Annotated in this window: 55 protein-coding genes and 1 riboswitch (2 of these 56 cut by a window edge); of the genes, 31 read left to right on the top strand and 24 right to left on the bottom strand. The window is 44.1% G+C overall.

Translation table 11 applies throughout. From position 1 onward, the window contains the following. The 4 genes from MHN32_RS05950 to argR form a co-directional block, all read right to left on the bottom strand. A protein-coding gene (locus tag MHN32_RS05950; protein WP_239421190.1) for a DNA repair ATPase crosses the window boundary here: on the bottom strand, nt 1-997 show its 5' end (the start). 4,502 nt of this gene lie to the left of the window's left edge; only the first 997 of its 5,499 coding nucleotides appear in the window; its start codon is at nt 995-997; its stop codon lies beyond the left edge, outside the window. 70 nt (nt 998-1,067) lie between these two features. Continuing rightward, complete coding sequence (locus MHN32_RS05955) at nt 1,068-3,245, bottom strand: SPFH domain-containing protein (protein WP_102057381.1); 2,178 nt, start codon at nt 3,243-3,245, stop codon at nt 1,068-1,070. Between the two features lie 83 nt (nt 3,246-3,328). After that, entirely contained in the window at nt 3,329-3,940 is a 612-nt protein-coding gene (locus tag MHN32_RS05960; protein WP_010606077.1) for an OB-fold-containig protein, read from the bottom strand. Between the two features lie 415 nt (nt 3,941-4,355). Continuing rightward, nucleotides 4,356-4,823, bottom strand: coding sequence for a transcriptional regulator ArgR (gene argR, locus MHN32_RS05965; protein ID WP_010372285.1), 468 nt, complete (start codon nt 4,821-4,823; stop codon nt 4,356-4,358). A gap of 241 nt (nt 4,824-5,064) precedes the next feature. Here argR and mdh point away from each other — a divergent pair, with 241 nt between their 5' ends. Then, on the top strand, nt 5,065-5,997 hold the full coding sequence (mdh, locus tag MHN32_RS05970; RefSeq protein ID WP_010372282.1) for a malate dehydrogenase: 933 nt from the start codon (nt 5,065-5,067) through the stop codon (nt 5,995-5,997). A 63-nt stretch (nt 5,998-6,060) separates the two neighbouring features. Here the strand turns inward: mdh and serA are convergent, their stop codons facing one another. The 5 genes from serA to MHN32_RS05995 form a co-directional block, all read right to left on the bottom strand. Beyond that, nucleotides 6,061-7,290, bottom strand: a complete 1,230-nt coding sequence (serA, locus tag MHN32_RS05975; protein WP_010372278.1) for a phosphoglycerate dehydrogenase — start codon at nt 7,288-7,290, stop codon at nt 6,061-6,063. A gap of 11 nt (nt 7,291-7,301) precedes the next feature. Next, nucleotides 7,302-7,955 (bottom strand): ribose-5-phosphate isomerase RpiA, encoded by a 654-nt coding sequence (gene rpiA, locus MHN32_RS05980; RefSeq protein ID WP_010372275.1) that lies wholly within the window; start codon nt 7,953-7,955, stop codon nt 7,302-7,304. Nucleotides 7,956-8,059: 104 nt separating this feature from the next. Then, on the bottom strand, nt 8,060-8,689 hold the full coding sequence (locus MHN32_RS05985; protein ID WP_010606078.1) for a 5-formyltetrahydrofolate cyclo-ligase: 630 nt from the start codon (nt 8,687-8,689) through the stop codon (nt 8,060-8,062). After that, nucleotides 8,686-9,219 (bottom strand): hypothetical protein, encoded by a 534-nt coding sequence (locus MHN32_RS05990; protein ID WP_010606079.1) that lies wholly within the window; start codon nt 9,217-9,219, stop codon nt 8,686-8,688. Before MHN32_RS05990 ends, MHN32_RS05985 begins: the two co-directional genes overlap by 4 nt. A gap of 139 nt (nt 9,220-9,358) precedes the next feature. Further along, nucleotides 9,359-10,870, bottom strand: a complete 1,512-nt coding sequence (locus MHN32_RS05995; RefSeq protein ID WP_239421192.1) for a carboxypeptidase — start codon at nt 10,868-10,870, stop codon at nt 9,359-9,361. A gap of 276 nt (nt 10,871-11,146) precedes the next feature. On the opposite strand from MHN32_RS05995, the gene MHN32_RS06000 reads away from it, so the two are divergent. The 5 genes from MHN32_RS06000 to MHN32_RS06020 all read left to right on the top strand — a co-directional run bounded on the left by MHN32_RS06000 (nt 11,147) and on the right by MHN32_RS06020 (nt 19,744). Further along, complete coding sequence (locus MHN32_RS06000) at nt 11,147-12,376, top strand: diguanylate cyclase (RefSeq protein ID WP_010372263.1); 1,230 nt, start codon at nt 11,147-11,149, stop codon at nt 12,374-12,376. Nucleotides 12,377-12,565: 189 nt separating this feature from the next. Beyond that, nucleotides 12,566-12,904, top strand: a complete 339-nt coding sequence (locus tag MHN32_RS06005; RefSeq protein WP_010372259.1) for a P-II family nitrogen regulator — start codon at nt 12,566-12,568, stop codon at nt 12,902-12,904. 13 nt (nt 12,905-12,917) lie between these two features. Then, nucleotides 12,918-14,147, top strand: coding sequence for an ammonium transporter (locus MHN32_RS06010; protein ID WP_239421194.1), 1,230 nt, complete (start codon nt 12,918-12,920; stop codon nt 14,145-14,147). 161 nt (nt 14,148-14,308) lie between these two features. Next, on the top strand, nt 14,309-16,630 hold the full coding sequence (gene mrcB, locus MHN32_RS06015; RefSeq protein WP_235366530.1) for a penicillin-binding protein 1B: 2,322 nt from the start codon (nt 14,309-14,311) through the stop codon (nt 16,628-16,630). Between the two features lie 129 nt (nt 16,631-16,759). Further along, entirely contained in the window at nt 16,760-19,744 is a 2,985-nt protein-coding gene (locus MHN32_RS06020) for a TonB-dependent receptor (RefSeq protein ID WP_235366531.1), read from the top strand. A gap of 41 nt (nt 19,745-19,785) precedes the next feature. Here MHN32_RS06020 and MHN32_RS06025 read toward each other — a convergent pair whose 3' ends face one another. The 5 genes from MHN32_RS06025 to MHN32_RS06045 all read right to left on the bottom strand — a co-directional run bounded on the left by MHN32_RS06025 (nt 19,786) and on the right by MHN32_RS06045 (nt 26,370). Continuing rightward, on the bottom strand, nt 19,786-21,630 hold the full coding sequence (locus MHN32_RS06025; RefSeq protein WP_239421195.1) for a methyl-accepting chemotaxis protein: 1,845 nt from the start codon (nt 21,628-21,630) through the stop codon (nt 19,786-19,788). Between the two features lie 169 nt (nt 21,631-21,799). Continuing rightward, entirely contained in the window at nt 21,800-23,080 is a 1,281-nt protein-coding gene (gene hemL / locus MHN32_RS06030) for a glutamate-1-semialdehyde 2,1-aminomutase (RefSeq protein ID WP_010606085.1), read from the bottom strand. Nucleotides 23,081-23,092: 12 nt separating this feature from the next. After that, on the bottom strand, nt 23,093-24,109 hold the full coding sequence (locus MHN32_RS06035) for an aspartate carbamoyltransferase (RefSeq protein WP_010606086.1): 1,017 nt from the start codon (nt 24,107-24,109) through the stop codon (nt 23,093-23,095). A 123-nt stretch (nt 24,110-24,232) separates the two neighbouring features. Further along, nucleotides 24,233-24,667 carry a CopD family protein gene (locus MHN32_RS06040; protein ID WP_010606087.1) on the bottom strand — a complete coding sequence of 145 codons (435 nt, stop codon included), beginning with the start codon at nt 24,665-24,667 and terminating at the stop codon, nt 24,233-24,235. Nucleotides 24,668-24,687: 20 nt separating this feature from the next. Further along, nucleotides 24,688-26,370, bottom strand: a complete 1,683-nt coding sequence (locus MHN32_RS06045; RefSeq protein WP_239421196.1) for a chloride channel protein — start codon at nt 26,368-26,370, stop codon at nt 24,688-24,690. A 336-nt stretch (nt 26,371-26,706) separates the two neighbouring features. On the opposite strand from MHN32_RS06045, the gene erpA reads away from it, so the two are divergent. Further along, nucleotides 26,707-27,045: an iron-sulfur cluster insertion protein ErpA gene (gene erpA, locus MHN32_RS06050; RefSeq protein WP_010372235.1), complete on the top strand. Its 339-nt coding sequence runs from the start codon at nt 26,707-26,709 to the stop codon at nt 27,043-27,045. 740 nt (nt 27,046-27,785) lie between these two features. Beyond that, on the top strand, nt 27,786-28,028 hold the full coding sequence (locus MHN32_RS06055; protein ID WP_017216404.1) for a helix-turn-helix transcriptional regulator: 243 nt from the start codon (nt 27,786-27,788) through the stop codon (nt 28,026-28,028). A gap of 44 nt (nt 28,029-28,072) precedes the next feature. Here MHN32_RS06055 and MHN32_RS06060 read toward each other — a convergent pair whose 3' ends face one another. From MHN32_RS06060 to MHN32_RS06075, 4 genes are read right to left on the bottom strand one after another with little or no spacing between them, the layout of a single operon-like run. Continuing rightward, a complete protein-coding gene (locus tag MHN32_RS06060; RefSeq protein ID WP_239421197.1) occupies nt 28,073-29,458 on the bottom strand; it encodes an MFS transporter in 1,386 nt (461 codons plus the stop codon). A 9-nt stretch (nt 29,459-29,467) separates the two neighbouring features. Then, a complete protein-coding gene (locus tag MHN32_RS06065) occupies nt 29,468-30,085 on the bottom strand; it encodes a peptidylprolyl isomerase (protein WP_010606092.1) in 618 nt (205 codons plus the stop codon). Further along, nucleotides 30,085-30,642 carry a YajG family lipoprotein gene (locus MHN32_RS06070; protein ID WP_010606093.1) on the bottom strand — a complete coding sequence of 186 codons (558 nt, stop codon included), beginning with the start codon at nt 30,640-30,642 and terminating at the stop codon, nt 30,085-30,087. Before MHN32_RS06070 ends, MHN32_RS06065 begins: the two co-directional genes overlap by 1 nt. 4 nt (nt 30,643-30,646) lie before the next feature. Continuing rightward, complete coding sequence (locus MHN32_RS06075; protein ID WP_237115782.1) at nt 30,647-31,777, bottom strand: methyltransferase; 1,131 nt, start codon at nt 31,775-31,777, stop codon at nt 30,647-30,649. Between the two features lie 38 nt (nt 31,778-31,815). Here MHN32_RS06075 and MHN32_RS06080 point away from each other — a divergent pair, with 38 nt between their 5' ends. From MHN32_RS06080 to ung, 21 genes are all read left to right on the top strand, one after another. Then, a complete protein-coding gene (locus tag MHN32_RS06080) occupies nt 31,816-32,409 on the top strand; it encodes an alpha-ketoglutarate-dependent dioxygenase AlkB (protein WP_010606095.1) in 594 nt (197 codons plus the stop codon). Nucleotides 32,410-32,454: 45 nt separating this feature from the next. Beyond that, the gene (locus tag MHN32_RS06085; RefSeq protein ID WP_010372214.1) at nt 32,455-32,769 is read left to right on the top strand and encodes a BolA family protein; all 315 of its coding nucleotides are present in this window, start codon (nt 32,455-32,457) and stop codon (nt 32,767-32,769) included. Nucleotides 32,770-32,874: 105 nt separating this feature from the next. Beyond that, the gene (fabV, locus tag MHN32_RS06090) at nt 32,875-34,065 is read left to right on the top strand and encodes an enoyl-ACP reductase FabV (RefSeq protein WP_010606096.1); all 1,191 of its coding nucleotides are present in this window, start codon (nt 32,875-32,877) and stop codon (nt 34,063-34,065) included. 442 nt (nt 34,066-34,507) lie between these two features. Then, the gene (locus MHN32_RS06095) at nt 34,508-35,851 is read left to right on the top strand and encodes a Na(+)-translocating NADH-quinone reductase subunit A (protein ID WP_010372207.1); all 1,344 of its coding nucleotides are present in this window, start codon (nt 34,508-34,510) and stop codon (nt 35,849-35,851) included. Between the two features lie 2 nt (nt 35,852-35,853). Further along, nucleotides 35,854-37,056, top strand: coding sequence for an NADH:ubiquinone reductase (Na(+)-transporting) subunit B (locus MHN32_RS06100; RefSeq protein ID WP_010372204.1), 1,203 nt, complete (start codon nt 35,854-35,856; stop codon nt 37,054-37,056). Continuing rightward, entirely contained in the window at nt 37,046-37,795 is a 750-nt protein-coding gene (locus MHN32_RS06105) for a Na(+)-translocating NADH-quinone reductase subunit C (RefSeq protein WP_102057371.1), read from the top strand. The genes MHN32_RS06100 and MHN32_RS06105 overlap by 11 nt, the downstream gene beginning before the upstream one ends. After that, a complete protein-coding gene (locus tag MHN32_RS06110; RefSeq protein WP_010372200.1) occupies nt 37,795-38,427 on the top strand; it encodes an NADH:ubiquinone reductase (Na(+)-transporting) subunit D in 633 nt (210 codons plus the stop codon). The genes MHN32_RS06105 and MHN32_RS06110 overlap by 1 nt, the downstream gene beginning before the upstream one ends. Nucleotides 38,428-38,437: 10 nt before the next feature. Then, nucleotides 38,438-39,046, top strand: a complete 609-nt coding sequence (gene nqrE / locus MHN32_RS06115) for an NADH:ubiquinone reductase (Na(+)-transporting) subunit E (protein ID WP_010372198.1) — start codon at nt 38,438-38,440, stop codon at nt 39,044-39,046. Between the two features lie 20 nt (nt 39,047-39,066). Beyond that, complete coding sequence (nqrF, locus tag MHN32_RS06120) at nt 39,067-40,293, top strand: NADH:ubiquinone reductase (Na(+)-transporting) subunit F (RefSeq protein ID WP_039493746.1); 1,227 nt, start codon at nt 39,067-39,069, stop codon at nt 40,291-40,293. A gap of 108 nt (nt 40,294-40,401) precedes the next feature. Continuing rightward, the gene (locus MHN32_RS06125) at nt 40,402-41,433 is read left to right on the top strand and encodes an FAD:protein FMN transferase (RefSeq protein WP_239421198.1); all 1,032 of its coding nucleotides are present in this window, start codon (nt 40,402-40,404) and stop codon (nt 41,431-41,433) included. Between the two features lie 100 nt (nt 41,434-41,533). Beyond that, nucleotides 41,534-41,746 carry a (Na+)-NQR maturation NqrM gene (gene nqrM / locus MHN32_RS06130; protein ID WP_010372193.1) on the top strand — a complete coding sequence of 71 codons (213 nt, stop codon included), beginning with the start codon at nt 41,534-41,536 and terminating at the stop codon, nt 41,744-41,746. Between the two features lie 80 nt (nt 41,747-41,826). Beyond that, the gene (locus tag MHN32_RS06135; protein WP_206472235.1) at nt 41,827-42,426 is read left to right on the top strand and encodes a histidine phosphatase family protein; all 600 of its coding nucleotides are present in this window, start codon (nt 41,827-41,829) and stop codon (nt 42,424-42,426) included. After that, nucleotides 42,417-42,572: riboswitch (cobalamin riboswitch) on the top strand. (Overlaps the previous gene by 10 nt.) A 69-nt stretch (nt 42,573-42,641) precedes the next feature. Further along, on the top strand, nt 42,642-43,439 hold the full coding sequence (locus MHN32_RS06140) for an ABC transporter ATP-binding protein (protein WP_206472237.1): 798 nt from the start codon (nt 42,642-42,644) through the stop codon (nt 43,437-43,439). Next, a complete protein-coding gene (locus tag MHN32_RS06145; protein ID WP_239421199.1) occupies nt 43,436-44,461 on the top strand; it encodes an iron ABC transporter permease in 1,026 nt (341 codons plus the stop codon). The genes MHN32_RS06140 and MHN32_RS06145 overlap by 4 nt, the downstream gene beginning before the upstream one ends. Next, nucleotides 44,454-45,509 carry a nicotinate-nucleotide--dimethylbenzimidazole phosphoribosyltransferase gene (cobT, locus tag MHN32_RS06150; RefSeq protein ID WP_239421206.1) on the top strand — a complete coding sequence of 352 codons (1,056 nt, stop codon included), beginning with the start codon at nt 44,454-44,456 and terminating at the stop codon, nt 45,507-45,509. The genes MHN32_RS06145 and cobT overlap by 8 nt, the downstream gene beginning before the upstream one ends. Next, nucleotides 45,509-46,291, top strand: coding sequence for an adenosylcobinamide-GDP ribazoletransferase (locus MHN32_RS06155; RefSeq protein ID WP_239421208.1), 783 nt, complete (start codon nt 45,509-45,511; stop codon nt 46,289-46,291). Before cobT ends, MHN32_RS06155 begins: the two co-directional genes overlap by 1 nt. After that, on the top strand, nt 46,291-46,830 hold the full coding sequence (cobU, locus tag MHN32_RS06160) for a bifunctional adenosylcobinamide kinase/adenosylcobinamide-phosphate guanylyltransferase (protein WP_010606107.1): 540 nt from the start codon (nt 46,291-46,293) through the stop codon (nt 46,828-46,830). The genes MHN32_RS06155 and cobU overlap by 1 nt, the downstream gene beginning before the upstream one ends. Continuing rightward, complete coding sequence (locus MHN32_RS06165; protein ID WP_239421209.1) at nt 46,827-48,299, top strand: cobyric acid synthase; 1,473 nt, start codon at nt 46,827-46,829, stop codon at nt 48,297-48,299. Before cobU ends, MHN32_RS06165 begins: the two co-directional genes overlap by 4 nt. 1 nt (nt 48,300) lies before the next feature. After that, nucleotides 48,301-48,897: a cob(I)yrinic acid a,c-diamide adenosyltransferase gene (gene cobO, locus MHN32_RS06170; RefSeq protein WP_045987675.1), complete on the top strand. Its 597-nt coding sequence runs from the start codon at nt 48,301-48,303 to the stop codon at nt 48,895-48,897. Continuing rightward, nucleotides 48,897-49,748, top strand: coding sequence for a cobalamin-binding protein (locus MHN32_RS06175; RefSeq protein WP_239421211.1), 852 nt, complete (start codon nt 48,897-48,899; stop codon nt 49,746-49,748). Before cobO ends, MHN32_RS06175 begins: the two co-directional genes overlap by 1 nt. Then, on the top strand, nt 49,745-50,413 hold the full coding sequence (ung, locus tag MHN32_RS06180; protein WP_128728468.1) for a uracil-DNA glycosylase: 669 nt from the start codon (nt 49,745-49,747) through the stop codon (nt 50,411-50,413). The genes MHN32_RS06175 and ung overlap by 4 nt, the downstream gene beginning before the upstream one ends. Nucleotides 50,414-50,453: 40 nt before the next feature. Here ung and MHN32_RS06185 read toward each other — a convergent pair whose 3' ends face one another. Together MHN32_RS06185 and tal are read right to left on the bottom strand one after the other, a co-directional pair. Further along, nucleotides 50,454-50,645: a DUF3545 family protein gene (locus tag MHN32_RS06185; protein WP_010606112.1), complete on the bottom strand. Its 192-nt coding sequence runs from the start codon at nt 50,643-50,645 to the stop codon at nt 50,454-50,456. 406 nt (nt 50,646-51,051) lie between these two features. After that, the gene (gene tal, locus MHN32_RS06190) at nt 51,052-52,002 is read right to left on the bottom strand and encodes a transaldolase (RefSeq protein ID WP_235366545.1); all 951 of its coding nucleotides are present in this window, start codon (nt 52,000-52,002) and stop codon (nt 51,052-51,054) included. Between the two features lie 272 nt (nt 52,003-52,274). Between tal and yaaA the strand changes: the two genes are divergently transcribed. After that, nucleotides 52,275-53,051 carry a peroxide stress protein YaaA gene (gene yaaA, locus MHN32_RS06195; protein WP_010606114.1) on the top strand — a complete coding sequence of 259 codons (777 nt, stop codon included), beginning with the start codon at nt 52,275-52,277 and terminating at the stop codon, nt 53,049-53,051. Further along, nucleotides 53,048-53,326 carry a hypothetical protein gene (locus tag MHN32_RS06200; RefSeq protein WP_158299126.1) on the top strand — a complete coding sequence of 93 codons (279 nt, stop codon included), beginning with the start codon at nt 53,048-53,050 and terminating at the stop codon, nt 53,324-53,326. Before yaaA ends, MHN32_RS06200 begins: the two co-directional genes overlap by 4 nt. Nucleotides 53,327-53,335: 9 nt before the next feature. Here the strand turns inward: MHN32_RS06200 and MHN32_RS06205 are convergent, their stop codons facing one another. The 4 genes from MHN32_RS06205 to MHN32_RS06220 form a co-directional block, all read right to left on the bottom strand. Beyond that, nucleotides 53,336-54,121 (bottom strand): hypothetical protein, encoded by a 786-nt coding sequence (locus MHN32_RS06205; RefSeq protein WP_102057359.1) that lies wholly within the window; start codon nt 54,119-54,121, stop codon nt 53,336-53,338. 59 nt (nt 54,122-54,180) lie between these two features. Then, entirely contained in the window at nt 54,181-56,160 is a 1,980-nt protein-coding gene (locus MHN32_RS06210; protein WP_239421214.1) for a flavohemoglobin expression-modulating QEGLA motif protein, read from the bottom strand. Then, entirely contained in the window at nt 56,144-57,190 is a 1,047-nt protein-coding gene (gshB, locus tag MHN32_RS06215) for a glutathione synthase (protein ID WP_010606117.1), read from the bottom strand. The genes MHN32_RS06210 and gshB overlap by 17 nt, the downstream gene beginning before the upstream one ends. Before the next feature lie 147 nt (nt 57,191-57,337). After that, nucleotides 57,338-57,671, bottom strand: the end of a protein-coding gene (locus tag MHN32_RS06220; RefSeq protein ID WP_235366547.1) for a methyl-accepting chemotaxis protein. The gene runs 1,307 nt beyond the window's last position; 334 of the gene's 1,641 nt are visible here — the last part of the coding sequence; its start codon lies off the right edge, out of view; the stop codon is at nt 57,338-57,340.

Consider the following 57,671-nt stretch of genomic DNA (forward strand, 5'->3'; position numbering starts at 1 on the left):
GGTCGTCAAAATAGCGTGTTTGCCCAGATTGTAAATAATAGCCACCAGGAAAAATAATTCCTTGGTTCTCAGGTAATTGAACACAGGCACCACCCAGCGCATCTTGGCGCAATACCTGTTGGGTGCGGCAATTATAAATAAAATAACGCCATTGTTTTTCTCGGTAGGGAAGTAACTTTAACAACACCATTTCGCCAACTTCGGCAAAACGTAAATCGCAATCTGCGAGTGATTGACTGGCGTCATCAACGACTTCTTGATAAATACCTTCACCGCTTTGGGTATTGTTTTCTATTTTTACGGTGAGTTTGCCACTCGATACTTCAATAAATACTTTGTCGTTTACATTAATATGTGGGTGACGGCCTTCGACGTGATCGGCGCGATCGGTTTTTTGCCATTCAAAGTCAAAGTTTTCCACTTCGCCTAGGTCACGCTCTCCTCGATTATCAATATAATCTAAGGTGTCATCTTTGGCGATTTGCCAGCGAAACACGCGGACATCAGAGAGCTTTTCGCCAATCTGAAATAGTGCAAAAAGCTTGTTTGATTTAACAAATAGGTGTTGTAGACGGGTGTCTTTGTAATACGTGTATAGTTCGTCGAAGTCCCGTAAGAAACGTTGATCAGTGAGGAATTTGGTTTCTTGCGGGTAAGGTTCTATTTCGTAATGATCTTCTTGCAAGTGTAGCTTTTGTACGGTGAATACATCGCTGACTTGGGTATTTTGTTTAAGCCCCATAAAGACATTATAAGCAAAGATAAGCTTGTCGCCGATCAGTACGATGTCGCGCGGTACGCAGTTATGCTCAGTACGAACTCTTGCTCGACCTTTCACTTTAAGCTCAGTGCTGCCAAAAGTATCAACACGCTGTTGGTTGAGTTTATCTATTTGACTTTTCAGTTCGCTGCCAAAGTTACTAAGCCGGCGTTTAATCAGTTGATAAGAGTCTTGTTCGAGCGTTCGCTCTGGCGCTTGTTGCGTTGCTTCCGTCATTCTTTGCTTTCCTATGTGCGCTGTCGCAAATGGGGGAGAGGAGCCAAGCAGATTGACTCCTCAGGGTTAATTACTCTAGTGGTTCGCTTTGTTTACTGCCATTTAACGAGCCGCCAAGTAACTTGAGTAGCTGCTGTTTGTCCGCATCTGAGCTATTGCTTAGTTGTTGGAAGAACTTACTCATGTTGATGTTTTTTAGCGTTTCCGACGACGCATTTGCACCAGCCAACACCCCTTTTAGGTCGTCCATCAAATTACGCTCACCGTTTAGGTGATCTTTAAATACGGTTTGTACCGTCTTACTTTCGCCGACTAAGCCGTCAATTGACTTGCCCACTGTGATGGCATTCATAAACTGGTTAAAGAACTGGCCGTCGCCGCCCATAAAGTTGATATCAGCACCGCTTAGTGCTTTACCTAATACTTCAGCCTGACTTGCAGAAACTTGTTTGTTTGCCTCGATACTCGCAAGCGTCAGCTCTTTCTGTTGATTTAGCTGTAGTGTAAAGCCTTCGTATTCACGGGCGTCTTTATCCATCTTATTAAGTGCTTCCAGCTTCTCTGTAAGACCTTTGGCTTCTGCTGACATCTTACGCTCAAGGTTGATAGCTTCTGCTTCACCTTGTTTTTCAATTGCTTCAGCCATTGCTGATTGAACCTCAGCTTCTGCTAAACCAATTTCACGTTTGCCTTGTGCCTCGGCTTCACTTTGTTTCTTGGTTGCCTCTGCCATTGCAGCTTGTACTTCGGCTTCGGCGCGGCCAATATCACGTTTGCCTTGTGCTTCGGCTTCTAGTTTTTGCTGTAGCACTTTAGCGTCTGTTTCGCCTTGTATCGCACTAGCAGTTGCTTTTGCCTTGATGATATCTGCTTCTGCAAGACCAGGCGCAGCCGCTTCAACTTGGGCAGCTTCGGCAAGAATCTTCTTCGACTCTGCGGTTTGGTTCGCAATACGTAGTTCTGCTGCGGCCATTTTTTCCATTTCACGGGCTTTAAATTCGGCAGCTTGCTCTTTAGCTTTAGCCGCTTCAATATCTTTAACCAGCGCTTCTTCGGCCTCAGCTTGAGCAAGAATAATTTTCGCTTGCTTCTCACGCTCGGCTTCAGCAATACATTGCACGTCTTTGATGCGCTCTTGTTCCTCGGCAACGGTTTTCTCTACGGCAACCCGTTCACGCTGAACATCGGCGATTTCTTTTTGCTCGACTTCCAGTGCTTTGGCTTTTTGGATACGTAAAATTTCGGTTTCGCGTTCGCGTTCGATAATTTCAATTTGGCGAGAACGCGTGACTTTTTCTTCTTCTATGCCGAGTAAGCGAAGGCGATTTTGCTCTGCAACATCGATTTCGCGTTGTTTGTTGTGTTCTGCAATTGCAATTGCTTCGTCTGCTTTGAGGCGTGCTTCTTCGGCTTTTAAGCGCTCTTCATGCTTAACACGTTCAGCTTCAGCGGCTTCACGAGCGCGCACTGATTCGATTTCACGGCGCTGTCTCGCGCTGGCATCTTCTCGTTGACGCTCGACTTCTGCGGCTTTTTCAAAGGCTGCTTGGTTTTGGTTGTCGATTTGCGCTTTTTCATCGCATTTAAGTTGGTTAGTTTCCACGTTTTGGCGCGAGGTTTTTTCGGTAATACGGCGAATACCTTCAGCGTCAAGAATGTTATTTGGATCTAACTTTTCGATAGAGGTTTGTTCAAGATAATCAATCGCCACATCCTCTAACGTATAGCCAGATAAATCTTGTCCAATCACTTCTTTAATAGAATCTCGGAACTCATTACGATGTGTAAATAGCTCCTCAAAATTCATGCGTTTACCAACGGTTTTCAAGGCTTCGGAGAATTTTGCCTCAAATAATGCTTGTAAGGTTTCTGGTGCAGATGCGCGGGCACAGCCAACTTGTTTCGCAACACGTAGGATATCTTCTTTGTTTTCGTTTACGCGAATGTAAAAAGTAATGGCGATGTCAGCACGGATATTATCTTTACAGATCAGGCCGCTGTTTTCACGACGCTCTAATACCATGCGATTAGTTGAAATATCCATGACTTCCATTTTATGGATCACAGGTAGTACGATGCCGCCCGTTGTCGTAACATCAGGTTCGTTTTTCATCTTGTTGATGATCAGTGCCTGACCTTGTTCAACCTTGCGGTAGAACTTTCCAATCAGAAGTAGAATGGCAAAAATAATGACGATGGATATACCCACGATTGTGAGCACTGGTCCGAGGTTGTTTAGAAATTCCATGTTTTTTCCTGCGTTGCGCTATGTTGTTTGAGTTGGTATTAGCTGTATCAACTCGTTCCTAAATTCCGTTATTTTCTGTATTATTACCAAGGTTTAGCCACAATAGTGTAGCTATGTGTAAGGGGGTCGTGTTCGATAAGTAAGGCACTGTCTCCTAGTGTGAAGGTGTTATCTTCATCCGAGCGTACTTCAATGAGTTGATCCGTTCCTTGAATATATACTCGGGCTTGGCCAAAAGTGTTACTGACTCTTGATGTTGCAATGACGCATTCGAGCCCAACCAGCGCTTGCTTCGATGTGGTTTCTTGGCTTTCGAAAAAGCGCCGTAATGGCCGTACAATCACGGCGGTTAGTGGTAGTGCAACAATGAGGCTGACGAGCATAAATGCCGTTCCCACCAGGTAGTAAAAAATGCCATTACCCAGTAGGTAAGCAAAAAATTGTTGTACATAAATACTGACAATCCAGCCCAGCGCGATGATTAGGCTCAGTGAAATACTCACTGGGACGCCACCAAAAGCAACCTCCCAAAAAGAACCAGAACTTGCGCCTTCGGCTTCAATATCAACATCGCCTTCTAAGATATCGATATCAGCAAAACCGAGTAAAGCAATTAACCAGAACAATAGCACTATGAGTAATAGTGTTGAAAAAATAACAGTGGGAAACGTAAATACAGTATTTAAAAATTCCATTGTTGCTCCTTGACTCCTTGCTTTTCCTTTTTAAGTGGTTAAGTAAGCAAGTAAACTGGCCCACTCAACGTCATCAGGCGCTTTTTGGGCCTATCAAAGCGGTGAGTTCCGCATCATAGGATAGTGAGATGAATGAGTGAAAAGAATAGCGTGCGTGTCCGATGGGTTATCGACATCGCAGGAAACAAGTCCGAGAAGCTAGTCAATCAGCTTAAAAACTATCCATGCGTAGTGAGAAAAATCTCACCTTGCGTTTCTAAAGTTGCCACACAAGGACATATTATGTCAAACATTTTTTTGCTGTAAAGATAAGCAGTTTATTCTGTTTATTGTGATAGTGGGAAAGCGTGTTTGTTGGGAGGAAAGTACCAGAGTAAGTGCTAACTTGTGAGTTAGCACCGATAAAAATAATAGACTAAACGTTATCGAACAGGGTTTTTACTTTATCTAAAGTAACGTCGATTTCAGATACTTTGGCAGGGGCAATAAAAATCGTGTCATCGCCAGCGATGGTACCTAATACGCCGTCTGCGGTGCCTAATGAGTCAAGTAGTCTCGCAATTAACTGTGCAGCACCAGGACTGGTTCGAATAATAATCATCATTTCGTTGTGCATAATATCAACGACTAACTGACGCAAAGGGCTTTTTGCTGTTGGCACGCTCATTTCTGCGGGTAAACAGTAAACCATTTCTTGCTTAGCATTACGTGTACGTACAGCACCAAACTTGCTCAGCATGCGCGATACTTTACTCTGACTGACGTTGTCAAAACCTTGTTGTTTTAGAGCATCAACAATTTCACCTTGAGAGCCAAAGTTTTCTTCTTTTAAAATGGCTTTAAATGCTTTGATCAGTGCTTCTTGTTTTTCTTGCGGCTGCATAGTCTGTCTTCTTTTACGGCTAATCTTTAAATTCTACACAAAACCACCGAGATTCCCAAATTTGCGCGACCAAAATGGCAGTCGTAAAGCATAAGTGGACAAAGTGTCGCGATCTTTACACTTTTATTTAAGACATTAGTCAAAAAATCTCGAAAATAACCGTGATTAATTTGTGTTTAACAGCGCTTTTCATTATCTTTACTGCACACTCAATTCCACCTTCAAATTATGGAGAATTCAAATGAAAGTTGCTGTATTAGGTGCCGCTGGCGGTATCGGTCAAGCTCTATCTTTATTGCTTAAAAATGGTCTTCCAGCTGGCTCGGAGTTAGCGCTTTATGACGTTGCACCTGTTGTACCTGGTGTTGCAGTTGACTTATCTCACATCCCAACTGCGGTAAAAGTAGCGGGTTATGGTAAAGACGACCTAGACCCAGCTCTTGCAGGTGCTGACGTAGTGCTTATCCCTGCTGGTATGCCTCGTAAGCCTGGTATGGACCGTGCTGACCTTTTCAACGTTAACGCAGGTATCATCAAGACACTTGCTGAAGGTATCGTTAGAAGCTGCCCTAAAGCACTTGTTGGTATCATCACAAACCCAGTAAATGGCACGGTACCAATCGTTGCTGAAGTGTTCAAAAAAGCAGGTACTTATGATCCAGCTCGCGTATTCGGTGTAACAACCCTTGACGTTATCCGCGCTGAAACTTTTATCGCAGAGCTTAAAGGCCTAGACGTTGCTGAAGTTAAGATCCCAGTAATTGGTGGTCACTCAGGTACTACAATTCTACCTCTACTTTCTCAAGTTGAAGGTGTTGAGTTCACTGACGAAGAAGTTGCTGCACTAACGACTCGTATCCAAAACGCGGGTACTGAAGTGGTTGAAGCTAAAGCGGGTGGCGGTTCAGCTACACTTTCAATGGGTGCAGCAGCAGCACGTTTCTGCTTCTCACTAGTGAAAGGTCTACAGGGTGAAGAAGTACTTGAGTACGCATACGTTGAAGGTAACACAGGCGATGCAACATTCTTTGCACAGCCAGTTATCCTTGGTAAAAACGGTGTAGAGAAGTTACTTCCTTACGGTGAGCTAAGCGCGTTTGAGCAAAAAGCAAAAGACGACATGCTAGCGACACTTGAAAAAGACATCAAAGAAGGTGTTGATTTCATGGCGTAAGCCAGATTGATACAAAAAAACCAGTCGCTTCACAGTGACTGGTTTTTTTATGTGTGATTATTCTTAGTGAAGAATACGTGCTCTGATAGTTCCTTCAACTGCACTTAACTCTTTCAACGCCACTTCAGAGTGGTCGCTATCGACGTCGATAACCACGTAACCAATAGATTCATCCGTTTGTAGGTATTGCGCCGCAATATTGATACCGTGCTGAGCGAACGCTTGGTTGATTTGTGTTAGTACGCCTGGGCGGTTTACGTGTACGTGTAATAAACGACTTCGGTTTGATAATTCAGGTAAAGAAACCTCAGGGAAGTTAACTGCCGTGACTGTTGAACCGTTATCTGAATATTTCGCCAACTTACCCGCGACTTCTACACCGATGTTTTCTTGTGCTTCTTGGGTAGAACCACCAACGTGTGGGGTTAGCAGTACATTGTCAAACTCGCGTAGTGGTGAGACGAATTCTTCATGATTAGATTTTGGCTCAACGGGGAATACATCAATAGCAGCGCCGGAAAGTTTCTTTGCCGCTAATGCTTCAGCTAAGGCGTCGATATCAACAACCGTTCCGCGTGATGCATTAATTAGTATTGCGCCTTGCTTCATCACTTCAATTTCGGCCATGCCGATAAGGTTTTTGGTCTGTGATGTTTCCGGTACATGCAAACTGACCACGTCCGCTCTTTGTAACAATTGCGTAAGCGTGTGTAACTGGGTTGCGTTACCAAGCGTGAGCTTATCTTCGATGTCATAAAACTCGACGTTCATCCCGATATTCTCAGCCATAATGCCAAGCTGGGTGCCAATGTGACCATAACCAATAATACCCAGCGTTTTACCACGGGCTTCGTATGACCCGTCGGCAGATTTATCCCACTCACCGCGATGTGCCTTTGCGTTACGTTCAGGAACACGGCGCAATAACAAGAGAATTTCACCTAATACGAGTTCAGCCACAGAGCGGGTGTTAGAAAATGGCGCGTTGAATACGGCGATACCGCGTTTTTTAGCGGCATCCAAATCCACTTGGTTGGTGCCGATGCAGAAACAGCCAATCGCGACCAGCTTTTCAGCCTGTTCTAATACTGCTTCCGTAAGGTGGGTACGTGAGCGGATCCCGACAAAGTGAGCGTCTTTGATCCGCTCGATCAGCTCAGGCTCCGGTAAGGATGTTTTAACGTAGTCTATGTTGCTATAACCGTTGCGCTTTAGTGTCTCAACGGCGCTTTGATGCACGCCTTCTAACAACAAAATTCGAATTTTATCCTTTGATAACGAAACCTTGCTCATCTGTAATCTCACTAGTTGATTTTAGGCCCTTCTGGAGTGCCTGTTATTACAACGTCAGCGCCACGCGCGGCAAATAAGCCATTAGTCACGACGCCAACAATCTGGTTAATTTTTTCTTCAAGCGCTTTTGCTGCGCTAATTTCTAGGCCATGCACATCAAGAATGACATTGCCGTTATCAGTGATAACGCCTTGGCGGTAAACCGGATCGCCACCTAATTTTAGTAACTCTCTTGCCACGTAGCTACGCGCCATAGGGATCACTTCAACAGGTAGTGGAAATGCGCCTAGCGTCTCAACATGCTTTGTATTATCAACGATACAAACAAATTTCTTGGCAACGGCTGCAACGATTTTCTCGCGTGTCAGTGCTGCGCCACCGCCTTTTATCATTTCATTGGTGCTGTTGATTTCATCTGCGCCATCAACATATACCGCAAGCTCTGACACATCGTTTAGCTCGAAAACTTCAATACCAAGTGCTTTTAGCTTCTCTGTTGAAGCTTCAGAGCTTGATACTGCCCCTTTGATTTGATCCTTGATACTGCCAAGCGCATCAATAAAGTGGTTTACTGTTGAGCCTGTACCAACCCCAACAATGGTGTTTTCTTCTACATAGTTCAAAGCTGCCCATGCCGCGGCTTTTTTCATTTCATCTTGAGTCATAACGCTACACTTAGTTGTCATTGAAGTTGTATGGAGTATAACTCAATCAAAGTGTCAGCGTCATGGTCAAAAGCGCCTCAAAATGCGCTTAACTATTTGCCTGCTCAATTATTTTTTGGCCAAGTGTATAGTTGGGTTGGAGTGAGGATAGTTGGGAGCGGTACATCCCAAGCTGCTGTTGGTAAGCTCGGAACTTGCTGGCAATCATGAGCAAGGCCAACAAGTGCTGGTTTAGCTCGCTGCTCAGCGTAGTGTAACGCTAAAGTTCTATCGTAGTACCCACCGCCCATACCGAGGCGATTACCTTGCTCATCAAAAGCAACCAGAGGCATCAAAAGTAAATCCAGTGATGCAAGCGGTGCCACAGCTGAACAATCTAACTTAGGTTCCAAGATAGCATAGCGATTTGCCTTCATGGGTGAGTTTTTTTCATACTTCTGGAAGAGTAAATTTGCAGGGTTGAAGGGATGGATTACGGGTAAGAAAACCTGGTGATTTTTATCCCAAAGCGATTGAATTAAAAGGGATGTATCTAGTTCGCCATCGTTTTGAATATAGACCCCTATATTGGCATTTTTTGGGAGGTTTATTTGTTGAAAAAAATTAATGTTTAGATGTGCCGCGGCTGTCTTCTGTTGCTCTGCTGATAGCGAGTTTCTTGCGTTTCTAATCATTTTTCTCAAATCAGCACGAGTAACTTGAGATTTATTTATGTTGTTATTAGTTTTATTCATTCTAACGCGAGCCACTCAGGGAAAAACAAACTTACACCAAGCAGAATAAATAAAATAATTAATACAGCGAGCAGATAATATAGCCAAGTTTTAGATTTAGCCGGAGGGCTAGGCTCAAAGTCCAGCTCATCGAATAGCTCCTTCGTCTCCCACTCTTCGTCTGTTGTATCTTCAATTTCAGTATGAGCGGTTGGTGCTACGCGTTGCTCAAGTTCTTCTAATCGCTCTTCGATACGTATTAGACTGCTTGTGATGTAATCCAGCGCTTCAAATACGCGCTCTTGATCTGCGTTAGTTGGGGTAGCGGCTGTTTGGCTTTGTAGCTTGGCGTTGATCCCCGCGCTTGCAAGTAATTTTACCTGTTTTAGCGCTTTGGCTTTATCTGCAGGAGCAAACAAGTTTTTGCCAGCGTAAAATTGCTGGATCTTTGAGGGTGAGGTTTTCAACCTGTCTGCCATCGCGATAGCGGCGCTTTGTTGATCCTTACCGTCGGCCATGCCAACGAAGACGACTTTAAACTGCTCGTTCATGGTGCGTGCCTAAGTTGTAGAGAGATAGTATTGAGTATATCTAGATTATAGGTAACTGTAGAAGGATAAAAGGAAATTTTTGCAACCTGGTGAGCATTAAGATAAGTGACCGCTTGCGCGGCCACAATGGGTTGGGAATTTAGTAAAGCGCTGACTGATCCGCCTTGGGTGTTGTTTTTAAGATAAACTCGCGGAGATCTTCGTTCGATTTTTGTAAATCTTCATGACGCAGGTACATCATGTGCCCGGAGCGGTAACCTTTAAAGCTTAAGCGATCACGCATTTTTCCGCTCGGATCGAGTTGCCACATATTGTACTTGGCATCAAAGTAATTCGTTGCGCCATCGTAGTAGCCAGACTGGATCATCACGTTTAGGTAAGGGTTTTGTGCCATCGCTAATCGTAATTGTTCACCGACATTATTATCGCTGCTATCCCAAGGGTGAACTGAACCAAACATATTATATTTTACATCGGTTTTATAGTTGAGTTCTGTAGCGAAGTAATGATTAATCGCTGGCGTAAATGAGTGCAACCAAGAGGCCAGCTCAGGCCAATAATCAGGGCGAGAACCAGCGTCTCTTTTATCAATACCAAGATAGCGTGAGTCCAACCGACCTAGGGTATAGCCACGCTCACGCAATAGCTCTTTCCAAAATGCCGCAGTAGGAATATCTAGGTTGTTTTGAGCTACAAAGCGCTCGCTTAAGCCACTATATTTAGCAACGGCCTGTGTCACACTTTGCTTTTCTTGGGCACTGATAAATGCGCCTTTGGCGAGTGCGGGAAGATACTGATCAACCGTATATTGTTCAACCTCTGCAAGTACTTCGAGTAAATCTTTATTTTGCAATTCAGAAGACAGCGCTTTGTGGTACCAAGCGGCGGCAGCGTAATACGGTAAACGGTTTGCCACTTCAACCGGACCTTCTCGTTTAATGCCGATTTCTGTAGGAGATACCAACACCACGCCATTGAGATAAAGCCACTGATTGTTTTGCATCGCGTGCGCAAGACCTGACACTCGAGTCGTGCCGTAGCTCTCACCAATCAGGTACTTAGGAGAAAGCATACGCTCATTGCGATGAATAAATGTATTGAGCCATTCGGCTAAGTACTTCACGTCCGCGTTGACGCCAAAAAACATCTTTGTTTGTTCGGCTTTACTCGGATATTTACCTTCAGCATTTTTGAGTACGCGAGAATAACCTGTGTTGACTGGGTTTACATAAACAATATCGGCAACATCTAGCACTGAATATGGGTTGTCTTTCAAGCCGTAAGGTTGCAGTGGATATCCTTCGTCATCAATTTTTAATACTCTTGGGCCAGTATAGGCAATGTGCATCCACACGGAAGCCGAGCCCGGACCACCGTTAAATGAGATCAGCAGCGGACGTTTGCTCATATCTTTGATTTTTGTGCGCTTGTAGTAGGTGTAATGCAACGTTGCAACTGCGTCGCCGTTTTCATTCCACACCGGCTGCGTGCCTGTTGTCGCGGTGTAGTTAATACGTTCACCTTTTATTTCGGCTCTATGCTCAGTTGTTATTTTATGATCTATCTCAATTGCGCGGTTGTGCTCCTCAGCTATGCTTGGTGCTGAGAGTAGGGCACAACTCATGAGCAATAGTGGTAGTAGTTTTTTCATTGCTTCCTCGGTATTGCATTAGGTATGTCTGCATTAAAGAAGTATTTCATCTGAAATTCAAAGCCGTTGAGACAAACTCAACAAAAAAAACGGCAGGTTTGAAAAATAGGCTGTTGTAACCTCGTTTATCGAAAAGTAACGAATTTGAGCCGATTTGGTTTTTTTTAGTGCAAGATTCGCGTATATTTAATACTTAATTATGTAGTAATAAAGTATTTAGCCTCGTTAAATTCTTGTTTCACTGCGCTTCTCGTTGTACTTAAGAGATCTCAATCCATGCAAAGAATTTTAATTGTTGAAGACAGTAAAGTCGTACAACAGGTATTGCGACACCTTGCTGCTCAGCATCTAGATGTCGAAATCGATTTTGCTTGGTCCCTCAAGGAAAGTAAGGACTTCTTAGCACAGCACCAATATACATTGGCGCTGGTAGATTTAACGCTGCCCGATGCGATGGACGCAGAGGTCGTGCAGCTCACGCTTAGCCACAAAATACCCACCGTGGTGTTGACCTCAAAAATAGATGAATATAGCCGCCAGCAAATGCTTGAAATGGGTGTGGTGGATTATGTGATTAAAGATAACCGCGATTCATACCTATACGCGGTCAAGTTAGCATCTAGACTATTGAGAAACCAAGGTTGCAAGGCGCTGATCGCCGATGATTCTGTGATCAGTCGCGCGGTAATGAAGCAGATGCTTGAAAAGCAATTATTTACAGTGCTTGAGGCGCAAGATGGCGAACAGGCATTGGAGATGTTGCTATCTGACCATGAAATTAAGCTACTGCTGACGGACTTTGCGATGCCGACGATGGATGGCTTTGAGTTGGTAAAATCCGTTCGTAATAGTCGTGGACGAGATGAGTTGGCGATTATTGGTCTGTCTGGCGCAGGAAGTCATGGCTTGTCAGCAAAGTTTATCAAATACGGCGCCAATGACTTTTTGGCAAAACCTTTTATGAGTGAAGAGTTTCATTGTCGTATCATGCAGACGATGGAACAGCTCAATTTGATCGCAGAAATCAAAGAATATGCGCATCGAGACTATTTAACAGGGCTTTATAACCGCCGCTATTTTTGTCAGCAAGCAGAGCGTTTAATCAAGAACAAACCGAGCCAGCATATATTGGCATTGTTAGACCTCGATCACTTTAAGTCTATTAATGATCAATATGGTCATGAAAGCGGTGATGATGTACTTAAACAAGTTGCTGATTTACTGCGTAGTGCATTTGGTCACTACATTGTCGCACGTATTGGTGGGGAAGAGTTTGCTTTGCTTATTCCAAGCTCAGATATGAAGATGGCAAAGCACATGCTAGAAGACTTTAGAGAGCGCCTTGCACAGCAAGCATTCAAAATTCCTGAGGGTAAGCATTATTGCACCATCAGTATTGGCCTCGCGGCTTGCCAATCAAAGAGTTTAAGCGAAGTAATGCGCAAGGCAGATAAGGCGCTCTACAAAGCGAAGGACAAACAACGAAATTGCGTTATCGCGCATTAGCTTTTCGTTATTTGGGTGTTTATGCACCAATTCAGTTCAGACTTAATATCAATGCACCTGGATGGTGCATTTTTTATGCGTGAAATTCCACCTCTCACTTTAATTCATTGTTAATTAAGGAATAAAAAATTTGGCATAAAGGTTGGATTACTGCATACAACAGGATCAACTGTCCTAAGGGGACTCAGCATGAAAATGATAAGTGCAATAATAAAACCATTTAAGCTTGATGAGGTACGTGAAGCGTTAGCCGATCTAGGGATTGAAGGTATGACGGTTGTTGACGTTAAAGGGTTTGGACGTCAGCGCGGTCATACCGAACTGTATCGCGGTGCAGAATATCAAGTCGATTTCATTCCAAAAATAAAAATAGAAATTGCGACGTTAAGCGAAAACGCCGAGCGCGTTGTGGAAACGGTTACAAAGGCTGCGTTCACTGGAAAAATTGGTGACGGAAAAATCTTTGTTTACGACTTAGACCAAGTTGTTCGGATCCGTACCGGCGAACTTGATGAAGAAGCCATTTAAGGGGAGCCGAACAATGGAAAATACAATAATAGAACTAAAATTTTCATTAAATACCTTTTACTTTTTGATCTCTGGTGTCTTAGTTATGTGGATGGCTGCCGGATTCGCTATGCTTGAAGCGGGATTAGTACGCTCAAAAAATACCACTGAAATCCTTACCAAGAACGTCGCACTGTACGCCATTGCTTGTACTATGTATTTGCTTATTGGTTACAACATCATGTATGTCGATAATGCCGAAGGTGGGGTTTTACCAAGTCTCGGTGCGCTCATTGGCAGTGCTGCTGATGATGCCGACCATGCACTGCAATCCGACTTTTTCTTCCAAGTGGTATTTGTTGCAACGGCTATGTCAATTGTCTCTGGCGCTGTTGCCGAGCGTATGAAATTGTGGGCGTTTTTAGCATTTTGTGTGGTGTTAACTGGTTTTATCTACCCGTTAGAAGGCTATTGGACGTGGGGCGGTGGTTTCTTATCTGAGCTTGGCTTTGTTGACTTTGCCGGTTCAGCCATTGTGCATGGTGCCGGTGCTGCTGCGGCACTAGCGGGTGTTCTGTTACTTGGTGCGCGCAAAGGAAAATATGGCAAAAATGGTGAGATTTACCCAATTCCTGGTTCCAACATGCCACTAGCTACACTAGGCACCTTTATTTTGTGGATGGGATGGTTTGGCTTTAACGGTGGCTCTCAACTGTTCCTTGCCGACAAAGAAAATGCCATCGCGGTCAGCCAAATCATGCTAAATACCAATGCGGCGGCGGCGGCAGGTGCGGTTGCTGCACTGTTGGTGTGTAAATTAATGTGGGGCAAGGCGGATTTAACTATGGTACTTAATGGTGCGCTAGCAGGTCTGGTGACTATTACCGCTGAGCCTGCCTCTCCAACACCTGTATTAGCGCTTATTCTCGGTGCCATAGGCGGTGCATTGGTGGTGTTTAGTATCGTTGCGCTAGATAAGGCAAAAATTGATGATCCTGTCGGTGCTATCTCTGTTCACGGTATATGTGGTGCGCTAGGTGTGATGATGGTGCCATTTTCAAACTCAGACGCTACTTTCCAAGGTCAGGCTGTGGGACTTACCACTATTTTAGGTTTTGTTTTCATTGCTTCTTATATTGTCTGGAGTGTATTGAAAGCGAGCATGGGGATCCGCGTTGGCGAAGAAGAAGAACTAAGCGGTATGGATCAACATGATTGCGGCGTAGATGCCTATCCCGAGTTCGTGACAGTTCGCGGACAATAATACCAATTTGGCTCTCAGTCAATATTGTAAAGTTCTCGTTGTCTAAACAAAGTGAGTCCAACAGGGCTCACTTTTCTTTATATATATTATTCTACTTTCAGCAGTTGTTAATTTAGGTTACCCTACCATCTTGCGATTCATTTTTTAGTTTTACTTGGGTCATGACGGATAAAAAGAAACGAAAACCTGCCAACAAATCAAACGTCAAAGCGAACACTTCGCGTAAAAACAATACCCAGCAAAACGGTTCTAAGATGCAAAGAGTTAAAAGCCGTGTACTGAGCACGTTGTGGTCTTTCTTTTGGAAAGGGACTATTGCGGCGATATTCCTTGTTGCAATTTATATCATCTACTTAGACGCCAAAATAAGCCGGCAGTTTGAGGGCAATAAGTGGGAACTTCCCGTTCAGGTTTATGCCAGATCGATGCAGTTTTTCCCCGATCAATTCCTTAATGAGGATGAAGTGCTGTGGGAGCTGAAGCGGCTTAACTATTCTCGTGTAAATCGTATCAGCCGTACCGGTCAATATATCGTTCAAGGCCGCACAATCACCATCCATCGTCGCGCGTTCGAATTCTACGATGGCCCAGAAGTGGCGCGTATTTTTACGCTTAATTTTGCTGGTAAAAAGCTTGCCAATATTGTTGATAATCAAGGTCGGCGCTTAGCCGGCGCTCGCTTAGAGCCGGTGCAGATTGCTCGGATCGGCAATGAATCGCGCCAAGACAGAGAGTTTGTTCCGTTCGATAAATTCCCTAATATTTTAAAAGAAACACTGCTGGTGGTAGAAGATCGAGACTTTTACGAACATCATGGTGTTTCTGCGCTGTCTATTTTGCGTGCGCTGTATGCCAACATCAAAGCGGGGCGAACTGTGCAAGGTGGCAGTACGCTCACGCAACAGCTCGCAAAGAACTTTTATCTCACCAGAGATCGCACCTTAATCCGCAAGGTGAATGAAGCATTCATCGCATTGATTTTAGATTTCCGTTACAGCAAAGATGAAATCCTTGAAGCCTATTTAAACGAAGTGTTTTTGGGACAAGCCTATAATCAAGGCGTTCATGGTATGGGGCTTGCGGCCGATTTTTATTTTGGTAAACCAGTGGACGAGCTTGAGTTTGACCAAGTCGCTATGTTAGTTGCAATGGTTAAAGGACCGTCTTTTTATAACCCAAGACGATATCCTGAGCGGGTAATGGAAAGGCGCGATTTAGTCTTAAGGTTGATGGTGGAAAATGGCCTCATCACAACCCCTGAGTATCGCGCGGCGCTCTCTAGGCCGATTGATGTACAGCCTTTAAAAGCGAGCCGTATGCAGTCTTATCCTGGATATTTGGAGTTGGTGAATCGCGAGTTAAAGAAACTGGTGCCTGATGATGACATTGTCGACTCTGGAATTCGGATTTTTACCTATCTCGATTTACAAAAGCAAACGGCGATGGAAGATGCTGTTAAAAAAGGCTTACCTTACTTAGAACGCCGTTTCAAAACGGAAGAGCTAGAAACCGCGATGCTGTCAGTTAATGTTGAAAAAGCGGGCGTATCGGCGTTAGTTGCTGGTCGCCAGTTGAAGTTTTCAGGTTTTAATCGGGTATTAGACACCGAGCGCAATATAGGTTCACTGGTTAAGCCCGCTATTTATTTGAGCGCTTTGTCGAATCCAAACTACCATTTGGGTATGCTACTTGATGACAGTCCACTCGAAGTGACTGACGGTTCAGGTAAAGTTTGGTCTCCAGAGAACTTTGATCATAAATTCAGAGGCCAAGTGCCAATGTTTGAAGCGTTCAGCAATAGTATCAATATTCCGGCAGTAAACCTTGGCTTGGATGTGGGTGTGAATCGAGTCGCACAAACTTTGAATGACCTTGGAGTCTCTAAGTCGATTCCACTTTATCCTTCTTTATTGTTAGGCGCGTTAGAGTTATCCAGTTTTGATGTTGCACAGGCGTACACCACACTTGCTGCAGATGGTAAGCAGAGCGAGTTGACCAGCGTCATGGCGATCACCGATTCACTGGGTAAACTAGTATACGAACATCCCGTGCAAAAAAGCCAAACGCTAGACAGTGATGCGGTATACATGACGAAATATGGCATGAAGCGCGTAACTAAAAAAGGCACTGCTAAACGCCTTAACCTTCACTTCCCCTCAATTCAACTTGCAGGGAAAACGGGGACTAGTAATGATTTAAGAGATAGCTGGTTTGCAGGTTTTGACCAAAATACGGTCACCGTGGCTTGGATTGGCCGTGATGATAACAAGCCAACGGGATTAACGGGCAGCCAGGGGGCGCTTGAGCTCTATATTCGCTATCTTAAACCACTAAATCCACAAGCGATTGTTGATGAGCGTCCAAAGTCCATTCGCTGGGCGTTTATCAATCCTAAAACGGGTAAGCAGTCGCCTCCGAGTTGTGGTCCTGTATTGCAGCTACCTATTAGAGAGAGCATGTTTGAACCCAGACCAGGTTGTTAGCAATTTAGGAACTTGAGAGTATTTTTGTAAACTAATCTTTAATTATTCTCTTGTTTGTCATAGTATATTTCCGTTCAGGGAACAGAAACTGAACATATAACAATTACAATGTTCAAAGGAAATATAATAATGAAGACATTTCAAAGAAATATCCTTTCTTTGGCTGTAGTTGGTGCCTTGGTTTCAGGTACCGCGATCGCAGCCGATGCCACATCTTCAGGGTTTCTATACGGTGTTGTAGAGAACACTGCGGGAGAATCAGTATCAGGCGTTACTATTGAGATACTTAATAAAGATACTGGACTGCAGCGTGTAGTTACTACAGGTAATAACGGTAGTTACCGATTCCCGTTGTTGCCAGCGGGTACCTATGATGTGACCGTTAAAAAGAATGGCCAAATATTACACCAGCAAACAGATGTAAATGTTAGAGTGGGTACACGTACAAATATTCCACTCTCTGTTACTTCTAGCAATGGTACTGAAGTGATTGAAGTTGTAGGATCTCGCATTAGTTCGATAGATGTGGCATCCAGTGAAGCGGTGACTATTGTCGACCAAGAGTTCCTTGCTCGAGTTCCTGTTTCGCGAGATATTGCCTCAGTTGCAATGTTAGCGCCAGGCACGACAAAAGGTGATGAATCATTCGGTAATATCGCTTCGTTTGGTGGGTCATCAGTAGGTGAAAACAGCTACTATGTTAACGGTATGAATGTCACAAACTTCCGTAATGGTCTAGGTGGTGCAGATGTTCCGTTTGACTTTTACGATAGCTTTGAGGTGAAAACAGGTGGTTACTCTGCCGAGTTTGGTCGCTCAACGGGTGGTGTAATTAATGCCACAACACGTCGCGGTAGCAATACTTTTGAATACGGTGGCGGGGTAGTTTTAGAGCCAAGCTCACTGCGCGAGACTAGTCCTCAGGCTTATCGTTCGGCGGAAGGTGAAGCACTTTATGGTACGGACATCTATCACCGTGACCAAGAAGAACGAAAAGTAGGTAAAAACGAATATACACTGTACGCTGGTGGTGCGTTGATAGAAGATAAGCTTTTCTTCTTTGGCCTTGCAAATTATAACGAACGTGATTCTGATTACGCAGAGGAGTCAACAAAATACGTTCGTGAATCAGGCGATTTGTTCCTTGCTCTTAAATTAGATTATTACATTACAGATGATCACATTATTGAGTTTACTGGGTGGGATAGCTCAAGTGATCTTGATAGTGTGAAATATAACTGGGATTCAAAAGCGCACAAAACGACTTCTCGCCGAGGAGACTACACTGAAAAGCGTGGTGGTAAAACTTACTCATTCAAATATACAGGTATTTTGACTGATACATTCACAATGAGTGCAATGTATGGTGTAAATGAAGCAAACTACAGTAACGTTAACGCAGGTAGTTCACCTTTTGGTGAGTATCCACGTGTATACGAGCGCTTCTCTAGTACTGATCTGGGTGATTGGGCACTAAGTACACCTAGCTTGGAAGAAGATAAACGAACAGCTTACCGCTTAGATTTTGATTGGTATGTGACGGATAATCATACTCTACGTTTTGGTATTGATAGAGAAGAGTTAGAGGCGGTTAACCAGACACAGCGTGCTGGCGGTGCTTCATATCGTTACGAAGACTGTGCGGATATTGACGCTGTACGTGCAGGAGACCCTTCATCGTGTACGTCAGTACGTAAAGAGATATACCGCAATATCGGTGATTTTGAAACCAAGAGTTCAGCCTATTATATTACTGATACGTGGACTGTCACTGACGATCTAACGGTTACTTTAGGCTTAAGAAACGAAACATTTGAAAACTATAATAAAGCAGGTGAAAAGTTTATAGATGTGAGCGACCAATGGGCTCCTCGAGTTGGGTTAAGTTGGGACCCATACGGGGAAGGTGAGTTTAAAGTATTTGCTAATTTTGGCCGCTATTTCTTACCGGTTGCAACGAATACAAACGTTCGTATGGCAGGTGATGAGCTTTATACTCGCCAGCAATTTGAAGTACTTGGTATCGCCGATGATATTTCTAAAGAGCCAATTTTAGGTGAAGCGAAAGATGGCTTATTGGTACTAGCAGATGGTACTTTGAAAAACACCGCTGAAACCGTTAATCAAGACCTAGATCCTATGTATCAAGATGAATTTATTTTAGGTTTTCAGATGATACTTGATGATGATTGGAGCTTAGGTGTTAAAGGGACTTACCGTAATCTTGGTAGTTCGCTTGAGGACATTGCGGTTGACAAAGGCTTTGACGACTATTTAAAAGCTGAGTTTGGCAGTGGTTGTACCCTGTGTGAGGGCGGTTTTCATTACTATGTATTAACCAACCCTGGTTCAGATGTAACCTTTGCTACTGACCCTGATGGTGATGGACCGCTAGCAAACCAAGAGTATACTATTCCAGCTTCATATCTAGGTTATCCAGAGTCAGAGCGTCAATATGGGGCAGTTGACATCAACCTTAGCAAAGCTTGGGGTGATGGTTGGATGTTAGATCTAACGTATACTTGGGCGCATAGCTGGGGTAATAATGAAGGTTTCGTACGCTCAGATAACGAGCAAGATGATGCGGGTGCAACAACCAACTTTGACCAACCAGGCTTGACTGATGGTGCAAAAGGCAACTTACCTAATGACAGACGTCATCAGATCAAAGCTCAGTTTGCTTATGAAATCACAGAAAATATTCTGTTAGGTTCAAACTTCTTATGGCAGACGGGTCGTCCGTATGGTGCTTATGGATACCATCCGACAGATGTATACGCATCTTTTTATGATGCAGAGTCATTTTATCGCGGTGGCGAGCTTGTACCTCGTGGCTCTTTAGGGACTACCCCTAACACTTGGAGTCTAGACTTGAGCTTACAATATAACACGACTGTTTATGATCACGATCTGACATTCAGAGCGGACGTATTCAACGTGTTTAATAACGATAAACCGACCAAGTATAATGAAGTTTCTGAAATTAGAAAAACAGTACTTGATGACGGTGATAATTTCAAAGGGTATCGTGGTGCTTCAAACCCAGACTACCTGTTACCTAAGTACTTCCAAGAGCCTCGTAAGATTCGCTTGAGTGCGACATTTAAGTTTTAATACTTAATACCATGTTATAGGGGAAGCTTAGCTTCCCTTTTTTATTCCGTTTTGTACTTAGTTATATTTTCCTCCATAACGGCTGCAGTATCGGTAAGTGAGAACGCATTAGCTTGGGTTTCTCGTGCTGAGCTCAATGTGTGTTGAGCAAGCTCGTTAATCTCAGAGGATTCATTTAAAGCCTGCTCTGTTGCTTGAGTTTGTTGTTGTACCAGCTGACTTATCAGTTTTCCTTGCTCGTCTATGTCTCGCATACTTTGCTCTGCGTGCTGTAGGACTTCATTAGTATCATTCGCGGAGATAACACTTTGTGCCATATTGTCTTCACTGCTGCGCATTTTGTCTTGCGTGTCTCTGGATGCAGCTTGTAAAGATTGAATAATATTGTGTATTTCTTCTGTTTGTTGCTGCGTTCTTTGCGCAAGCGTTCTAACTTCATCCGCTACCACCGCAAATCCTCGGCCTTGTTCACCTGCACGAGCAGCCTCAATTGCGGCATTGAGCGCGAGTAAATTGGTTTGCTCGGCAATCTCTCTAATCGCGGAACTCACCTGACTAATGTTTTGCGTGTCTTCCGCGAGCTTATCTAAGGCCGCTCGACTTTGTTGAAACTCAGCTTGTAGTTCGGTCATTTGCTCTGCAAGGGCTGTGGTATTGACGCTACTTTGCTTTACTTGTCTGGCTGCTACGGAGGCCAACTCTGTGGCGCTAAATGCGGCATCCTCAACCGAGCGAGCGGACTGCGCCATATTCTCGAGTGAGTGGTGAATAGACTGGATTTTATTCTCCTGCTGGGCGACGTCCTTCTCAGTATCTTGGCTTATCTTATTGAGTGTTTTTGTTGCTTGCTGTAGCTCGTCACTACTTAATCGAACGCTACCAAGTAAAGAGATAAAGGCATGTAGTACCGCATTAAATTGTTCAATAATTTGGCTAAGCTCGTCAGAGCCAGTTGCCTGCGCTTTGATGCTTAAATCCCCTCGAGAGGCGGCCTGCGCGGCATGTGAGAAAGTCGTGATGGTGCCCATGACCGACAAGTAAAAGCCAACCATAAGATAAATAGCGATGATCAGTGCGAGTAGCGAAGCCAAGGCAACGGTGTTTCTGATCCACCGTTGCTGGTTTTGTTTTTCGGCGACAAGCCCGGCAAGCGTGGGTGTTGCAACATTAACAAACTGCTTGATAGCATCACTTGCACTTTGGTAGTAACGGTTAAATTGCGCTTGTGAGAGTGCCAGTTCATCAGGGTCTAACAAACCTGTTTTCACCGCTTGCTGGTAATCAGAGAGGCTAGACTCAAGCTCAGCTAAGGGCTGACTAAGCTGCTTTTTGAGTCGCTGATTATCATTGATAGCAATGTTAAGTTTGCCTGAAAATAGTGTCGTGACGCCTGGCAATCCTTTGTTTAAATTGGACAGCGCAATAAAACTATCTGGAGTAAAACTGCCTCTACTGATGATATCGCTTGCTTGCGCTTCAATTTCATTGATTTGCGATATAAGTCTTGGCGCAGACTCAACAAGTGTGCGATTCAGGTAACTGCGTCCAAGATCATCATCGACGGCAAGTTGAGAGGCAATTGAGAGCTGCTCAAGGGCGCTTGCACCTGCGGCGCTCACTTTGGGTAACTTAGCGCGTTGCAATAAAATTGAATTATCGGAAGCTTTACCCGCTAAAATGTTTTCCAACATACTAGGGTAAAGCGTGAGCCCTTGCCTTTGCATCTCACTGACAGAAATAGAATGGTTAAGTACACTGTTTAGAAAAAACAAGCTGAGGCTTAGCGGTAGTAATAAAATACCAAATACAACGGCCATTTTGGTTTTGTATCGCAACCGCGCCATCAAACGGGTTGCAGGATTAATTAGTGTATTAAATCCAGCCATCACTTCCCTCTGTATGATAGTTTTAACTTAGCACAGCGTTATTAATTAAGTACGCCTTGGTTAACTAGACCGAAGCTTTTGAAAAGCTTATTCAAAGCGTAGCTGAAAAAACAAAAAAAGCCCTGAACGGGCTTTTTAAATACAAACTAATGTGGGTTACAATCAGTGATTACAACTTGGCAAATGCACGCTTTGCAGCATTAATAGTGTTAGCAATTTCTTTGTCAGAATGCATTGTGCTCACGAAACCCGCTTCGAATGCAGATGGGGCCAAATAAACGCCTTCATCTAGCATCAGATGGAAGAACTTTTTGAAGCGCTCTAGGTCACATTCAGTTGCTTGTTGATAGCTGGTTACTTTCTTAGCGTCAGTAAAGAAGAAGCCAAACATACCACCTGCGTAGTTAGTCGTAAGTGCGATACCTGCTTCATCAGCAGCCGCTTGGAAGCCTTCACACAGGGCTTTACTCTTAGCTTCAAGCTCTGCGTGTAGCCTTTCTTTTGAAAGCAGCTCTAGCGCTTTTAAACCGGCAGCCATAGCAATTGGATTACCAGATAGCGTACCTGCTTGATAAACGGGACCAACAGGTGCGATGTAATCCATGATCTCTTTTTTACCACCAAACGCACCCACAGGCATACCGCCACCAATCACTTTACCTAAACAGGTCAAGTCTGGGGTGATGTTGTAGTATTGTTGAGCACCACCAAGTGCAACACGAAAGCCTGTCATGACTTCATCAAAGATAAGCACACTTTGATTGTTAGTACATACTTCGCGCAGGCCTTCTAAAAAGCCTTCTACCGGTGGAATACAGTTCATGTTTCCAGCAACTGGCTCGATGATCACACAGGCGATTTGATCTTTGTACTGCTCAAAAATCGCTTTTACTTCATCAAGATTATTAAATGAAACCGTTAGCGTATGCTTGGCAAAATCGGCAGGAATACCCGGTGAGTTAGGCACGCCCATGGTTAGAGCTCCTGAGCCTGCTTTAACAAGCAAAGAGTCAGCGTGACCATGGTAGCAGCCTTCAAACTTTAAGATTTTATCGCGGCCGGTGTAACCACGAGCAAGGCGAATAGCGCTCATGGTCGCTTCTGTACCAGAGCTTACCATGCGTACTTTTTCAATAGATGGTACTAGCGCTTTTACTTTTTCCGCCATTAGGATTTCAGTTTCCGTCGGCGCGCCGTACGATAGGCCATTTTCAACCGCTTCAAGCACTGCTTGTTTAATCTCAGGATGGTTATGACCTAAGATCATCGGGCCCCAAGAACCCACATAATCAATGTACTGTTTACCATCGGCATCAAAGGTGTGAACGCCTTCGGCTTTGGTGATAAATAGTGGCGTACCACCTACACCATTAAAAGCGCGAACAGGAGAGTTAACGCCTCCAGGGATTGAGTCTTGGGCGCGTTTGAATAAGTCTTGACTGATTGTCATTGTCGATCCTTTTTAGCTTTCACGTTTGCGGCTAAACCAAGGTACTTCTACCTCGTGTTTTTCCACTTGGTTTTCAACACCTAGCGTTAGGGCAAAAAGTGCCATACGGATCAATACACCATTTTGAACTTGGCGGAAGATAGCTAGGTTGTCGTTGTTATTTAGGTCGTTGTCTAGCTCGTTTGCATCGCTACGGCTGTCGCGAGGTAACGGGTGCATTAATACTGAGCTAGGCTTACAGTGAGCGTCATAAATCGCTTGGCTGATCCTAAAACCACCACGGTATTTGTTTGCTTCTTCTTGAGAAGGGAAACGCTCTTCTTGAATACGGGTCTGGTAAACGATATCGGCAGCTAAATTGCCTTCCATCTTAGACACGACTTCGATACGGTGACCGGCATTGTCTACGACATCTAAAATTGACTGAGGCATTTGTAAGCCATCCGGTGCAACCATTGTAAAGTGGATATCTTTGTAGTGGCTAAGTAACTTTGATAAAGAATGCACGGTGCGGCCGTATTTTAAATCCCCGACTAGGGCGATGTGCATGTTATCAATTCCAGTACCAAAGCGGCTAAGCTCTCGGTCAATTGTCAGTAAGTCCAACAGAGCTTGGGTAGGGTGCTCATTAGGGCCATCGCCCCCGTTTATGACAGGAACATCGGAACCGGTTGCAAACTCGGCTACTGAACCTGCATCTGGGTGGCGCATTGCCACCGCGTCAGCATAAGCGGAAATCACACGGGCGGTATCATACAAAGATTCGCCTTTTGTCAGTGCTGAGCTTTGCATACCTGTGGTTTCACGGACTAGGCCGCCGAGCAGGTTAAATGCGGTGCCGAAACTTACGCGTGTTCTCGTACTTGGTTCAAAGAATAGATTTGCCAAAATCGCCCCATTGAGTACTTGGGTACGTTTTTGCTTTTTAGCATAGGGTTCCATTTTTTTGGCAATGGAGAAGATGTGTTCAATAGAATCTCTGTCTAATTGATTGACAGAAAGAATGTTTTCACCTTGGAAACTGAACATTTGGCGATTCCTAAAGACAAATTGACTACCGGGTTGCAGGTCGCTTACCCAACCAGATAACACGCAGATTGTGGGCGGTTACTTGGGCGCATATTATACCCAAGTACCCCCAATAATGCACGGTTACAGTGCAGGTTTTAAAACGGCAAGAAAGACAATGGCTAATAGGATTAGCACGGGAAATTCGTTGAAAAAACGATAGAACTTGTCACTTTTACGATTGCGATCATGTTTGAAATCGGCAAGCAATTTAAAGCAATAGCCATGATAAATATAAAGTAAAATCACTAAAGTCAGCTTGTAGTGCAGCCACATACTGTGCTTAAACCATTCGCGTCCGTATTCTGTAATCGTTAAGACCCCAAACACAGCGGTGAGAATAGCAAATGGGGTTACAAAATAGAGTAGGCGGCGCTCCATGATTTTGAGCATTGAGCTGCAAGATTTTTCCTCAGTCATCGCGTGATATACAAAGAGGCGTGGCAGATAAAAAATCCCTGCAAACCAGGCAATCATAAAAAAGATATGTAAGGCTTTATACGTTAGCAATAAGCTCATTATAAATTCCACTTTTTAGGCTAGAGTAAACTGTTTCTGGTGGTGAGTATGTGACGAATTTGGTCCCATCGCAATAATCCAAGTATTTGTTTATCATCCTTTTGATTGTATATATACACCGCGCCTGAACGTTTATCTTTTAGCACATCAAAAGCATCTGCTAAGGTCGCTTGTGTGCTTAATCCTTGCAGCTCGATATAAGAGACCGATACGCTGCCCTCGGAGATTAAGTTCAAATCGTATTCGGCTAAGCGGTAGCCGCTTTGTTCGTCATAAACAATAAGCGGTGTTTGGCTATCAACCGCGGATAGGGTTTCTTTTATTTGCTCTTTGTCGTCGGAATAGAGCAGTTTAAAATTCTCATCCATCTCAGCCACTATCCCCACTTTCTGCAATGCCTCTTTTGCGGGCGATACTTGGTAAGGTAGTCCTTGAAAGTCCAGTTGTTGAATAAAAATGGAGCGATTGCCAAACGCCTGTAAAGCCGTAACGTAAGCGGTGGTGATCACCAGCATAGCTGGAACGATTATTTTTGGGTTTGAAGTCAGCTCCATCACCGCAGTAAGCGCAGCAAGCGGGGCGTGCAAAGTCGCAGCAAGTAAGCCTGCCATACCGAGTACACCATAAGTTCCTGCAACATCAACGCTTGGCTCTATAAACTGGGCAAAGAAAGACATTAAGGTGCCCATGATAACCCCAAGCCCAATCACTGGACCAATAATACCACCGGGAATACCAAGTCCAATCGCAAATAAAGTTGCCATCAGCTTGGCAATCAAAATTGTGGTAAGTAGTTGTAAGTTATGCGGAGATTCAACTGCTTGGGTGATAGCGCTCATACCTGAGCCCATGGCCCCTGGTACGGCATAGCCAATTAATCCCGCAATTAAACCCGCTAATAGAAGACGAGGAAACATACTGATGGGCTTAAAAGTTTTGATGATCAGCATTAGATTTTGATTAAAGGCAAAAGCAACCGCCCCTAATGCTGCACCACAAATAATTAAATAAGGGTAATGCCAAAAACTCAACGGGGTGATATGAATGAGTGCCAGCTCGGAACTGTTACCAAACACATATTGCGTGCTCATCGCACCGATCACTGAAGCCAACATCACAGGAACGAAAATGTGGATTTTATACTCCCGGAGCACGACTTCCATGACGAATATCACTGCCGCGAGTGGGGTATTAAATGAGGCGGCAATACCTGCAGCTACACCGCATCCGGCCAAAGTTCGCGCAGCATTGAGTGGTAGATGTAAACGCTCTGATAGAACGCTTGCAGCTGTAGCCCCCATGTGTACAGATGGTCCTTCTCGACCAACAGAGAAACCACTGATCAAAGCAACAGCACCACCAAAAAACTGGTTGGCAGAATTCCAAATTGGCATATGACCGTAGTGGTGTTTGATCCGATTGATCACATATGGAATGCCCAAACGGTAGTGCTTAAACCCTGTCAAAGCAGCAAAGACAGCGATGAGTAGCGCGGCAAGGACAGGCAAAAATAGTCGATGTAGCTCAGAAAGCTCAGTAAAGTCATCTGGTTTATCGAGAAATGTGCCTTGGATTAATTCAATAGTAAGACGAAAAGCAATGATAAGTATCGCTGCAAGCAGGCCCGCACTGGCACCAAGTAGGCACAGTTGCGCTGAAGTTTTAGGTTTTGCAAGGCTTCGTCTTAATGTATCCAACGACATGAACGTCATTCCACAATAGTAAACCGTTTAAGAATATCAAATTTTTTATACTAAGTCCTTGTGCCAACGCAACTTAACTAAGGCAATAGTCATATTTTCCTTGGTTAAACGTGCTGTTACCAATTTATATCAATATGGGCGCATAAGTTTGCAGCACATAGAGTTAAAAGTTTCTCGATGGGAAAAAATAGAAAAATTTTGCGGTGTAATCAATGGGGCTCTCTTTTTCTTTAAAAAGAGGTAGCTTAACAAATGTGACTGGTACAAACGCTATACTTGATTAAAATACTCAGGTATTAGATAATCTGCAGATTACAGGATTAGGGGTCTAAATCTATGTCTGAACAATTACCAATTCAGTTTTCTGACGCTGCTGCAAGCCGCGTAAAGGAACTTATTGAAGAAGAAGAGAATGCCAATCTTAAGCTACGCGTGTATGTAACGGGTGGCGGTTGCTCAGGCTTTCAATATGGTTTCACTTTCGATGAAAAAGTAAATCCAGGTGATTTGGAAATCGTAAAAAACGGTGTCACTATGGTTGTCGATCCAATGAGTATTCAGTATCTAATTGACGGTATCGTAGATTATACCGAAGGGCTTGAGGGCGCACGTTTCTTTGTGAATAATCCCAATGCAACAACCACTTGTGGCTGTGGTGCAAGTTTCAGCGTCTAGACATTATTCGCACTACGTTCTGCTAAGCTAAAGAGTCATGCTTTTGTCATGGCTCTTTTTGTTTCTGCCCATCAAAATTCAATTTGCTTTATTTGTCACAAACTACCTGTTAGATACATCATTAAGACAAAAAAACCTAAAACAAAAGATGAAAATACTAAGATGTAGATAAAGCCTTTTTTCCCTTGCTTAAGCGGCACGCCGTTTGAACGAAGGAAGTAAACCCAGCCTAAGCACAATAGAATTGGCAGTAAAAACAGTAATCGAATCATCTAGTAATAGCCTCTTTTTTAACCACTTAGTAAATGTTAGCTGTAAGTTTTTATTTTTTAAAGAAAAATAATTTATTTCAAATACTGGTACATTTTTTAAAAAATTTGTTAAAGTGTTACTGGATATTACAACCCTTAATGAATTAATAAAAAGTAAAAATTAATTAGGTGTTACGCGTGTTTTAGTCTATACCTAATTGGGTACATAGGGACAAGTTAACATTTTGTCTACGTGTCACTGGTTTGGCACAATTTATCGCAGCTAGCTGGTAAGTTGTACCGCATTCGGGGTAAACTGTAGGCTTGATCGAGTTCTAAAGACAAAATGCTGAGTTCATACAGGCTTAACATTTTGCATTGTAGAGTTCTTCGATAAGCTACAACTGTAATATTTAGATAATAGCTAAATGAGACGGGCATATTTCATTTAGATAATTTAGTCTTTCATCTAGTAGGAGATGTTTAATTATGATGGGTAAAACGGTTTCTTCTGAAGAAAACGGCAAACTAACGAAGTGGCTAAAATCAAAGCGCCACGAGAAAGGTCACACAATGCGTAGTCTTGCGCAGGTGTTGGGTACGCCTCATTCATTCATCGGTAAAATTGAAAACCAAGAGCGTCGATTGGATGTCATTGAGTTTTTACGTTACTGCGAAGCGTTAGAAGTTGATCCTTATGAGGGCTTACAGCTAATCAAAGAAGATCAATAAGCGTTTAGTTAGCAAAAACGTAAAAGGTGCAAGGACCTGCACCTCTAGTCTTTGTTAGCATGATACGCCTTTTCAATAGCATAAAGCTTGTGCCGAATTAAATATAAAAACAATAATGACGGAAGCACCATAAGCGCAGTTAGCGCGAAGAAGAGTGCCCAATTACCTCCAAGCAAATCATCTATCACAAAACCACTATAGCCTGACAGCACAGTACGGCCTAAACTGCCAAGTGATGCAAGTAAGGCATAGTGGGTTGCGCTAAACGCTCTATCACAGAGCATAGAAATAAATGCTACCATCGCTACTAGTGACCAAGCTTGGGTAAAGCCATCCACTACAATTGCGAGTGCGTAAAGGTGTTCTTTTGGTCCTGCAATTGCAATCCAAGAGAACATTAAATTTGATGCGGCCATAGCAACGCCGCTAATAAATAAGCCCTTTACGATACCGTATTTATGGTTAAAGATACTGCCAAGAAAAGCAAATACGATAGTGATCACACCGGTACCAAGCTTAGAATATTGCCCAATTTGGGTGTTTGAAAACCCCACTTCTTTATAAAATACGATGGACATACGGGCTAAGAAAGCTTCTCCTATCTTAAATAGGAAAATAAAGGCGAGTAGTGCACATGCAGTTTTAACCCCATTCTTTTCAAAAAATCGCTTAAAGGGTTCAACCAGAGTCACAGCAAGCCAGGCATAGATCTTTTTAGAAGCATTTGATGATGCGCTGTGGTTAAGTTTATGCTCGTAACTCTTCTGTAGCTGTGCTTGTACTTGCTCCCGATGAGATTTTGGTTCTTTTGCCAACAAAGTGACAACTAATAAACACACTACGATGACGCTTAGCATCTGATAGATAATGGGCCAACTAAAGCCAGGTAAATCAGCCATAAAGAATGGAATTGCACCAAGTAAGGCATAGCCAGACCACCAACCTGAAGTCGCCATCGCTGCCGCTGCCGTTGCCTTTTCACTTTCGCCTTCTGGTAAAATGTCGATGCGATAAGCATCTATTGCAATATCTTGGGTAGCTGAAAATAACGCAATAATAAAGCACAATAATGCGGCATGTGAAAGATGGTCTTTAATTGAAATAGTGGCTAATGCAAAGGTTGCAATAATAATAATAAACTGACAACCTGCTATCCAACTTCGTCGTTGCCCTAAGCGATTGTACAGCAGGGGGATTTTTATTCGGTCAACGAGTGGGGACCACAAAAAGTTGATTGTATAGGCACCATATACTAGGCCAAATAGGCCAATGGTGCTACGGCTTAACCCTTCATCTTTAAGCCAAGCTGACATCACAGAGCCAATCAATACCCAAGGAAAACCGCTACTTATTCCAAAAGCAAAGACAGTTAATAGACGTTTGTCTTTGTAATAACCGAGATATTGCGAAAAGCTAGATGATATCAACATAAAAGGTAATTACTCTGGCTGCTTTAATACTTCAACTGAAAGAATAATGACGGGCTCTTTAGGTATAAAGGTATAGCCAAGTTTTTCATTGTAGCCGGTTTCCACCTTCATAATTGCGTCCAGTGTTTCATAACCTTCAGAGACGTTCCCGAATACGGCAAAACCCCAGCCTCTTCCCGGGTTCAAGTGATCGTTGTCATCCATATTAAAGAAAAACTGCCTAGTACCTGAGTGTGGTTTGTTGTCTTGGTAGGCCATGGCAATGGTGTACATATCATTTTTCAAGCCATTACCGCTTTCATTGAAGATAGCTTCGCGCTCAAACATACCATCGTACTCTTTGTCGTAACCTCCACCTTGGATAACAAAGTCTTTTTCGTTGGCTTCATCACGCTCAACTCGATGAAAGACAGAGCCGTTATAATCTTTGTTAATAACGTAAGTTAAAAAGTTATTTACTGTTATAGGCGCTCTCGATCTGTCTAGTTCGACAATAATAGGCCCTTTACTAGTATTGATTTGAACTCGAGGGAATAGGTTATTCTTTTGTACGAATTTACCGTTCATTTCGGCAAATACATTCATACTTAATAATAGGATGGTTAAGCTTAGAATTATTTTTTTCATTAACTTCCTCTCACAAATTGAATAAATTCAGGATCTTGAATGATTCGAGTAACAACCTGTTGAGCTAGATTGTTGAGCTGTTCTTCGATTTTAGCTTGGTCGTGTTTTAGTGGACCATTTAAATTAGCGCTACCTTTATATTGCTTTTTGAAACTGCGAGTGCCTTGCTTTATCAGTACGGTGACGTCAGCTTCAGCATCACTTTGGTGAGTCGAGAAAGACTCCTCAATAATGGCTTTAAAGCGATTGATATCCACAGTGACTTGCGTTGCTGCAACCGGTGTTATTTGCGCGCCATGTGCAGTGAGTGCTTGCGTTAATACCTGATTGAAGTTAACCGGTAAATTAGCATCGGGTACGTAAAGTGCGGGTTCTTGGTTCTTCACGCGAATGGTGTATTTTGTAGTCCGTAGGTCGTTTACTTGTACCGCCACGTTGGCGGCAAGCGCGTTTGACGAAGGACCTTGATATTCCGGATGAAGAATGACACTGCGTGGTGAGCTTTCACAGCCCACGAGTATCAAGGTTAGCAGAATAATCAGCAATGAAAAACGCATGAAGTTAGCTCCTTTTTATTGCACTTAAAACAGTGAATTTTTTGTTGTTGCCTAGTGTCTTGCTGTTACCGAATAAGCGCTTGAGCTTGTCGTCATATTCCAAGTGGCGGTTACCAATAATTCTTAACTCTCCCCCATGGCGAAGCGCTGCCTTAGCTTGTAAAAACATCTGCCAAGCGATGTGATCGGTGATTGCATTGGCCTGATGGAATGGCGGGTTACACAGTATCAGATCCGCACCGTAATTTTCAAAACCCGTAAGGCAGTCGTTTTGTACGAACTGACAATCAGCAACACGCTCGGGTAGGTTATTGACGATATTTTGCTCCGCGCTATGCACAGCCATCGCCGACTCGTCGATAAAGGTGACGGTGGCATTTGGCATTTTTGCGAGCGTCATCAATCCGATGACACCATTACCACAACCGAGATCAATGACCTTCAATGGTTTTTTCCCCATAGGAAGGTAATTGATAAAAAATCGTGCGCCAATATCAAGAGAATCTCGTGAGAAGACATTTGCTTCATTCGACAAGGTAAAATCGGTTTTTTCCAGCGGCCAAGACACAGGGAATTTACTATCAATGGCTTTGGCTGACGTCTTGCTGAACACTAAACGCGATTTTTTTACCGCTAAGCTAGTCGTTGGCTCCGTCAAAAAGTGGCTAAAGCTTTTTAATGTTGAGGTGTGAATTTCTTTTGCTTTGCCAGCCGCAATTACGGGAATGTCAGTAGTCAATTTACTTAACTGTGCAAGTTGCGCTTGCAATAGCCCTGAATTTTTGGGAATTTTTATTAATATCAGATCGATATCTTTTGGCAGCTCATCCATGCTAGTGAGTACATCAACCTTAGCGTCCGCAAGTTCGTTGGCCTCTAAATTATACTCATAGGCGAGGGTACTTACATAAGAGTCGGTCACTACCGTACAGTGTTTGTCAGCAAGTGCACAGCATAATGCGCCAAAACTATCGTTGAGAATGAGAATACGATTTGCATCGCGGTGATGTTCAAAGACATAATCTAACAGGTATTCGTCGGCTGAATCCCAAGCTTGTAAGCTACGATTTTTTTGATCGAGTGGAAACCTATGTAGCGTAAAAGGGTTTCCGGCTAGAATTGCATCAGTCGTCATGTGAATGTTCTATAAATAAAAGCAGCGGGTAGTTTAACATGAGAGCAGTAGACAAAGCACGGAACTTGCCGTGCGGTTTTAGCTATCAAGCACAGGCTATTAGCTTCGATAAAAGTCTAGCGCTATATAATGTACTACTGAATAGCCTTGCGTGGCAGCAAAATACCATCACCTTATTTGGTAAGACCCATCAAACGCCTCGACTTGAACGATTTATTGCCGACCCTGACGTGCATTACAGTTATTCTGGAAAGCGACTTGAAAATGCTCCTTGGCCTTCGGTATTGCTTGGGATGAGACAAACGCTAGAACGCAGATTTAATATTCCTTTTAATGCGGTATTGGCTAATTTTTATCGTGATGGTCAAGACAGTATGGGCTGGCACAGTGATGATGAACCCGAACTTGGTTTGACGCCCACAATCGCTTCACTGTCGCTTGGCGCGACCCGCAAATTTAAAATACGCCACAAAGTAAGCCACTCTGTAACCGACATTTTATTGGAAACTGGCAGCCTATTGGTAATGCAAGGTGATAGTCAGCGCGACTATCAACATGCTTTGCCAAAGCAGGCCAAGGTGACTCAGGGGCGCATTAATCTCACCTTTCGAAGTGTTGGAAATACGCGCTGAACGGCGTATAGTAGCATCACGAATTGCTCTAGGAGACAAAGTATAATGTCAATGCAATCACAGATTTATGACAAAATAGCTGAAGCCGTTGCGTGCAAGCATCTGAACGTTATCAATGAAAGCCATATGCACAGCCGTGGCGAAGAGTCTCATTTTAAAGTCATTGTTGTAAGCGAACAATTTATCGGCCAGAGGCTGCTGCAACGTCACCGAAAGATCAATGAAGTGCTAAAAGATGAATTACAAAACCATATTCACGCTTTGGCCATTCATGCCTATACACCAGAAGAGTTTTCGGACAAAGAAGGTCAGACGCCAGAGTCACCAAAATGCTTGGGTGGCTCTAAGTTCGATAGCTGATCAGATGTGTGTTTTACATATCTGCCAGTACACTACGCAGTAATTTTAATAAAGTGAGACCAATCTCACTTTTATTTTGTATCAAATCAATGGATAGGATCTCTTATGGTCATCAAACCAAAAATTCGTGGATTTATTTGTACGAATGCGCATCCAGTAGGCTGTGCTGCACACGTTCAAGAACAGATTGAATACGTAAAACAACAAGGCCAAATCGAAAATGGTCCTAAGAATGTATTAGTAATTGGTGCATCGACAGGCTATGGCTTGGCGTCGCGTATCACCGCTGCATTTGGTGCCGGTGCGAAAACGCTAGGTATCTTCTTTGAAAAAGAAGGCTCAGAGAAGAAAACCGCGTCAGCGGGTTGGTATAATACGGCTGCATTCCAGCAAGCTGCAGAAGAAGCGGGTTTATGGTCTAAAAATATCAATGGTGATGCGTTTTCTGATGAGTTGAAGCAAAAAACTATCGACACCATCAAAGCTGAATTGGGTAAAGTAGATTTAGTGGTATATAGCCTTGCGTCTCCTCGTCGTAAAGATCCTAAATCAGATGAAGTTTATTCTTCAACACTTAAGCCAATTGGCTCAGCTATCACGACTAAAAACCTAAATACTTCTAAGCGCGTTATTGATGAAATGACAGTTGAAGCTGCTAACGAAGACGAAATTGCTAATACGGTTAAAGTGATGGGTGGTGAAGACTGGGAACTTTGGATTGATGCGCTTAAGCAAGCTGATGTACTGGCTGATGGTTTCAAGACAACGGCATATACTTATATTGGTAAAGAGCTGACTTGGCCGATATACGGTCACGCGACTATTGGTAAAGCAAAAGAAGACTTGGACCGTGCGACGCAGGCAATTCGTGAAACCACAGCTGATATTAAAGGCGAAGCGTATGTGTCTTCACTGAATGCAGTAGTGACGCAGGCAAGCTCTGCTATTCCAATTATGCCTCTTTATATCTCTGCGCTATTCAAAGTGATGAAAGGTGATGGAACTTATGAGGGCACAATTGAGCAAATCCATGGGTTGTTTACTGAAAATCTATATGGTCAATCACCACGCTTTGATGATGGCGGTCACTTGTTCCAAAACTATAAAGAACTAGAAGACGGCGTTCAAGCTCGTGTGCAAACTATTTGGGATACTGTTGACACAGATACAATTGATGAATTGACGGATTATGTTGGTTATCACAACGAATTCTTGAAGCTATTCGGCTTCGGGGTTGATGGCGTAGATTACGAAGCTGATGTGGATGCAACGGTAGAAATTAATCACCTCGTTTAATTTCACGGTTTTTGATCTCACTGTTTTTGATTTTGCGGGCAAAGTGCGAATTGGTACTTTGCCCGTTTTTGTTTGACCGTGAATTTTTACTTATTTTGCAGATCAGGGTAAGAAAAATTTTATCTATGCAACTTTGGTCTATACTCCTTCCAGTGATGGATTTTTCAACTAATCTAAATCCACGTTAAAGTCGTATTAATTTCATAATTCCACTCGCATACTCAGTACGATTAATGTTAAAATCAGAGAAATATGTGAGGACTTTTATCACGACGCTGCTTTTTTGTGCGCGTTGAGAGGTATTTTAAAGGGGCTTGTTTGGGAACCCTATCCGGACTCATAACTTTCTGCTCTTTATACCTAATACTTAGTACAAACGAGGTGGCGCTGTGGTGACTAAAGATATTTTCAGTTTCTTTCCGTTAATGTAATGCAAGTGCGTATGATCAACATAAAAAAAGGTCTGGACTTACCAATAGAGGGCGCACCTCAGCAAGTTATTCATGATGGTTCTGCTGTCAAACGAGTAGCTGTGCTAGGTGAAGAATTCATCGGTATGCGTCCTACCATGCATATTCGTGTGGATGACCAAGTCAAAAAAGGCCAAGTTCTTTTTGAAGATAAAAAGAACCCAGGCGTCAAGTTTACTGCGCCAGCTTCTGGTGTAGTTAAAGAAATTAACCGTGGTGCTAAGCGTGTACTTCAATCCGTTGTGATCGAAGTTCAAGGCGACGAGCAAATCACTTTCGAGAAGTTTTCAGCTGCTGATTTAAGCAACTTAGACTCTGAAAAAGTGAAGGAAGTGCTAATCGAGTCTGGTCAATGGCCAGCGCTTCGTGCACGTCCATTCAGCCGTGTCGCTGTGCCGAGTGCAACACCTAGCTCAATCTTTGTGACAGCAACAGATACTAATCCGTTAGCAGCAGATCCTGCTGTTATCATCGCAGAAAACGTGGAAGCGTTTGAAGCGGGTCTAGCGGTTGTATCTCGTTTGACTGAAGGCAAAGTATTTGTGTGTAAGAAAGCGGGTGCTAACGTACCTAGTTCTTCTATCTCACAAGTAGAAGTTCATGAGTTTGCAGGTGTGCATCCAGCAGGTAACGTGGGTACTCACATTCACTTCCTAGATTCTGTAGGTACAAACAAGCAAGTTTGGCACATTGGTTACCAAGATGTCATCGCGTTTGGTAAGTTGTTCCTGACAGGTGAAATCTACTCAGACAGAGTTATTGCTCTAGCAGGTCCTCGAGTTAAGAACCCTCGCTTAGTAAAAACTCATGTCGGTGCGTCGCTAACAGATTTAGTTGCAGGCGAGCTTGAAGACGGTGATAACCGAGTCATTTCTGGCTCTGTGTTAGCTGGTAAAACAGCAACTGGCCCTCACGCTTACCTTGGTCGTTACCATACTCAAGTATCAGTTTTACTTGAAGGTCGCGAGAAAGAGCTATTTGGCTGGATCGCTCCGGGTAGTGACAAATTCTCAGTAACACGTACATTCATTTCACACTTAACACCTAGCCGTTTGTTCAAGATGACAACGTCTACTGGTGGTTCTAAGCGTGCGATGGTACCAATCGGTAACTATGAGCGTGTTATGCCACTCGATATTTTGCCAACGCTATTATTACGTGATCTTATTTCACGTGATCTAGATTCTGCGATTTCGTTGGGTGCACTAGAGCTAGATGAAGAAGATTTAGCACTATGTACTTACGTATGTCCGGGCAAATATGAGTACGGTTCAATCCTGCGCGATTGCCTGACTACTATCGAGAAGGAAGGTTAAAAATGGCCTTAAAGAAATTTTTAGAAGACATTGAACCTCACTTTGAACCTGGTGGTAAACACGAGAAGTGGTACGCGCTTTACGAAGCCGTAGCAACTATCTTCTATACTCCTGGTTATGTAAACAAAGGTGCAACGCACGTTCGTGATAACATCGACCTAAAACGTATTATGATTTTAGTGTGGATGGCGACGTTCCCTGCAATGTTCTTTGGTATGTTCAACATCGGTCACCAAGCTGCACTTGCACTAGGTAACGGTTTTGAGCTTGCTAATACTTGGCAGGTAGCTATCTTCCAAGCGCTTGGCGGAGAATTAACCGCTGATGCCGGGTGGGGCGCCAAAACGTTCTACGGTGCGTGTTTCTTCTTGCCTATTTATGCAACTGTGTTTGCGGTTGGTGGCTTCTGGGAAGTGTTATTCGCGTCAGTTCGCAAGCACGAAGTAAACGAAGGCTTCTTCGTAACCTCAGTGTTATTCGCGCTTATCCTGCCTGCAACAATTCCGCTATGGCAAGCTGCTTTAGGTATTACGTTCGGTGTTGTAATCGCGAAGGAAATCTTCGGCGGTACAGGTCGTAACTTCCTAAACCCAGCACTTGCAGGCCGTGCGTTCTTATTCTTTGCGTACCCTGCTGACATTTCTGGTGACACAGTGTGGACAGCTGTTGATTCGTTCTCTGGTGCAACTTACTTAGGTCAAGCGACTGCAGGTTCACTAGACTACAGCAATATGGACCTTTGGTTTAACGCGTTTTACGGTTTTATCCAAGGCTCTGTAGGTGAAACATCAACACTAGCAATCTTACTTGGTGGTTTGTTCCTTGTTTATGTTCGTATCGCTTCATGGCGCATCGTACTAGGTACATTCATTGGTATGGTTGTAATGTCATTCGTTCTAAATGCAATTGGCTCTGAAACAAACGCTGCGTTTGCTATGCCTTGGCACTGGCACTTAGTACTTGGTGGTTTTGCATTTGGTATGTTCTTTATGGCAACAGACCCAGTATCTGCGTCTTTCACAGACAAAGGTAAGTGGTTATACGGTGCGCTAATCGGTGTAATGGTTGTGCTTATCCGTGTTGTTAACCCGGCATACCCAGAGGGCATGATGTTAGCAATCTTATTCGCTAACCTTTTTGCTCCACTATTCGACCACTTCGTAGTGCAGTCAAATGTGAAGAGGAGATTGGCACGTGTCAACTAATAATGAATCAATGGGCAAAACGCTCGGCGTAGTTGTTGGCTTATGTTTAGTGTGTGCAATCGTAGTATCTTTTGCTTCGGTTCAGCTTCGTCCTATGCAGCAAGCAAACAAAAACGAAGATATTCAGCGTAACATTTTAGCCGTTGCTGGCTACGATAAAGTTAAAAACGTATCTGAAGTTTTTAACCAAAATATCGAATCACGTGTTGTTAGTCTTAAAACGGGTGAGTTTGTTGAAGACGTTAAAGCGGAAACTTTTGATTTTGAAGCGACTAAGTTTGATGCCAAACGTAGTTACAAGCTTTCAAAAGAAGAAGACAAAGCGGGTATTCAACGTATCACAAATAACTCTCCAGTTTATTTTGCAAAAGATGACCAAGGTAAAGTGTCCACTATCATTCTACCAATCCAAGGTTATGGCCTTTGGGGTGTGATGTATGGCTTCATTGCGCTAGAAGCTGATGGTGAGACGATTAAGTCAATCAACTTTTATAAGCACAGTGAAACTCCTGGTCTTGGTGGCGAAATCCAAAACCCTAAGTGGACTGCACTTTGGGAAGGAAAAGAGCTTCCTATCGACGTTGTTAAAGGTAGTGCTGGCGGTAACGAACACAAGGTAGATGGTCTATCTGGTGCGACACTTACTTCTAATGGTGTTGATCATACTGTAGATTTCTGGACAAGCGACAAAGCGTTTGGTCCATTCCTTGCGAAAGTACGTAAAGGAGCATTGAACTAATGGCTAATGCAAAAGAAATGAAGGAAGTCTTGTTTGGTCCTGTTTTTGCGAACAACCCGATTGCACTGCAAGTGTTGGGTATCTGTTCTGCACTAGCGGTAACTTCAAGCCTTAAAAATGCACTTATCATGTCAATTGCGTTGACATTGGTTACGGCGTTTTCAAGTTTATTTATCTCAATGATCCGTAATCACATTCCTTCAAGTGTGCGTATCATTGTCCAAATGACGATTATTGCATCTTTAGTAATCGTTGTAGACCAAGTGCTTCAAGCCGTTGTTTATTCAACAGCAAAAGAACTATCAACGTTCATCGGCCTCATCATTACTAACTGTATTGTAATGGGTCGTGCAGAAGCATACGCAATGAAGTCACCACCAACAATGTCGTTCCTTGACGGTATTGGTAACGGTTTAGGTTATTCTGTAGTGCTTTTAACAGTTGGCTTTATCCGTGAGCTATTCGGTGCGGGCACATTGTTTGGTGTTGAAATCTTACCACTTATCTCTGAAGGTGGTTGGTATCAGCCTATGGGTCTACTAGTTATGCCATTCAGTTCGTTCTTCATCGTAGGTGCATTTATTTGGGCACTACGTACTTGGAAGAAAGAGCAAGTAGAAGCGAAGGCATAAGGGGAGAGAGATGGAACAATATATCAATTTATTTATAAAAGCAGTTTTCATTGAAAACTTAGCTTTGTCTTTCTTCTTAGGTATGTGTACTTTCTTGGCGGTATCTAAGAAAGTAACAACGTCGCTAGGTCTAGGTATTGCGGTAGTTGTAGTTCTTGGTATCTCTGTACCAGTAAACAACTTGGTTTATCACGCAGTGCTAGCGCCGGGCGCATTGGAATGGTTAGGCTTCCCTGAAGTGGATCTTAGCTTCCTACGCTTCTTGACGTTTATCGGTGTAATCGCAGCGCTTGTACAAATTCTAGAAATGACATTGGACAAGTTCTTCCCTGCGCTATATAACGCACTTGGTATCTTCCTACCGCTAATCACAGTTAACTGTGCGATTTTCGGTGCGGTATCATTCATGGTTGAGCGTAACTTAAACTTCGGTGAATCTGTAGTTTATGGTCTAGGTTCAGGTGTGGGCTGGGCACTTGCTATCGTATTGTTAGCAGGTATTCGTGAGAAGATGAAGTATGCAGACGTTCCTGATGGTTTACGTGGCTTAGGTATTACCTTTGTTACTGTAGGTCTAATGGGCTTTGGCTTCATGTCATTCTCTGGTATTTCACTGTAAGGTAGCGAGGAAACTATACGATGGAAACTATTGTATTAGGCGTAAGCATGTTCATCGCTATCGTTGTGATGCTAGTGCTTATCATCATTGCAGCGAAATCGAAGCTTGTAGCAAGCGGTGACGTTACAATTGATATTAACGGCGATCCTGAAAAAGCGATCAAGACTCCTGCTGGCGGTAAGCTACTAGGTGCACTTGCAAACGCGGGTATTTTCGTATCGTCTGCATGTGGTGGCGGTGGCTCATGTGGCCAGTGTCGCGTACATATTAAAGAGGGTGGTGGTGACATTCTACCAACCGAACTTGACCACATCTCTAAAGGTGAAGCACGTGAAGGCTGTCGTCTAGCGTGTCAGGTTAACGTTAAAAACGACATGGAAATCGAAGTTGAAGAATCAATCTTCGGTGTTAAAAAGTGGGAATGTACTGTTATCTCTAACGATAACAAAGCAACTTTCATCAAGGAGCTAAAACTAGGCATCCCTGAAGGTGAAGTTGTACCTTTCCGTGCCGGTGGTTACATTCAGATTGAAGCACCAGCTCACCATGTTAAATATGCAGACTATGATATTCCTGAAGAATATCGTGCTGACTGGGAACGTTTTGGTTTCTTTAAGCTAGAGTCTAAAGTTGACGACGAAACGATCCGTGCGTACTCAATGGCTAACTATCCAGAAGAGTTTGGCATCATCATGCTAAACGTACGTATCGCAACTCCGCCGCCAAATAACCTAACATTGCCTTGTGGTAAGATGTCATCGTACATTTGGTCACTTAAAGAAGGTGATAAGGTGACTATTTCTGGTCCATTCGGTGAATTCTTCGCGAAAGACACTGATGCAGAAATGGTATTCGTTGGTGGTGGTGCTGGTATGGCGCCAATGCGTTCACACATTTTCGATCAGCTTAAGCGTCTAAACTCTAAGCGTAAGATGTCTTTCTGGTACGGTGCTCGTTCTAAGCGTGAAATGTTCTACGTGGAAGACTTTGACGGTCTAGCAGAAGAAAATGATAACTTCGAATGGCATGTTGCACTTTCTGATCCTCAACCAGAGGATAACTGGGAAGGTTACACTGGCTTCATCCACAACGTACTTTTTGAAAACTATCTTAAAGACCATGAAGCGCCAGAAGATTGTGAGTTCTACATGTGTGGTCCTCCAATGATGAACGCGGCAGTTATTAACATGCTTAAAGACTTAGGTGTTGAAGACGAAAACATCCTACTTGATGACTTCGGTGGTTAATTAGGTTTCGGTCTAACAATGAACTTAAGTTAGAATATAAGCCCTCAAGCAAAACCCTTTGCTCGAGGGCTTTTTTATACCCGTTGCTACTAAACTCAGGAAGTTCTGATGCAAGCAAGTTACGCTTTTTTATCTCGATTTTTTATCATTTCGTTTTTATTCGTTTTTTTAACAGGATGCCAAGACGCAAAACCTGAAGCCAAGGAAATCGTGCTGTCTGGTAAAACCATGGGCACGACCTACAACATCAAGGTATTCCCCGGTGAAAAGCCGCTCGAACAAGCGCAGTTGCACGAGGAGGTTGAGCAAGCATTAAAGGCTGTTAATCAATCTATGTCCACCTATATCCCAGATTCTGAGATTAACCAGTTTAACCGTTTAGCCGCAAATACCGTTATGCCTATCAGTGAAGACTTTCGCTTGGTAGTTGCTGAATCTATCCGCCTTGGAAAGTCGACCAAAACGCTTGATGTTACGATGGGACCGCTTATCGATTTGTGGGGATTTGGTCCTGACAAAAGACCAACAATGCGTCCGTCACAGGTCGAGTTAGACGATATGCGCACTCGTATCGGTGTTGATAAGCTTATTTTAAATGGCCGTGGTCTTGCGAAAACAGTTACGGGGCTGGAATTATCATTTTCTGCAACCGCTAAAGGCTATGGCATAGATAAGGTGGCTGAGGTGATTGAGAGTCATGATATTCATGACTATATGGTAGAAATCGGTGGCGAGCTTCGCGTTTCTGGCAAGAAGCCGGATGGAGAGTGGCGTATTGCTATCGAGAAACCCGATGCGCCTGTTGGTCAACGCCAAATTCATCGCGTGATAGAGCCTGGCAAAAATGGCATTGCAACTTCAGGTGACTACCGTATTTTTTATGAAATGGATGGTGAAACCTTTACACACCTTATTGACCCTACAACGGGTCGCCCAGTTAAACATGAGCTGGTGTCGGTAACGGTACTACATCCATCTGCGATGACGGCTGATGGCCTAGCGACAGCATTGACTGTGATGGGCACGGAGCGTGCAAAGGCGTATGCCACTGAGCATCAACTCCCCGTGTATTTGATGTATAAAAGTCCTGAAGGGATCAAGAGTTACGCGAGTGAAGCATTTCAGCCGTACTTGAATTAAGCTGTACAACACCCCATAATTTAATTGTGAGTGACGCCATGAAAGCGTATAATTTGCGCGTCGTCACTCAATTCAATGTAGCAATAAAAGGGGCTAGATAATGTCTTTATTCCTCCTTACTTTCGGTTTACTTATGCTTATCGCTGTTGCGATGGCAGTAGGCGTTATCGTACAAAAGAAATCCATGGCCAGTAGTTGTGGTGGTTTGGGCTCAATGGGCATTGACAAAATTTGTGATTGCGACGATCCATGCGACAAACGCAAAAAGCGGTTAGCAAAAGAAGAGATGTGGAAAGAAAACCAGATCCTATAACCGTAGAATGGTATTAATTGAAAACGCAAGCTTAGCTTGCGTTTTTGCTTTTTGGGTAACAAACCTCAGGTTAAGTAAAAATGCAGCGGCAGCTATATTTTGTTCGTCATGGTGAAACGACCCTATCAGGCCATTTACTTGGAGTGACAGATCCCGAACTCAGTAGTACTGGTGCTCAGCAATTGCTGCAATCGTTAACGAGCCTAAGTGGCCTGCAGGGTATTATTAGCTCTCCAAGGAAGCGCTGCCTGAATACAGCCACAGCCTTTGCAAAACAGTATCAACTCCCCGTTGAGGTGGAGCCAAATCTCGCCGAATTTGATTTTGGATTATGGGATGGACAACCTTATGATACGCTTTGGCGAGAAACCCAATTTCCAAGTATTGGTGACTTTTGGCAAAACCCTTGGCTGCACACGCCTCCTGAGGGCGAGTCTATGTATGATTTTCATCATCGGGTCGCCACGTGGTGGCACAGTATTTTGGCGTCGCCAAGTGAAGAGTGTACCGCCGTCGTAGCGCATGCAGGAGTAATAAAAGCGCTTGTAGCACTTATTCTTGACCTATCGCCTGAGCTTACTGCATACCAATCGAAGATAGATATTCCTTATGCGGGTATAGTAAAAGTTGAGGTGTTTTACGACAGCAGCCAAACTGCTTGGCCAAAAGTTGTATTTTAGACGTCTAGACTTCATAATATTGCAAATTTCGTGATAGGCAGATATTGGGAATGAGGTGTGAGTCCTCAACTGTCCCCGCAACTGTAAGTGTATGAGTGTTACCTCTTGCATAAGTCAGATACCAAGGCCTATCTATATACTTAAGCGGGCAGACTTAAGTCAAAGTTGTCGCTTGTCTATAAGCTACTACTTTGCCGTGCCCAATCAGAGGTGCTATGGCAGTCACTCCACAGTTTCAAGTCGATAAACTTAGCGTGCAGCTTGGTGGTAAAGCCATCTTAAAGGCACTCAGCTTTGCTATTAATTCGGGTGAATTTATTGGTTTGCTCGGACCGAATGGTGCTGGAAAGTCGACTTTGCTGCGCACTTTATATCAATACACAGCGCCAAGTTCTGGGTCGCTACTTTTCAATGGTAAGCCGCTAGCTAGTTATGGACGTAAAGCCTACGCGAGACATGTTGCTGTGGTGCTACAAGAGATCCCCGCTGAGTTTACTCTGCCATTATTTGATATGGTATTGATGGGGCTAACACCGAACAAATCACTGCTCGCGACAACGACGGCTGCTGAAAAACAGGCAATCTTACATGCCATTGAGCAGGTTGGATTGAGCCATAAATTAGAGCAATGTTTTAGCTCCTTGTCTGGTGGGGAGAAGCAAAGGGCAATGATCGCACGTGCCATGGTGCAAGCGCCTCAAGTATTGATAATGGATGAGCCCACCAGCCATTTGGACATTAAATATCAAATCCAAATTATGGAGCTGGCCAAGCAGCTTGGTGTTACTATCATTGCGTCTTTTCACGACTTAAATTTGGCTAGCGCCTTGTGCGACCGCTTATTAGTATTAAATAACGGTGAGCTTGTTGCAGATGGGTCGCCACTTGAAGTCATTACCGAAAGCCTATTAAGCCAAGTTTTTGGGGTATGTGCAGAGGTTTCTACTGTCCGCCATCCGCCAAATAACAGTGAGATCCCACATATACGCTTTCATTACGGGTATCAATTATGATTGCCGCAAAGCGGATCGCGTTGATATCGATACTGCTATTGAGCTTGTGCTGTTTTAGCATGCTGATGGCACTTAAGATCGGTGCGATTGATTTATCTTGGCATACGGTTATACAAGCGATTATTAATTTCGATCCCAGCGTACTTCAACAACGGGTGGTAGTTGAGCTTCGTCTGCCACGGACGTTACTGGCGATGAGTGCGGGAGCAGGACTGGCGATAGCGGGTCTTATTTTACAAACCGTGACGCGTAACCCTCTAGCTGATCCTTATTTATTTGGTATTTCTTCAGGTGCTTCATTCGGTGTGGTGGTGCTTATCGCGCTATTTGGTGCACAGTCTAGCCTAATGATGTCTGGGGCTGCATTTGTCGGAAGTTTGCTGTCTATCTTGCTGCTTTTATTTGTGGCAAAACGCAATGCACTACAGCAGGTAGAAACTATGCTCTTGGCGGGCGTCGCACTTTCTTTTCTGTTCAGTGCCTTTACTAGCTTGTTGCTCTATTGGAGTGACCCTCAAGCCATCAGTGCAATCTTGTTTTGGAATCTAGGCTCGTTTGCAAGGGCGAGCTGGCAATGGCTATGGCTTCCATGTTTGGTCGTGTTGCTGAGTTTTATCACGCTTTTAGTGATGCGTCGGCCGCTCAACGCCTTGTTACTCGGAGATGAGAGCGCCACCACGCTTGGCGTGAATGTAGGACGAGTGCGAATAGGTATGTTGTTATTGAGCTCCTTACTCACCGCAGTACTTGTGGCTGCGTGCGGCGGAGTCGGATTTGTAGGCTTGATGATCCCGCATATCGTACGCTTTTTTATCTCGCAAGCAAAGGTCATTGGGCTTGTGGCCACCGCGCTTTGCGGTTCGCTTTTGATGCTTTGGGTGGATGTATTGTCGCGCACGCTTATCGATAATCAGGAACTTCCTGTGGGTGTGATCACCGCCGCCATTGGCAGCGTGTTCTTCTTAGCATTGCTTATTTTCAAAAATCGCCGCTCTGGAGGCGTCGGAGTTACCCATGGTTAAACCGTTAGATACTCGCTTAAACACGCTTATTCAACAGCGCATCGACTTAAAAACCAAACCGCTAGGTGCGCTAGGTAAGCTTGAAGCTCTAGCTGTGCAGCTAGTACAGATTTTCTCACAAGGGCAGACGCAATTAGACATAGAGCAGTTAGCAATAACACGCCCTGCAATGTTTGTTTTTGCGGGCGACCATGGTATTGCAAGCCAAGGGGTTTCTATTGCGCCAAGCGAAGTAACTGGGCAAATGGTTGCAAACTTTGTGCAGGGGGGGGCCGCGATCAATGTCTTTTGTCGGCAACTTGGTTGGCAGTTAACCGTAGTAGACTGTGGCACATTAGTGCCATGCGAGCCTGCGCCGAATTTGCGCTCGCAGCGACTTGGCGATATTACTCATGCCTTCCATAAACAACCCGCGATGAGCGAAATGCAGCTCAAGCAAGGACTTGAATATGGAGAGCAAGTGGTGATGCCCGCTATTGAAGCGGGTAGCAACGTGATTGCTTTTGGTGAGATGGGGATTGGCAATACCAGTTCTGCAGCTGCAATTTTAGCGGCGCTCAGCGGGGCGAGTGTGGAATTATGTGTGGGGCGCGGTACAGGCATTGACGATGAAACGCTTTGCAAAAAACGGGCTCTTATCAAACAGGCTCTAGAATATCATCAAGATAAGCTTGCGACACCAGAACAAATTTTGCAGCGCCTAGGTGGCTTTGAAATTGTGCAAATGGTTGGTGCCATGCTGGCGGTTGCACGGGCACAAAAAGTAATCATAGTGGATGGCTTCATCTCTACCGCAGCGGCTATGTTGGCAAGTAGAATAGCACCGCAAAGTAAGCAATATATGGTGTTTGCTCACGGCTCTATGGAGCAAGGCCATAAGTTAATGTTAGAGCAGTTAAACGCTGAGCCATTACTGCATTTAGATATGCGCTTGGGTGAGGGAACGGGCGCCGCTCTAGCGCTTCCATTATTACAAGCTGCGCTAGGCTTCTTTTGCGAAATGGCAAGCTTTGCCGATGCCGATGTTACGCAAGTGGTAGACGCATAATGCAGTGGCAACAAGAGTGGCGACTGTTTAAGTTTGCTGTGGTGTTTTTAACGCGGGTGCCAATTCGTTTGGAGCCTGCCCCTTCATCTGATGAACTCAACGAAGTGAGTGGTTACTTTGCTTTGGTTGGTTTATTTGTTGGTAGCTTCTCGGCCATGCTTGGCTATGTTGCCAGTGGAGGTGTGTCGCCAATGTTTGGTGCCGTTATCGTACTGGCTGCGAGTATCTTACTTACCGGGGCTTTTCACGAAGATGGTCTTGCCGATGTTTTTGACGGTTTTGGCGGTGGCTGGAGCCGTGAACAAAAGCTTGAGATCATGAAAGATAGCCGTCTAGGTACATACGGTAGTTGTGCGCTGATATTGCTGTTATTGGCCAAATTTCCGCTTTTGACCATGCTCTTTAATGACTTTGCTGTGACACTCGCTGCACTTATTTTAGCCCATAGCCTAAGCCGTGCCTTTGCGGTGTCTTTAATCGGTGCGCTTAACTATGTACAGGCTGATGAGCTGAGCAAAGTTAAGCCGGTAGCGAAACATATATCGAGTGCTGCGGCGACCCGCCTTACGCTCACTACCATCGCGATTTTAATTTTTTGTTGGCCATGGCTTGCGCTTTCACTGTTCGACTTGTTGATGCTGTGTACTTGCTTGTTTGTGCTAAGGCGTGTGTGCATTAAATGGTTTAACGCTCAGCTTGGTGGTTACACCGGAGATTGTTTAGGGGCTGCGCAACAGCTTGCTGAGCTTGTTATTTTGCTTTTTATTGTGGGTCATCTCTAATGGCACAAATACAGTTAATACTGGGCGGTGCTCGCTCAGGTAAGAGTCGCTTGGCAGAGCAGCGCGCTATTCTATTGTTAGAGCAAGGTGCGGTGAACGAACTTTACTATGTTGCAACTGCAAAAGCCCAAGATGAAGAAATGAAAAGCCGAGTGTTTGCTCACCAGATGCAGCGTGATAGCCGCTGGCAGCTAGTGGAAGAGCCGTGGCATATTGATAAGCTTATTGCTACTGCACGCGAAGATGCGCTGTTACTTATCGATTGTTTGACCTTATGGCTGAGTTTTGGCTTATGCGAAATGGGTAAGGCCGCGACCATAGACAAAAAAGAACATGTGCTGGCGGCACTAGAAAGCTGTGCTGCCACTGTTATTTTGGTGAGTAACGAAGTGGGGCATGGGATAATTCCGCTTGGCGAGCTAAGCCGTGAGTTTGTTGATGAATCTGGTTGGCTCCATCAAGACATTGCTAAAGTGGCCGACAGAGTCGATTTTGTTATTGCAGGCTTGCCACAATGTTTAAAAGGTCAAGACGTATGAAAACCTTAATGGTACAGGGCACCACGTCTGATGCCGGTAAAAGTACACTGGTTGCGGGACTTTGCCGGGTGCTGCAACGAAGAGGCTTATCTGTTGCGCCTTTTAAGCCGCAAAATATGGCACTAAATAGTGCCGTCACACCTTGTGGCGGTGAAATTGGTCGGGCACAAGCACTCCAAGCCGAAGCCGCAAAAGTCCCGCTATCCGCAGACTTTAATCCTATTTTGCTTAAGCCAAACTCTGACACTGGCGCACAAGTGATCATTCACGGCAAAGCCATTAGCAATATGGAAGCAGCCGCTTATCATGATTACAAAAAGGTAGCGATGGAGGCCGTACTTTCCTCACATCAACGCCTCAGCGAACAATTTGAGCTGTGCATAGTGGAAGGGGCGGGGAGCCCTGCTGAGATCAATCTGCGTGAAAATGACATTGCCAATATGGGGTTTGCCTGTGAAGTTGCATGCCCCGTGATCATTATCGCTGATATCGACAAAGGCGGGGTGTTCGCACACTTGGTTGGCACACTTGCGCTATTAAGTGACTATGAACAAAGCTTGGTTAAAGGATTTGTGATCAATCGCTTCCGTGGTGATATTGCGTTATTGCAATCTGGACTTGACTGGCTCGAGCAAAAAACGGGTAAGCCTGTACTTGGGGTATTGCCCTATTTGCATGGCTTAGCGCTTGATGCAGAAGATGCGGTGACGGTGGACAATATCTGTGAACGGGGATCGTTAAGCGTCAGGGTTTTACTATTTCCTCATATTAGCAATCACACCGATTTTGACACCTTGCGCTTAAACCCTGAAGTGGATTTGCGTTATGTACGCTATCAAGAATCTATCGGTCCTTGTGACTTAATCATTCTGCCCGGCAGCAAAAATGTGTTGAGCGATTTAACCTTCTTACGCAAACAGGGTTGGGCAGAAGAAATCAAACGGCACCTGAGGTACGGTGGTAAGGTACTAGGTGTGTGTGGCGGTTTGCAAGTGTTAGGTAAGTTCATCAGAGATCCAAATGCGGTGGAATCAACACTCGGTGAAGTCGCTGGGCTTGGTCTGGCTGACTTTGAGACCACACTCTCAGAGCAAAAAGTACTGACGCAAGTGTCTGGCATTTGCCAATTGGATGAGCAAAGTGCTGAAATTTGTGGTTACGAGATCCATGCGGGGATCTCTTCTGGAGCGGCACTAGAGGTGCCATTCTTGCGATTTAACACACATCCAAATAACAGTGTGCAGGACGGTTTTATCTCCCGAGATAATCAAATTGCAGCCACCTATTTACATGGTTTATTTGATACGGTCGCCGCCACACAGGCTATCTTGTCTTGGGCCGGTAGTAAGCAAGCGGGAACAGCCGCGATTGATTTAGCGAAGCACAGAGAGCAGCAAATTACGCGTCTTGCCGACAGCTGTGAAGCACATTTAGATTGGCAAAAATTGATGAAAATAATTGAGGAATAACATGAGCGAACAACAAGATAAGCATCAGCAACGACAGCAAAAAGTAAAACAACAAGTCGATGAAAAAATTGCCGCTGCGCAGCAAGAGCAGGGCATTTTGCAAGTGATCACAGGTAACGGTAAAGGTAAGTCAACATCTGGTTTTGGCACCGTTGCGCGTTGTGTCGGTCATGGTATGAACGCTGCGGTTGTACAGTTTATTAAAGGAACCTGGGATTGCGGTGAACGCAATTTGCTCGAAAAAGTCGGCGTGCCATTTGCGGTCATGAAAACGGGCTTCACATGGGAAACGCAAAACCGTGAAACCGACACTGCCGCCGCGCAGGCGACGTGGCAACAAGCAAAAGTATGGCTACAAGATGAAAGCATCGACTTGGTATTGCTCGACGAAATTACGTATATGTTGAGCTATGATTATCTAGATTTGGACGAAGTCATAACGGCGCTAGAAAACCGCCCTACCATGCAATCAGTGATTGTAACTGGGCGCGGTGCACATCGACGCCTGACCGAGCTTGCAGATACCGTGAGTGAAGTGCGTAATGTGAAGCATGCGTTTGAGGCCGGCATTAAGGCGCAAAAAGGGTTTGACTACTGATGCTAAAATTCGCCTTATTTATTGCACTAGGCTTTGCCTTTAGCGTTAGTGCTAAGCCCGCAGAGCGGATCATCGCGCTTGCGCCTCATATTGTCGAAAATCTTTATGCAATAGGAGCTGGGGAGCGGATTGTAGGCACGGTCGCCTATGCCGATTATCCAGAATCAGCCAAGCAACTGCCTCAAGTTGGCGACTATCAAGGTATTTCGGTTGAGAAAATTTTGGCACTTAAGCCTGATCTTATCATTGCGTGGAAAAATGCAAGTCACGCTCCTATGCTTGAAAAGCTCGAAAGCTTTGGTGTTGAGGTGATTTACAGTGAAGCGAAATATCTAGATAAACTGCCCAATGAGTTGCTACGCCTAGGTAAAATTACCGGCTTTGGATCTCAAGCACAGCAACAGGCAGATTTGTTTACTAAACGTTTAAATGAGCTAAAAGCCCAGTATAAACAAAGCGCTAGCTTAGCTGTATTTTATCAATTGTGGCCATCACCGTTGATGACCGTAGGAGGCGAAAGTTGGTTACAGCAAGTCTTTACTGTGTGTAATGTGAAAAATGTTTTTGCCGACGCCACCACGGACTATCCACAAATTAGCATTGAAAATGTTCTGTTGAAATCACCACAAGTGATTGTGATCCCTGAAGAAAAGACCAAAAAAGAGGTTAAAGCAATTGAATGGCAGCAATGGCCGTCGATCCCTGCGGTAAAGTATCAACAAACTATTTCGGTAGATGCCGATCTGCTCCATCGTTATAGCTATCGTATGCTCGAGGGAATATCGGATTTATGTGGTAAACTCGACGTTTCTCGAAGCCATTATAATATGATGAAAAAAGGTGAAGCATGACAACGTGGAGTGACGTGTTAGGTCAGGAAAAACAACAAGATTACTTTAAACAAACCATGGATTACGTGGCAGAGCGTCGCGCTCAAGGTATAAATGTATTTCCGCCCCATGAACAAGTATTTGAAGCGTTCAAAGTCACGCCTTTTGATCAGGTTAAAGTGGTGATTTTAGGGCAAGACCCTTATCACGGTCCTAATCAAGCCCATGGTTTATGTTTCTCTGTGTTGCCAGGGATCAAGCCGCCGCCGTCGTTAAATAATATGTATAAAGAGTTGGTGCAGGATATTGACGGCTTTCGCATACCTAATCACGGCTACCTAATTGACTGGGCTAAACAGGGCGTACTGCTGTTAAATACGGTGTTGACGGTAGAACAAGGCCAAGCCCATTCTCATAAGCATTTGGGCTGGGAGCGCTTTACTGATGTAGTGATTGAAAAGCTGAATGCCCACAGCGAAGGTGTGATTTTCTTACTTTGGGGCTCACACGCTCAGAAAAAGGGTAAAAGCATAGACACAAATCGTCACCATGTTTTACACGCGCCACATCCTTCGCCGCTCTCAGCACATCGCGGCTTTTTTGGTAGTGGCCATTTCAGCAAAACCAATCAGCTGCTCACACAAATGGGTAAGCAGCCAATCGACTGGCGATTGGCCGAGCTATAGCAGATAAAAACAAAAAAGAGCGCCGTGAAGGGCGCTCTTTTTAGTTAAAATCAAATTCGTCTAAATCAACATTGTCTGCGAAAATATCCAATTCCTGTAGTTCTTTGCGTAGTCGCTGTTTATCTTTTAGCGCTTCAATTTCACGCCATTTTCTTTTTTTGCCCTTAGATGAAGTTTTTTTCCTAGTATCCGGACTTTCTAATAATTCTAATAACTCGTCTAGGGTATCCATGAAAATCTCCTATTGATAAAAACAACCTAAAGTGGCATTTGCTTTGGCTGTTGTTAGCACTACAATTGCAATGACACCGTTGATCTCTTCATACTATTTGGCAAACCTCAATATGAGGAACCGATAAAAGTCTGATAGCTAAAGTACGCTACAAACAACCCCGCGTTGCTTGCTTTTTGTACCAAAACCAGAAAGTAGCGGCATCAATTTTCACTTCAAGTGATATTGATATACCACAGACGGGATAAAAATAAAACACAATTGTGTCTTTTGGGTTAAAAGCAAGTGACAGTTTGATGAAGGTCAATTTGGGTGATATCTAGGAAGTGTTCAGAAGGGTTTGTATTGAGAGCGATAACAAAAACGCCGCAATATGCGGCGTTTCGAAATCGAATGTTTAAGGCACTTACAGTGCTTTAAAGCGTGCGACTAATATTTCTTGTGCATCGGCAAATGAGCGAATACCTTCAGCAAGCTTTTCTGTGGCCATTGCGTCTTGGTTATGTAACCAACGGAACTCACTTTCGCTAAGCGCTGCAGGTTTTGCTTTAGGCGTAAAGTCAGCCTCAAGTAGGTAATCTTCGTTTGCAGGCATTGCAGCAAGCTCTTCTAATAGAGAAGGGCTAATCGTGAGCTTATCGCAACCCGTTAGGGCTAGAATTTCACCTGTATTTCTGAAGCTGGCGCCCATTACAACGGTTTTATAACCGTGCTGTTTATAGAATTCAAAAATACTACGAACAGATTGCACACCCGGATCTTGTAGTGGGTTAGTTGGTTTTTCTAGGCCGTTGGCAACGTGCCAATCTAGAATACGCCCAACAAATGGTGAGATTAAAAATACGTTTGCGTCGGCACATGCACGTGCTTGCGCTTCGCTAAATAGCAGCGTTAGGTTACACTTAACACCTTCTTTTTCCAGTGCTTCAGCGGCTTTAATACCTTCCCAAGTCGATGCAATCTTAATCAAGATTTTGTCTTTGCTTACACCTTGCGCTTCATATAAATTTAATAGCGTTTTTGCTTTTGCGATAGTCGCTTCGGTATCAAAAGATAAACGTGCGTCTACTTCGGTTGAGATATATCCCGGCACAGAGTTCGCGATTTCTTTACCAATCACAACGGCAAAATAGTCACAAGCAAGCGCTAACTGCTTGTCAGCGTCACTTTCATTGGCTTTGGCATAATCCCAAGCTTCTGTTAGATAAGGCTGATAAGCAGGCGTCTCCGCCGCTTTAAGTAAAAGAGAAGGGTTAGTTGTTGCATCCTCAGGCTGTAGCTTGCGGATGGCTTCAATGTCACCGGTGTCAGCGACGATTGATGAATGTTGTTTTAGCCTATCTAATGCTGAAGTCATGTGTTCCTCATTCCAATATTGATAACAGCGAAGTGATATTAGACGCCTTATGTTGCAACACCGTGAAATAGCTGAATAGGTCATATGTCCGTATCGGGCGACATATCACACTCGCTATTTGAGGTTGTTGTTATATAAGGTCGAGTTGTAAAGCGAAGCTGTACTTTAACAGCGAATTGCTTAAACCCAAGTGAAAGCGGACAAACACTTGAAGTTACTTGGGGATAGTGTTGAAATTGACATTAATTACTAGCTAAGTCAATAGGCAAACCATGATCACAGTTATCTCTCCAGCGAAAAACCTAGACTATGAAACACCCGCACCAACCAAGATGCACACACAGCCAGAGCTGCTGGAGCATAGCGAGTCACTTATTCAAGTTTGTCGCGATTTATCACCACAGCAGATCGGTAGCTTAATGAAGATAAGCGACAAGCTCGCTGGCTTAAATGCGGCAAGGTTTGCCGAGTGGTCAGAGCCTTTTACACAAGACAATGCTAAACAAGCTATTTTTGCTTTTAATGGCGATGTGTATGTCGGTTTAGAAGCGCAAAGCCTAACTGAGGCTAATTTAAATTATGCGCAAAATCATTTACGTATCTTATCTGGGCTGTATGGCATCCTAAAACCACTTGACTTAATGCAGGCCTATCGTTTAGAAATGGGTACAAAGTTAAGTAACCCGCGTGGCAAAAACCTGTATGAGTTTTGGGGCACGATTATCGCTGAAAAACTGAATAAGGTCATGGAAGGGGCACAAACACAATACTTGGTGAACTTAGCTTCAAATGAGTACTTTAAAGCGGTAGATAAGAAGGCGCTGAAAGGTGACATTATCACTCCTATCTTTAAAGATTGTAAAAATGGTCAATACAAAGTCATCAGTTTTTACGCGAAGAAAGCGCGCGGTATGATGGCAAGGTATATCATTGAGAACCAAGTATCGGATTTGGAAAGCCTGAAAGCGTTTGATATTGCAGGATACCGCTTTAGTGAAGAAGCAACGCAAAAGGCTCAAGAACCGGTGTTTTTGAGAGCAGAACAATGACAACAAAATTATGTGTAGCAGCAGTGTTCGCCGCTGCGTTTGTGAGTGGCTGTAGTGGACATTTTACAACTAGAGTCAGCAATGTGCCGGTCGATTGCGAAGGTGATTCACGTTCGTGTTCTATGAGCTGTCGCAAAGATTACTCGGATCCGATGCAAGTACAAAATTGTGAGGACAGGTGTTTCCAACAGCAAAATCAATGTCGAGTGGATAGACCAACAGAAGACAAATGGGAAATTACAGACGAAAAACCGACTTATCCCACTTCCTTTTAATATGCCGCGCTACGCGCCTTTGGGTAAGCTCATATAGGCGCGTACGACCCTATCCCTAAATGCTAAATCCGTTGCCTTTTCGGCAGCTCTGTATAGTTGGCAAAACCCCTCGGGCTTTCCTGTTTGCAATAAGATGTCATCTAAAGCATCGATGCCAGTTAGGGTCTGTTGCCAGCGAGATACGATAACAGAGTCAGGCTCTGGCAGCTGACAGAGGATTTGCTCAGATAGCCTAAACTCACTGTTGGTAGCGACCTTGATCATATCGTCATTGGCCGCAGCTAACCAAGTAGCGCCTTTTGCGTTGACACAAATTAACGGTAAATAAGGCGCGATGGCTGGAAAGGCGGTGTTTTTAAACACCTCCACTTGCCAGTAAGCGCGAGCAATCTTAACAAACTGCTCGAAATTAGTGATGGCTGAAAAGCCTGATTGTGCGATGGGTTTGATTTCAACTCTGGGTTTGTTTGCATTCACGGTATCGTTTGCGGTATCTATATACCAATCTCCCACCAACATCGCATTTTGAAAGTACTCATCGCGTAGCGAACCCCATACTTTTTTCAGCTCGGCATTCTCTTTAAGCATGTAATTTCTGAGCACAGATAAACGTTCTGAATTTTGCTTGAGCTCCGTGGTGACGAGTTTAAACATTTCATCGCGAATTTCTAGGCAGCGACCAAGCGGGTAGGGTTTATCTGAAAAATAACTGTACTTTGGTGCGAGCGTGAGATCGGCATTGAGACGAAGGTTTGCCAGCTCAAAAGCGAGTAAATCTATTTCCTGTTGTGTCAAAACAAAGCCACTGGGTAGATACTAGATGGCACTAGTATAACCACAGTGGCGAATTTGGCCTATTTAATTGAAGAAATTAAATAACTTAGGATTGCATCTGGCTCGGGATCTCGGCTCGTATCCGGCAGATATTTAGGCCTTGTGAATATGCCTTGTTCTACTAACGCGTCCAGTGCATCTAAGTGCGCAATGCCCGTTTTACCGAGATATAAATTATCTAAGCTGCGGGTATTGGCAAGCTGCACTATGTCTTTAAAGCCTTTTAAGTAGAGATGATCTTTAGTAAAGCCACCACCACGGAAAATTCGAGTGGTCAGCGCAAAGGCTTCATTGACGTTTAATACACCCGAGTCAGCTAAAAACTCATACACTTGATAGAATTTATCGCCTTTAAGTAGCATGTTAACCGCAATCACCCTAAGCGCTAATACTTTCAATCGTGTCAGATTTATTTGCCCAGATTGATACTCGCGGTAGATGGCAAGGCCCTCTTGAGTATAGGTATTGCCAGGTAAACCTAAGTGCAGCACTTTAAGTTGCTGGGCGTCAGCATTTAAAGTCGTGAGTAAGTGCACGCCAATTTCATGCTCTATCAAGGCATTGATATCAAGCTCAGATAGCATCGCACTGCTATTTACAAGCAGAAGACGCTTACTATTGTCGACCATTGCTTTGGCAACGAGCTTGCTTGATATAGCGACCTTACAAGGTAAGCCCATAGCCTCAATCGCTTGATTAAAACGTACCAAGGCTTGCTCGGCTGTAATGTCTTTTTTTGGCAAGGTCTCTGTTTCGCGCGCGTGCAGCAAGAAGGTCGCATTATTTATATCGTTGTAATCCGGCTCACCATAATAGCGTAGCGAGTTATACAAAAAGGCTTCGCGACCAATTTGGGTGATCAGTTCGATTTTAGTCGCGTAGCTGTCGATCACTTTACGATATAAATCTTTTACGATCGGATCTTGGATTTTTCCAACGGGCAAGCGATAGAGTTGCTCTTTAAACTCATACGGGTCAATTTTCAGCGGGCGATATTTAAACGCAGGCTGATAATGACGTTTCGAGAAAAAGCGACGTTTCTCTTGTGCGATATTGCTTGGGTTAACATAATGCAGCGTTTCAAGGTTTCTGGCTATGCGGTACAGCGCAGAGTCCACGTTAATCAGCGCAGGGTCAAGCTGCGACGTTGATTTTGCTTTGCGAAGTGGCTTATAGCAGTGATTTTTAGCAAATGTTTTTGCCGTTTTACTCAAAGCAACATGCATGTTGCGCTGTAGTTTTTCAAACACCACAGGGAATAATTCGCCGCTGTTTTCGTCCATAAAGACTTTTTTTACTTCAAGCGGTACCACTAAGGTGTTATCAAAGTGGCTGGTAATATATTGCGCTTGATAACCATGGCCCTGAAAGACGGTATTTTCAGCACAATCCACCAGCTGGCCTGCCAGTTTTTTCAGTCCTAGCTGTTTTTTCAGCTCATCTAATACGGCGCGAAAACGCAAGGTATCAAGTTGTGCAGTGCCAATATTAAAGGTTGGTGCATAAGGGTAGCTACGAATTTGATAATTATAGCTGTGCACATCAAATAGCAAGCAGGCACCAAACTTGCGCTCAAGCGTGGTTAACAGCGCACTGAGCACACGGTAATAGGCTGCATGCTTAGACAAGCTAACATCTATGTCTGCATTTGGTAGCGCTTGGCTCCACACTTGTTTACCCCATGCTTCTTTGTATATCGCAAGCTCTGGCGCACGGTTAAGATCGTATTCGTAACGTGAGTCACGCGCGATAAGCGTGATGGGTAATGATTCAATCATGCCGTCGGTAAACGGATCTTCCTCTTGTAAACGCTCAGCATCGCTAATGGCGAACAAGCCTTTTAGGCTAGCACGGGTGCGGTGGCCTGCGTGTACAGCAGTGGCGACATAAGGCACGTATTCCCTCACTTCGAGGTGAAAAGCACCTTCAGCAAATTGTCCACTGATGGGTTTGCCGGCTTCAAGCGCGGCAATGATGGTTTGTTCAGATAGCATGAGCATCTTCTATTACTTGGCGGAATTGGTTTTTGCGATGCGTTACTAGCTCTTTGGCGTGCACCACACTCTCTACAAAATCGATAACTTGCACTTGCAGCTTACAGCGGTTTAAACGGTTAATACGGGTTATCCCGCCAGGCGAGAGCACGTTAACTTCAATAAGCTTGCCGCCTATCACGTCAATGCCAACAAAATACAAACCATCACGCACAAGCTTAGGGCCGATGTGCTTACATAGCGCTTTTTCTTGGTTGGTGAGTTTGTGTTTCACTACTTTGCCACCGGCATGTACGTTGGCACGCACTTCATTTGCTGCAGGCACACGTTTCATGGCGCCAATCGGTTCGCCGTTAAGCATTAGAATACGAACATCACCCTCGTCGGCACCTTCAACATAGTCTTGTAAAATGACGTAGTTGCTGCCTTTACCAGCCTCGTCGCCACCAATATAAAACTCAAGGAGTGAGCTAAAGCTTTGTTTCGCGCGTTTTTCAACGACGATAACACCGCGACCGCCAAAGCCATCAAGCGGCTTTAAGATCATTTTCTCTTGCTCTGATTCAGAGAATATACGCTCTAAATACTCTTTGTTTTTAGATACATGCGTATTTGGAATAAATTCTCTCGCGATGCCTTGGAAAGATGCCGTGTATAGCTTGTTATTTGCGATACGCAGGCCATCGATGTCGTTGATGATGAAAGTATCATCACGAACAGAGTCTAAAAAGTTCATCGCTAAGGTATCAAGCGGTGGGTTGGCGCGCATAAATATTGCGTCAAAACCTGCCAAAGGAAGCTGTACTTTTTTAAACTCAGCTTTGTTGTAAAAGCTCACTAAGTTGTCAGATACTTTTTGGCCCGCAACAAATACATCACAGAAGGCACTGGCGACACTTTCGCGAATAGTGAGGTTGTTTACGGTGGTGATGGCAACGACGTGACCGCGCGATACGGCTTCGTGGATAAGTCTTAGCGTGCTGTCGTTTTCAGCTTCTACACGCTCCCAAGGGTACATAATAAAACAGATTTTCACGGGCTATTTTTGCTCAGCAAATAAATTGGCAATATAGCGGTAAAATAGCTTAGACGCTCACGGATTATTTTTATCGACAAGATAAGGAATATCAATCATCTATTGGGCAAGAAGCAGAGCACTGACAGGTGCTCTGCAGGGTGGATATCATACTCTAAAGCGGTTAACTATGTCACTTAATTCGTGACTTGCTCGTGTTAGTTGCTCACTGGTGTTGTTGAGCGAATGCGTGGTATCCAAAGAGTGATGGGTGGAGTCAGAAAGCTGAGCTATTCGCTCATTAACTTCTTGTGCTGCAAGACTTTGCTCGTCGGTGGCTTTGGCGATGTGGGTACTCATATCCGAGATAGCGTCAATAAGGCGCTCAATTTCGGTTAATGCGTTATCGGCAAGCTGTACCTGTTCAACCGTTTGCTCCGAGATTTGTTGGCTAACTTTAACTGCTGCTACGGCCTGCTGCGCTTCTTTTTGCAGTCGCTCG

Origin of the sequence: Pseudoalteromonas sp. Of11M-6 (assembly GCF_022347905.1) — a bacterium.
GTDB lineage: Bacteria > Pseudomonadota > Gammaproteobacteria > Enterobacterales > Alteromonadaceae > Pseudoalteromonas.

Excerpts from the sequence above, each read along its gene's own strand:
- MHN32_RS06175 (WP_239421211.1), top strand. The coding sequence starts at position 48,897 with ATGCTAAAATTCGCCTTATTTATTGCACTAGGCTTTGCCTTTAGCGTT.
- mdh (WP_010372282.1), top strand. The coding sequence starts at position 5,065 with ATGAAAGTTGCTGTATTAGGTGCCGCTGGCGGTATCGGTCAAGCTCTA.
- MHN32_RS06025 (WP_239421195.1), bottom strand. The coding sequence starts at position 21,630 with ATGGCTGGATTTAATACACTAATTAATCCTGCAACCCGTTTGATGGCG.
- MHN32_RS06210 (WP_239421214.1), bottom strand. The coding sequence starts at position 56,160 with ATGCTCATGCTATCTGAACAAACCATCATTGCCGCGCTTGAAGCCGGC.
- mrcB (WP_235366530.1), top strand. The coding sequence starts at position 14,309 with ATGACGGATAAAAAGAAACGAAAACCTGCCAACAAATCAAACGTCAAA.
- MHN32_RS06095 (WP_010372207.1), top strand. The coding sequence starts at position 34,508 with ATGATCAACATAAAAAAAGGTCTGGACTTACCAATAGAGGGCGCACCT.
- cobT (WP_239421206.1), top strand. The coding sequence starts at position 44,454 with ATGGTTAAACCGTTAGATACTCGCTTAAACACGCTTATTCAACAGCGC.
- MHN32_RS06055 (WP_017216404.1), top strand. The coding sequence starts at position 27,786 with ATGATGGGTAAAACGGTTTCTTCTGAAGAAAACGGCAAACTAACGAAG.
- MHN32_RS06135 (WP_206472235.1), top strand. The coding sequence starts at position 41,827 with ATGCAGCGGCAGCTATATTTTGTTCGTCATGGTGAAACGACCCTATCA.
- MHN32_RS06020 (WP_235366531.1), top strand. The coding sequence starts at position 16,760 with ATGAAGACATTTCAAAGAAATATCCTTTCTTTGGCTGTAGTTGGTGCC.
- MHN32_RS05990 (WP_010606079.1), bottom strand. The coding sequence starts at position 9,219 with ATGAACGAGCAGTTTAAAGTCGTCTTCGTTGGCATGGCCGACGGTAAG.
- MHN32_RS06100 (WP_010372204.1), top strand. The coding sequence starts at position 35,854 with ATGGCCTTAAAGAAATTTTTAGAAGACATTGAACCTCACTTTGAACCT.
- tal (WP_235366545.1), bottom strand. The coding sequence starts at position 52,002 with ATGACTTCAGCATTAGATAGGCTAAAACAACATTCATCAATCGTCGCT.
- MHN32_RS06045 (WP_239421196.1), bottom strand. The coding sequence starts at position 26,370 with ATGTCGTTGGATACATTAAGACGAAGCCTTGCAAAACCTAAAACTTCA.
- MHN32_RS06040 (WP_010606087.1), bottom strand. The coding sequence starts at position 24,667 with ATGAGCTTATTGCTAACGTATAAAGCCTTACATATCTTTTTTATGATT.
- nqrM (WP_010372193.1), top strand. The coding sequence starts at position 41,534 with ATGTCTTTATTCCTCCTTACTTTCGGTTTACTTATGCTTATCGCTGTT.
- erpA (WP_010372235.1), top strand. The coding sequence starts at position 26,707 with ATGTCTGAACAATTACCAATTCAGTTTTCTGACGCTGCTGCAAGCCGC.
- MHN32_RS05955 (WP_102057381.1), bottom strand. The coding sequence starts at position 3,245 with ATGGAATTTCTAAACAACCTCGGACCAGTGCTCACAATCGTGGGTATA.
- MHN32_RS06155 (WP_239421208.1), top strand. The coding sequence starts at position 45,509 with ATGCAGTGGCAACAAGAGTGGCGACTGTTTAAGTTTGCTGTGGTGTTT.
- MHN32_RS06000 (WP_010372263.1), top strand. The coding sequence starts at position 11,147 with ATGCAAAGAATTTTAATTGTTGAAGACAGTAAAGTCGTACAACAGGTA.
- fabV (WP_010606096.1), top strand. The coding sequence starts at position 32,875 with ATGGTCATCAAACCAAAAATTCGTGGATTTATTTGTACGAATGCGCAT.
- MHN32_RS06065 (WP_010606092.1), bottom strand. The coding sequence starts at position 30,085 with ATGAAAAAAATAATTCTAAGCTTAACCATCCTATTATTAAGTATGAAT.
- MHN32_RS06125 (WP_239421198.1), top strand. The coding sequence starts at position 40,402 with ATGCAAGCAAGTTACGCTTTTTTATCTCGATTTTTTATCATTTCGTTT.
- MHN32_RS06110 (WP_010372200.1), top strand. The coding sequence starts at position 37,795 with ATGGCTAATGCAAAAGAAATGAAGGAAGTCTTGTTTGGTCCTGTTTTT.
- rpiA (WP_010372275.1), bottom strand. The coding sequence starts at position 7,955 with ATGACTCAAGATGAAATGAAAAAAGCCGCGGCATGGGCAGCTTTGAAC.
- hemL (WP_010606085.1), bottom strand. The coding sequence starts at position 23,080 with ATGACAATCAGTCAAGACTTATTCAAACGCGCCCAAGACTCAATCCCT.
- MHN32_RS06005 (WP_010372259.1), top strand. The coding sequence starts at position 12,566 with ATGAAAATGATAAGTGCAATAATAAAACCATTTAAGCTTGATGAGGTA.
- MHN32_RS06165 (WP_239421209.1), top strand. The coding sequence starts at position 46,827 with ATGAAAACCTTAATGGTACAGGGCACCACGTCTGATGCCGGTAAAAGT.
- MHN32_RS06185 (WP_010606112.1), bottom strand. The coding sequence starts at position 50,645 with ATGGATACCCTAGACGAGTTATTAGAATTATTAGAAAGTCCGGATACT.
- cobO (WP_045987675.1), top strand. The coding sequence starts at position 48,301 with ATGAGCGAACAACAAGATAAGCATCAGCAACGACAGCAAAAAGTAAAA.
- ung (WP_128728468.1), top strand. The coding sequence starts at position 49,745 with ATGACAACGTGGAGTGACGTGTTAGGTCAGGAAAAACAACAAGATTAC.
- MHN32_RS05960 (WP_010606077.1), bottom strand. The coding sequence starts at position 3,940 with ATGGAATTTTTAAATACTGTATTTACGTTTCCCACTGTTATTTTTTCA.
- nqrF (WP_039493746.1), top strand. The coding sequence starts at position 39,067 with ATGGAAACTATTGTATTAGGCGTAAGCATGTTCATCGCTATCGTTGTG.
- MHN32_RS06075 (WP_237115782.1), bottom strand. The coding sequence starts at position 31,777 with ATGACGACTGATGCAATTCTAGCCGGAAACCCTTTTACGCTACATAGG.
- nqrE (WP_010372198.1), top strand. The coding sequence starts at position 38,438 with ATGGAACAATATATCAATTTATTTATAAAAGCAGTTTTCATTGAAAAC.
- cobU (WP_010606107.1), top strand. The coding sequence starts at position 46,291 with ATGGCACAAATACAGTTAATACTGGGCGGTGCTCGCTCAGGTAAGAGT.
- MHN32_RS06145 (WP_239421199.1), top strand. The coding sequence starts at position 43,436 with ATGATTGCCGCAAAGCGGATCGCGTTGATATCGATACTGCTATTGAGC.
- MHN32_RS06070 (WP_010606093.1), bottom strand. The coding sequence starts at position 30,642 with ATGCGTTTTTCATTGCTGATTATTCTGCTAACCTTGATACTCGTGGGC.
- MHN32_RS06200 (WP_158299126.1), top strand. The coding sequence starts at position 53,048 with ATGACAACAAAATTATGTGTAGCAGCAGTGTTCGCCGCTGCGTTTGTG.
- MHN32_RS06010 (WP_239421194.1), top strand. The coding sequence starts at position 12,918 with ATGGAAAATACAATAATAGAACTAAAATTTTCATTAAATACCTTTTAC.
- MHN32_RS05995 (WP_239421192.1), bottom strand. The coding sequence starts at position 10,870 with ATGAAAAAACTACTACCACTATTGCTCATGAGTTGTGCCCTACTCTCA.
- serA (WP_010372278.1), bottom strand. The coding sequence starts at position 7,290 with ATGAGCAAGGTTTCGTTATCAAAGGATAAAATTCGAATTTTGTTGTTA.
- MHN32_RS05985 (WP_010606078.1), bottom strand. The coding sequence starts at position 8,689 with ATGAATAAAACTAATAACAACATAAATAAATCTCAAGTTACTCGTGCT.
- argR (WP_010372285.1), bottom strand. The coding sequence starts at position 4,823 with ATGCAGCCGCAAGAAAAACAAGAAGCACTGATCAAAGCATTTAAAGCC.
- MHN32_RS06080 (WP_010606095.1), top strand. The coding sequence starts at position 31,816 with ATGAGAGCAGTAGACAAAGCACGGAACTTGCCGTGCGGTTTTAGCTAT.
- MHN32_RS06085 (WP_010372214.1), top strand. The coding sequence starts at position 32,455 with ATGTCAATGCAATCACAGATTTATGACAAAATAGCTGAAGCCGTTGCG.
- yaaA (WP_010606114.1), top strand. The coding sequence starts at position 52,275 with ATGATCACAGTTATCTCTCCAGCGAAAAACCTAGACTATGAAACACCC.
- MHN32_RS06140 (WP_206472237.1), top strand. The coding sequence starts at position 42,642 with ATGGCAGTCACTCCACAGTTTCAAGTCGATAAACTTAGCGTGCAGCTT.
- MHN32_RS06060 (WP_239421197.1), bottom strand. The coding sequence starts at position 29,458 with ATGTTGATATCATCTAGCTTTTCGCAATATCTCGGTTATTACAAAGAC.
- MHN32_RS06035 (WP_010606086.1), bottom strand. The coding sequence starts at position 24,109 with ATGTTCAGTTTCCAAGGTGAAAACATTCTTTCTGTCAATCAATTAGAC.